Below are 57,671 nucleotides of genomic sequence, written 5' to 3' on the forward strand. Positions count from 1 at the left end.
AAGCTTGGCTATACAATTGGCTGTTGCAGGCGCTATAACCAGAATATCCGCTTTATCTGCAAGCGCTATATGCTCAACCTCATAGTAGTTTCCCCTGTCAAATGTATCCGTCACACATCTGGTATGAGTTATTGATTCAAAGGTGAGGGGAGTCACAAACTTAGTCGCATTCTCTGTCATTATGACATCTACATTTGCATGCTGTTTGATTAGCTTAGATGCAAGATCTGCTGCCTTATATGCGGCAATCCCACCTGTTACTCCAAGAAGTACATTTTTTCCTTGTAACATCAAAATCTCCTTTTAATTATCGCTTCCCGCTTTGTTTTTTTATAGATTTCTCCTGACATTTTACCACATCTATGATATATTTATTACGCACTGTATTCAAATAGATTTGAAACGGTAGCTTTTTTGTAAGGAGAACTAAATATGCAAAACACATCATCACTGAGCCGCGAGACTAAGACGTCAGAAGGACTCAGTACAAAAACACTCTATTTGGTGGAGACTGCCCTTATGATCGCAGTAACGCTCATCATGGGTAACACCTTCTTGGGAACCATCCCCACACCTTTTCTTAAAGTTTCAATCGTAACAGTACCCGTTGCACTCGCAGCAATGTTAATCGGCCCCACAGCCGGTGTTGTATGCGGACTTGTTTTTGGACTCAACAGCTTTTTTACTGCTCTCACCGGGGAAAGCGGACTTCTTTCAACACTTTTTAACGTAAATCCAGTCGGAGTATTTTTGACTGCTGTATTGGCAAGATTTCTTGACGCATTCATCGTGAGCAATCTTTTCCCTATTTTTAAAAAGCATCTGGGCAAGGTTTCTTATTTCATAACAGGACTACTTATGCCTCTTTTCAATACAGTTTTCTTCATGGGACTTCTTTGCATTTTCTTTTATCATTCAGACTTTATTCAGGAGCTTGCAGCAACAAAAAATGCAACCGGTCCTTTGTCATTTGTGATCGCACTTGTCGGCGTTCAGGCAACGGTTGAAGCAGCCATAGGTTGTCTTCTCGCAGGAACACTCGGACTTGTGCTTTCCAAAGTGCTCCACAGAGCATGATTTAATAATGATATGGAAAAGATACTGACTGTAGATATTGGTAATACGAATATTGCGATTTTTTTATGGGAAGGCGACAAAGCTACGCCTCTTGATAGCTTTGCGACAGACAAGAACTATAATCTTGAGGAGTTAAAAAAAGCTTTCTCTTCTGTTCTTGTGTCGTTTTCAGGTAATAATAAAACGGAGCTCATCACGGGCTCCGTTATTTCCTGTGTCGTTCCAAGTATCTCTTACGTGGCAAAAGAGGCTCTTAAAGCTGTGACGGGAACCACCCCCGTAATCGTAAGCTGTGAACTCGATATTGGAATTAACTTTGATCAATATGATAAAAAAAGTCTTGGTTCCGACAGGATTGCCGATATAGTCGGAGCAGTTAAGCTCTATGGCACTCCTGTGATAGTCTGCGACCTAGGAACCTGTACTACATTATCGGCAGTAGATTCCGAAAATAGATTTATTGGCGGAATGATCACTCCGGGCATTCAAACTTCTCTGGATGCACTACATGACAGAGTCCCTCATCTTCCAACTATAACCGCAAAAGAAACCGATAATCTGGTCGGTCTTGATACAGCATCATCTCTTCTTTCCGGTGCTATTGTCGGAACGGCAGCCATGATATCCGAAGTTGCCGATAAGATCAGAACAGCCCCGGATATGAATAATGCAACTCTTGTCCTTACAGGAGGAAACGCATCGTTTGTTCTTCCGTGGATCTCTGAAAAAGGAAAAACTGTTTATGAGCCGGAACTCATCATGAAGGGCTTGCGCGAAATATATACAAATTTCTGTTGAATCTTATAGCTCATAAAGAAAAGGCAAGTATCAACTACAATCTTAACAACAGTCTCGGGAACGACCACGAGCCATTTTACTCCCATCGTCACCAAAAATGCACTGAGCGCCATCTGTACAACAGCTAAGGTTACATACTTTATCGCAGCTTTTCCAACTTTTTCATTACTCTTAAATACCATCTTGTAGTTAAGCGCAAAATTATATGTAGCGGAAACTATCCTTGCTATCACAGTCGCTATCGCAATATATCCCGCGTACTTTCCTTTAAGAAGAAAACAAAGAAAAGAAAACAACGCTATATCCAAAACACAAGATGAAAGGGATGAAAAGATATATCTTATAAAGCTCTCACCAAGAACTCTGTAAATTCTTATAGAATCCGCAAACGGATTAAAATGTGTTGAATGATGATCCTTGGATTCATATATTGTGCTGATAGGCACTTCGATTATCTTATACTTTCCTTTTGCTTCGAGAAGCATCCTCATTTCAAATTCAAAACGATCCCCTTTGACCGAAAGAAGCTCCTCCATAAACTTAGCAGGTATTCCCCGAAGGCCCGTCTGCGTATCACTCACGTCCAGTCCTGATACATATCTCGTAACTTTCTTGGTGATAGCATTTCCCGCCTTTGATTTCCAAGGAATGTCATCTCCTTCAAGACTTCTGACACCAAGAATAAGAGAATCTTTGTTTTCCAAGAGGCTCTTTTTTACATCATTTATAGAAGCTACGCAGTGCTGCCCGTCAGAATCCGCAGTCACTGTTCCGACCGCCTCCGTCATGTTATCAAGCACATATTTGAACGCAGTCTTAAGCGCAGCGCCTTTTCCTTTGTTAACGTCATGCCTTAGAATAACACCGTTTTCTGCCAAAAGCTCTTTTGCCTTGTCAAAAAAGACTTTGAATTCCTCGCCACTTCCGTCATCAACTATAACAATATACTCCCCGCTTTCCGCCAGCTCTTTTACCAGCACGGTCATACGCTCGTCCGGTTCATATGAAGGAATGATCACCGGTATTAAGTTTTCTTTACTCGAAATATTCACATTCATCTATTACATTCTAGCTTAATTATTGACTTTGCGCTATATTGGAATGTAGAGGTTTATCATGACAAGAAAAAAAACGCTTATTCTAATATTCATATTATTATTCATAGTTCTTGGGCTGTCTTTTATCGGAAGAAGAGGAATCGCTCGCAGATTTCCGCTTACCATTACAGAAATCTGCGCTTGCAATAAAAATGCCGCCTACGATGACAACGGCGATTACGGTGCAGATTATATCGAGATCTACAACAGTTCCGATGGCCCCGTCAGTTTATTGGGCTGGGGACTTACCGATAGCAGAAAAGATCTGTTCAAATACACATTCGGTGATGTAACTGTAGAGCCGGGACAAGCTGTTATTGCTTGGAGCAGTCCATGCATAGACGATACTTCTTTATACAGGGATGACTATGTCCCCTCCGACATCCACGATATTCCTTTCAAGATTTCAAAAGGCGAAGTGTGCATTCTCACAAGCCCCGATGAAAAGTATGTTCAAAGGCTTCCCATCCCATACGATCTTCCCGACAACAAATGTTATGCTTCCTGCTTAGACGATCCGGGAAGATATAATATCACTTCGGCAACTCCATATTATGTAGAAGAGACTTTTATTCCCGAGAAAAAAGAAATATTGGAAGCTCCTTCTTTTTCAATAAAAGGTGGATGGTATGACGGCGACGTTGTAGTGACTTTGGATGCTCCAAAAGGAGATATTTATTATTCTCTAAACGGATCTGTCCCTGACTCCGAATCATACAAATATGAGGGTCCTATAACCATAAGTAACAGAACGCAGGAGCCCAACATTTGGTCGGCAATGGGCGATATAGCTACCGCCAATACATATATACCTGATTTTCCCGTCGATAAGGGAACAGTTCTTAAAGCTGTTGCCATAACCGACAACGGAACGAGTGAGATCGTATCACAGACATACTTTGTTGGTCTTGATAGTTACGGTTATGACGGAATTTCCATCATGTCTGTATCTATGGATCCCGACGATCTTTTCGGTTATGAAAAGGGCATCTACGTACAAGGCAAGGTAAAAGACATATATGGCGAAAAAATGGATCTTGATCCCTTTGAATATATCTATGATTACTGTAACTACGGAAAAGAAGGTCGCGGCTGGGAACGCCCGGTTAACATTGAATTTTTCTCAGAAGATCATCATAAGGTATTTGAACAAAAAGCCGGGATCAGGATTCACGGCGGATTTAGTATAGGGCAGAATCAAAAGAGTTTTAATCTGTATTCAAGAGCCGAATACGATGGAAATGAATACTTTAAATACGATTTCTTTAAAGGCAACGGAAACGGATACAGTAAGGTTGTTCTTAGAACCGGAGGCTCAAACGATCTGTTTGTGACTAAGCAAAGAGATGTTTTTTGCCAAAGCCTTGTAGCGGACAGAGATGTCGGGATTCAACGTGCCATACCATGCGCCTTGTTCCTAAACGGTGAATATTGGGGAATGTATTTTATTCAAGAGGGAATCGGTGAGTCATACATTCATGAACATTACGGAATTGATGAAGATAATGTTATCATCATCAAAAACAACGAAGTAAGTACTGACGATCCTGAGGATCTAAAACTATATACCGACTTGGTTGATTATATTTCGACCAACGATATGGCAGTCGATTCCAATTACAGATATGTGGAAGATAAGATAGATATTCAGAGTCTGATAGATTACTACATCACAGAAATATATGTTGCCAACGGAGATGCTTTCTCCAATAACCTTGCACTTTGGAGAGCCAAGAATCCTACCGGTGATAAATACGGCGACGGCAAATGGAGATGGCTTTTATATGACCTTGATGAATCATGTGCTATGATCACAGAGTTGACCAATGCTTCAATCGATTCATTTATCGAAGGCCATTGGGAAATAAGCCCGTTAAACGGAGATAAACTTTTCTCTTCAATAATAAAAAACGAGGAATTCAAAGAACGTTTCGTCAGCTCTTTTATTGAAATGACAGAAAAAAACTTTCAATACGAAAGCGTTCACGAGAAGCTTTCAATACTTTCGGCAAAATGTAAAGACGCCGATATAAAATCACAAGAAAGATTCCGCGGTGACTTTGTGGTCAGCAGTTATGAACCCGGCGAAGACTTCACTCCGCCCTATTCCGAAGATGACTACAATGCCGATATTGCGGTCATTGACGACTTTTTTAAGGAACGAGCTTCATACATTACAAACTATATGAAAAACGATCTGGGATTATCTGACTGAATTTTCTATATTATAAAAAGCAGCTTTTTTAGAAAAAGACAATAATTCATGGAGTCGCACATATTGAATCAATTTAAAATTTTATTTCATTAGATTCCATATCCATTCGAAATAATTGTTTTCTTTTTCACAAAGTTTTCACAAAGAAATTTTGTTTTTCCTTGTTTCGCTTTTTCGTATATGATAAATTCTTATTCGCGCGATTCAGAAATTATCTTTTTTTCCCTTCTCCTGCGCTCTGTACGTGAGTTCCGCTCAGTGCACGCAGCCGCGCTGATAAACCCAAAATAAAAACACCACTGCAAAGTCTTTGCAAGTGGTGTTTTTGTTTTTTATTTTGTTATCTGATCATATCTTTCCGATACCTTAGCCCAGTCAAGTACTTCAAAAAAGGCCTTGATATAATCGGGTCTCAAATTCTTATATTTAAGGTAGTATGCATGTTCCCATACATCCAATCCTATGATCGGTATTCTTCCGGTGCCCTCACTAATCGGATTGTCTTGATTGGGAGATGCCGATACAAACAATGCTCCCGCCTTATCTGTTGAAAGCCATGCCCATCCGGAGCCGAATTGTCCGGCTGCTGCCTTGGACAATTGATCCTTAAGCTCATCGAGACTTCCGAAAGTTTTATCTATTGCTTCTTTTAGCTTACCGTTAGGTTCTTTGGCCGGACTATCGGAAAACATCTCAAAATACAGGTTATGATTATAATATCCTCCGCCCTGATTTCGAAGTCCCTTCTTCAAAGTCTCATCGGAAACTTTATCAAGAGAAGCCAGAAGCTCTTCTGCCGAAAGGTTGCTAAGTCCTGCTTTCTCAGCCAATTCATTAAATGTCTTGGTGTAGGTGGCATGATGCTTGCCATGGTGAGTTTCAACTGTGAGCTGATCAATATACGGCTCCAGCGCATTTGTAGCATAAGGTAACTTGATCTGTTCGTACATAGCGATTCTCCCTTCATAATTCAAGATTTAATTGTTCATTATAACAGTGGTATTACTTTTTATACCAAGAAACAACCTTCTTTACCGCCTCAATAACGTCATCGACATCGCTGTCAGTCATAAGTGGATAAAGCGGTATGCTCATGATACCTTTGTAAACCTTTTCCGCAACAGGGCACAGTCCCCTTTGATATCCCATTCTTTCATAGAAAGGGAACCAATATACAGGTACATAGTGAACCTGCGGCTGCACATTTTCTGCGGAAAGTGCATCAAAAAACTCTCTTCTGGTGCATTTGACCACATCAAAATCAAGCTGTATCACGTAAAGATGCCTTGTAGTATCGGATTCCGGTATTTCTTCCTGAACTATTATTCCCGGAACATCTTTAAAGGCTTCATCATATTTCTTTACGATCTCTTTTCTTCTCTTCGAGAACTTATCCAGTTTATTAAGCTGACTGATCAAAAGAGCTGCCTGAAAATCCGTCATTCTGTAGTTAAATCCGAGTTCCTGCATCTCATAGTACCAAATACCTTCAGCTTCATGCTTGAACTCATCCGGATTTCTTACAATACCATGCTGTGAAGCAAGGTGAAGCTTTCTGTATAATTCAGGATCATTGGTTGTGATCGCACCGCCTTCTCCGGCTGTAACAGTCTTAACGGGGTGGAAGCTGAATGTTGTCATATCAGCGATCGAACCCTCTCCTTTGCCGTCATACTTGGTTCCGATTGCATGTGCTCCGTCAATGATAAGCGTAAGACCATGCTCATCACATATCTTCTGAATTCTCTTATGATCCACTGCCTGTCCTGTATAGTCAACCGCCACAATTGCTTTGGTCTTATCGGTTATATGCTTCTCAATACTGTCCGGATCGATATTATAGGTTCTTGGATCAATATCCGCAAAAACCGGCTTAGCGCCGACATACACAGCACAGTTTGCAGAAGCCGCAAATGTCAGAGGAGTTGTTATTACTTCATCTCCTTCTCCCACTCCTGCCGCTATCATTGCACAATGTAGAGCGGCTGTTCCGTTACTGACTGCTACTGCGTATTTTGCTCCGGTCACTTCACAGATTCTTTTCTCAAGTTCCGCTACGAACGGTCCACATGTTATAAGCTCTCCCTTAAGTGCCTTTGCAACTGCATTCACATCGTCATCATCAATCCACTGACGACCGTAATAAATCTTCTCGTCTCTTACCGGAGTTCCACCGAGAATTGCAAGTTTATCCATTGTTGTCCTTCTTTCCGTATCCTAAATATATCCATTCTAAAAAGATATTCCGATAGTAATTGTCTGTCATCAGATTATACCATATTCCATGGTCTCAGAGTACCCGACACGTGTACAAAATAGCCGAAGAGATATTTATCTCTTCGGCCACGCTTCATCACTGTTTATAATTAATCATAGAGGTCAAAGTCTCCGCTTTTTGAAGGATCTCCGTTAACAACGTAATATGCTTTTCCCTCTTCAGGCTTTACATAGATATTAAGCTCTTTAATATCTCTTTTGCCATATGCTTTTTTTGCCTTGGAGACAATCTTATCCTCTCCTATAGACAGGCTACTGTACTGTAGCTCAATCTTTGTTTTTGTTTCTGCCATCATTACCCTCCCCTCAGAAGATTAGTAGTCTTAATTACGTTCTATTTTACACCTTATTATGACAAAAGTGAATGTTTATTTAATTATCCGTGTTTTTTTAAGCTTCCTTTATTCTTATTTTATTTCTCTCGTTTATAATATACCTACCAAGAGACAAGGAGGTATCTGCCATGGCTAATAAGAAAACTATAGCTTCCAGAATAAGAACCACTCCAAAACCGCCTCTTCAGGTTATGCACGTTAGGACCTTTAAACCCGATCTCAATACTCTCAGCAGCGTTGACTGCGGAGTAGATTTATCGGGATATGCATTTGAAGGACTAAAAAAGTGGAAATAACATTTGACCAAATAAACTAAATATCCTTTTTTATTTAGGGCACGTAATGAGCGATCATGCGTGTCCTTTTTTTATTTCACAAAAATATGTTAAAATGTGTTATTACAAATTTGAATCGGAGCGAAAGAATGATTAAAAATAAGCAAGCCTTATTAAGACTTATAGAACTAATAGCATTTATTATTGCTTTCATTATCTTATCTACACAGCTGATGAACGCTCTTGTTATCAAGGGACATTCATCAGAAGCACGAATGTATGATGTATACGAAGGGTATGCGCAGAACAGCGATGTTCTTTTTATAGGAAGCAGTCATGCAGGACAGCTTGTAGGAAGGAATCTGTGGAGAGACTATGGAATCGCATCATATACAATTGCCGGCAATTCGCAGCCAATTGATGTCACCTATCATTCCATAGTTGAATTCCTCAAGCATTCAGATCCCAAGGTGATAATGGTAGAAACCGCCCTTATTCCCGATGATAACATGGAAACACCCGACACCGAATATGAAGGCAGAATACAAAGTGACGCCGCTTTCAGATATTCTGTTAATTATCTTAAATTGGCATCAGCACAAATAAAGAACTTTAATCTTCCCCTAAAAACCGAAGGTATCCAGCTTCTTTATAAGTGGCCCCTCATGCATGATCGCTATTCAAGTCTGACAAAAGACGATTTCGTAATAGATACACCTTATCTGGTCTCCGATACATTACCTCTTTATTCTGTTCCTGAGGAGGAGGCAGAGATAGTAACATCTGAGGAACGCGCTCCTATCAGTGATATTGGTCGTAACTACCTTGATAAAACAATAAAACTGTGCGAAGAAAAGAATATTCACCTTGTTCTTTTCCATACTCCATATCCTGCACCCGAGACAACTCTGGCACAGCAAAATACCATTTCGGATATAGCTGCGGCGAACAACGTCCCGTTTATTGATTTTAATTATCTTGTGGATGAAATTGGCTTTGATATACACACTGACCAGGCAAGAGATCTTAATCACGTAAATCTCAGCGGTGGTGAAAAGATAACTGATTATCTCGGAAAATATCTCATAGAAAACTATGGCATTAAAGATCACAGACAAGATCCGGGCTATGAAACCTGGAATAAAGACCTTAAGGCATGGCAAGTACTTCAATTAAAAGAAAGCTTTGAAAAAACAAATAATATAGCAGAATGGTCAGACCTCTTTGCCGGTCAATTAAGCAATTATATGGTAATACTGACTCTTTCCGGTGATTATACTTCCGAATCGGACGGATCTATTCAGAGCATCCTCGAAAAAGCTCCCGTTCCGGAAGATTTCTATGAAAAAGGCGGAACGGTAATACTCTATCGCGGTAACATCTTATATTACTCCGGCGGATGTGAAACTTATTCTTATTCACACAAATTTGAAAACGCCGTTGTGTCCATAGACAGAGTTACATCAGGTTCCGAAGATAGTCCTTTTGAAGACGGAATATATATTTGGAATGAAAACTACATCATAAACAGCGATGGACTTAACGTTACTATATATGACGACAGTCTGGATATTGTTGTTGATTCTATTGGTGTTGATGCATGCCCTGACGAAGGCAAACTAATTAGAAACGAAATTGATTAAACTGATATAAATGGAGATTACCAATGTTTATTACTTACCAGTTGCTCTTTCCTTTAGTATTTATAATACTTCTGCTGGAATTCATAGTTCCCAAAAAGATCCGTTCTTTTTTACTTCTTGCATTAAGCTTTTTCCTTTATTACATTTGCGGAACGGCATCTTTTTATATCCTGCCTGCAATGGGCGTTGTTTCATACGTTTCGACAATGGCAATAAAAAAGCTTGGTTCTCAGGCCGCCAAAAAAGTGATTCTTTTCTCAAGTATCATTGTAATAGTAGGACTTATGCTTGCATTTAGATACACGGGGATCAAAAATGCCTCTCCGCTTGGATTGTCATTCTTTGCCTTGGAAGCCATTTCCTACATTTCAGATTGTTATACAGGAAAAATAGAAACAGAGAATAATCCTCTTTATGTTCTCTTATATATCGCATTCTTTCCCACTGTTATTTCCGGTCCTATTGAGAGAGGCGGTAATCTGATTCCTCAATTCAAGAAGCTTGACTCTTGTTCTAGAAAAGATTTATTGGATATAAACAGACTGTGTGACAATGCAATAATCATCATATTCGGAATGTTCGTAAAGCTTGTGATAGCTGACAGACTTTCAATAGTTTCCAATACTATTTTCTCAACTTATTATCGCTACGGAACCACGGTTCTGATAATAGGTGCGATCAGCTTCGGAATGCAGCTTTACTGTGATTTTATGGCTTATTCACACATAGCTCTGGGAATTGCCGGAATGTTTAATATCGGCATAATGGATAACTTTAAGGCTCCTTACCTGTCTGTATCTGTCACAGACTTCTGGAGAAGATGGCATATATCGCTCAGCTCGTGGCTTAGAGATTATGTTTACATTCCACTTGGCGGAAACAGAAAAGGTAAGCTGAGAAAATATCTCAACACATTTATTACCTTTGTTATAAGTGGTATATGGCATGGTTCGGGCCTTAGCTTTTTGGTATGGGGTTGCCTTCATGGGCTCTATATCATGATAGAAAACCTTCTTACCGATATTGGACTCATGAAAAAAGATAAAAGCTCCATCCCCTTCGGCGGGCGCTTTTTAAGAGCTGTAGTTACGTTTGTACTGGTAGATTTTGCCTGGATCTTTTTTAAGGCAGATTCAACCAAGATTGCATGTGCATATATTAAACAAATGTTTACCGTCAAGGATTTCTGGATCCTATCAGATATGAACAAGCTTTTTTCGTTTGGACTTGGAATTCAGGAAGTACTTATTCTCATAACGGCACTGCTTATCCTGGCCGGTATGGACTTTGTCACTTATAAGAACAATTTAAGAGTCGACAGTTGGCTTAAGATTCAAGGTCCTGTATTCAGAGTAATATTCACTCTTGCAATTTTGCTGTTTACAATAGTATTCGGCATATACGGCGAAACTGTCGATCCTGCAACCTTTTACTATATGTCATTTTAAAAAACCGAGACAAAGAATTATGTTCTTTGTCTCGGTTCATTATTTTCTGCATTAAAAACTATTCTTAAAACCCTACGCTTTTTATTGCACATGCTGCCGCCATAACCACCAGAACAATGGCAAAAATGCGCATCCACCGATATGTCTCGGGCTCTTCTTCATTATTCTTGTTAAGTTCACCGATAGTGAACACTACCACCGCAATTATAAAAATAACTGCTGCCAAAACAGCCAAAATTTTTCCCATATCATCCTCCGCGCCGTATCAGCCCGCCAAATGCTCTTTTATCTTATCTTTGATCCTATTCTCAACCAATGCTGCTATATCCTTGGTCTTCATATTCTTATATTCATCATACATTATCGGCTCAAGATAGTATACATATGTCGTCACCGGTCCGTAATGATCACTGTTATAAACTTTATAAGAATCAACAAGCGCCACCGGCACTATCGGAACTTTGGACATCTGCGCAACCTTAAAGCTTCCGGCTTTAAACGGTTCAACAACATTGCCGTTATTTTCCTTATATCCGCCTTCCGGGAAAAGAATGTACTTCTTTCCTTGTTCCAGTTCTTTTGCCATCTCCTGAAAAACTGTTATTGTCTGTCTGGGATTATTAAGATAAATAGACTTTCCTCTAACCAGTAATAAAAACTCATAAACAAGCGGTATCTTCGACCTCTCTATATCCATAACAAAAGAAATCGGCTTTTCGTGTGTTGCAAAAATCCCGGGAACATCATATTTACCTTGATGATTGGGATATAGCATGTAACCACCTTCCTTGGGAAGATTCTCGGCTCCGTATGCTATGGTTTTATAGCCTGATGATCTGTTCATGACATCTACCATCTCTCTTGCCACAGCATAACAGTCCTCTTCCGAGTGCTTCTGAGGGTTTCTGACCCATATCCTGGCTTTGATGATGTAATAAATGATCTTATGTAGATTGATCAGTATCGTATGATAATAATTCCTCATTTAGAAAATTATACTCCAATCTTATCCAATAGTGATTTAAACCCGTATATCTCGAATTGCTCTTTTGCCTTGGTTTTATCAAAATTGAGCTTGAAATCATCAAGTGAAATATCAAAAGGATAATCTTTCCTGATCTCTGCGAGATCTTTAGACAATATTGCAAGATCACGATACTCGATAAGCGCCTTTAAAGGGCTTCTGGAGATGCCAAGCTCTTCTTTCCACTTCTTGGCCAGCTCTTTTTGCTCCTTATCATCTTTGCAATCATCAATTGCCTCATATATGCCCTCAACAGTGCCATACTCAGCCAAAAGAGGTAATGCAGCGCTGCTAACTCCCTTAACCCCCGGGATGTTATCGCTTGAATCACCTTGGATTCCCTTAAGATCGGGTATTTGGTCGGGACGAACACCATATTCCTTAAGACATAGATCCGGTGTAACTTCAAATGCCTTATCAGGTATGGCCGCAAGCTTACTGTCCCACCCATACTCTGCTCCATACTTGGTTTGAAGCTCATTGGCAGTCTCCTGCTTGGTCTGTATAAGCCAAACTCTTGTATGATCGGTCACAAGCTGTAAATAATCATGGTCTTTGGTGATTATATACATGGGAATGTCTTTCTCATAGCGTCCGGCCACGCTTCCCACGATGTCATCCGCCTCATAATTCTCGTCAAAAAGGACCTTAAAGCCCATTTCCTTCAACATATTCTCCATATTGACGAACTGCTCCTTCAAAGGTTCGGGCGTATCCCCTCGGTTTGCCTTATATTCGGCATATTTCTCTCTTCTGAAGGTATCTCTCGTCATATCGAAAGCGAACATGATATGCGTAGGCTTCTGCTCATCTATTATTTTAAGAATTGTTCTCATCATGCCAAACATCGCATTGGTATACTGTCCCTTGGCATTATGCATGATCTGAGAGTAAAGTTTTTCCTTTTTCTCAGGATCCTTTTCGAACATAATTGCCTTGGGAAGATTGCCATAGTAGTTTGTCACTAGCATAGAACTTCCGTCAATTAGTATGAATTTCTCGTTTGCCATTATATCTCCATGGATTTTTATGTTTTTTCGCAATTTTAATGATAAAAGAAAACAGGTGCATTGGCAAGATGCACCTGTTCAGGTAGGAGATTTCTTATGACTATTGTATGTCACGTGTAAATAACGCCTTGGCATTGACGCATTTACTTTGTTAGCATTTGCTAACAAAGACATATTAGCATATGCTAACAAGATATGCAAGTGCTTTTTTCTAAAAAACTTTCTCAAATATTAAGAGAGACAATCCCCAAATCTCACTCTCATATGCGCCTTGATGGCCTCTACGCAGCCCTCAAAGCCAAGCTTACTGCTGTCCAGACATAGGTCATAATTTCGCGCATCCGACCACTTACGTCCTGTGTGATGCTCATAGTATTCAGATCTGTACTTATCTTCCTTGCGGATAAACTTTTCAAGCTCATCTCCGCGAAGACTCTGAACTTTCGCAGCCTGCTCAAGCAGGTAGTTCATAGGCGCATGTACAAATACACTTAGAACGTTGTCGTAATCCTTGAGCACAAAGTTCGCAGCACGACCTATTATAACACAGCTCTCTTTATCTGCGAGATTCTTTATTGTTTTTGCCTGGAAATTAAAGAGATTGTCAGGCTCGGTAAATTCCTTACTGTCCGGACCGATTATCTCACCCGTATAAACATTTACAGGCGCCTTGAAGAAACCAACCGTTCTGCAACGCTCGTCTGCTTCTCTGAAGAGATCCTCATTTATACCACTCTCTTCCGATGCAAGCTTTATAAGATCCTTGTTGTAATAATTGATACCAAGATCCTTTGCAAGCATCTTGCCCACGGTTCTACCGCCGCTTCCATACTGCCTTGCGATTGTAATGACAATGTTTTTCTTCATGCTTTTATCCCCCTTGAAGTGCTCTACTCACCTAAATAAGCTTTTTTTATGGCCTCATCGTTGAGAAGGTCTTTGGCGTCGCCTTCTTTTACAATACTTCCCGTCTCAAGGACATAAGCTCTGTTTGCGATTGAAAGAGCCTTCTTCGCGTTCTGCTCAACCAAAAGAACGGTAACTCCGTCCTTATTAACATCCTCAATTATCTTAAATATCTCATTTACAAAGATCGGTGAAAGCCCCATTGAAGGTTCATCCATAAGAATGAGATCGGGATGAGACATAAGCGCACGTCCCATTGCAAGCATCTGCTGCTCACCGCCGGAAAGAGTTCCCGCAAGCTGATTTTTTCTCTCCTCAAGTCTTGGGAAACGCTTGTATATATCAGCGAGTGTCTCTTCCATTTCTGCCTTACTCGATCTTGTGAAAGCACCCATCTTAAGATTCTGAAGGACCGTCATCTCGGCAAAAACTCTTCTTCCCTCGGGAACCTGGGCCATACCCATTCCAACAATCTTATGATTGGGAGTCTTTCTTAAATTAATTCCATTATAGTCTATTTCACCGGCGTTTGCTTGAATAAGTCCCGAAAGAGTATGAAGAGTCGTGGTCTTGCCTGCTCCGTTCGCACCTATAAGAGCCACGATCTCACCCTTATTTACATGAAAAGAAATTCCTTTAAGGGCTTTGATAACGCCGTAGTATACACTTAAATTACTAACTTGTAGTATTTGATCCATATGATAACCTCTATTCTATTCTGGGATAGTCACTACGCTCGTAAATACCTCGCTTAGTGTCTCCCCATGGTTCGCACTAGGCTCGATAATACCTCGCCAAGTGCTCTACTCACCTAGATATGCCTTTATTACTTCCGGATCCGCAAGCACTTCTTTGGTCTCTCCCTGGCAGAGAACCCTACCAAAGTTAAGCACCGTAAGCTTCTCACAGATACCGGATACCAGCTTCATATCATGCTCGATAAGAAGGATCGTCATTCCAAACTCCTTACGCACCAAAGCTATTGTATCCATTAGCTCGCCTGTCTCGTTGGGATTCATTCCGGCAGCGGGCTCATCAAGAAGAAGGAGCTTGGGATTGGTTGCCATAGCTCTTGCGATCTCAAGCTTTCTCTGCTTACCGTAAGGAAGATTTGAAGCAAGCGTATCTCTCTCTTTATCAAGATCGAAGACCTTCAGAAGACGCATAGCCTCTTCATCCATCTCTTTTTCCACTTTCTTATACTTACCAAGGTGAAGAATTCCTTCAAGAGTGCTGTATTTATAGTGCTCGGCAAGTCCAACCTTAACATTGTCTATAACAGGCATCTGCTTAAAGAGTCTGATGTTCTGGAATGTTCTTGCTATTCCGCAGTGATTGATCTCAATCGTACTCTTTCTTGTGATATCCTCACCGTCAAGTCTTATGATTCCCTCATTCGGTTTATAAACACCTGTCAAAAGATTGAACACAGTTGTCTTTCCCGCACCGTTAGGTCCGATAAGACCGTAAAGCTCACCTTTTTCAATTGAAATATTAAAATCATCAACAGCTCTGAGTCCACCAAAGGAGATGCTGAGATTATTTACATCCAAAAGTGCCATTATGCGATCTCCTTTCCGCTGTTTTTCTTAAATCCAAATCTACCTAGCGTTCTCTTTCTCCATTCAATGATCTTCGGTGACCAGTTAACGATCATCATAACAATAAGAACGATTGAATAGATCAGCATACGATAGTTACTGAAACCTCTGAGGAGCTCGGGAAGCAAGTAAAGTATGCAAGCCGCAATAACGCTGCCTCTGATATTTCCGATTCCGCCGAGCACAACATATACCAGGATCATGATCGAAGCATTATAACCAAAATACTGTGATGTAGCCGTAAGCGTAGTAATATTGTGAGAGAAAAGAACTCCCGCAGCGCCTGCAATGGCTGCCGAAATGGTAAATGCCATCATCTTATATCCCGTGACATTGATACCCGTAGATTCCGCTGCGATATAATTATCACGGATTGCCATGATCGCACGTCCGTCTCTTGAATTTATCAGATTGAGCACTACAAAAAGAGAAATCAGAAGTACGATTATTCCTATTGTAAAAGTTGAATCATGCGGAGTTCCGGTTATACCCATTGCTCCGTTTACAATAACCTCTCCTCCTTCATCGAGTCCAAGTTCCATCGCATTCTTAAGTGAAAAATGGATACCGCTCTTATCAATTCCTATATAAAAAGCATTGATAATATTCTTGATGATCTCACCAAACGCAAGAGTTACGATCGCAAGATAGTCACCCTTAAGTCTGAGAACCGGGATACCGATAAGAAATCCGAAAAGTGCCGCAAACGCGATTCCTATAAGGAAAGCAAGGAAAAACCTGATTCCCGAAGGAAGGATCTCTGCTGTCGCCTTAGAGAAAAAAGCGCTTGTAAATGCACCGATGCACATAAATCCGCAGTGTCCTATACTAAGCTCTCCCAAAATACCTACGCAGAGATTAAGCGCAACCGCAATCACAGCATAATAAGTCATGGGAATAAGAAGCCCCTTCATATGACTCGAAAGATTTCCGGTAGATGCAAGCACCGTGAAAAGAACAAATGCTGCAACCACAATTCCGTATGTGATTAAATTATTTTTTGTTATCTTATTTATCTTCATATTTCACACCGCCTTTTTCAGACTTTCTCCTGAATAACCTTGCCCAGAATACCTGTAGGCTTAACAAGCAGCACTACTACAAGAATTCCGAATACAATGGCATCAGAAAGCTGTGATGAAATATATGTCTTACTTAAGATCTCAACAATTCCGAGTACAAGACCTCCGATCATAGCCCCGGGGATAGAACCGATTCCTCCGAGAACCGCTGCTACGAACGCCTTGATTCCGGGCATTGCTCCCGTGTACGGAGAAAGTGAAGGATAAGCTGAGCACAAAAGAGCTCCCGCAACAGCTGCAAGCGAAGAACCTATCGCAAAGGTAAGCATAATGGTCTTATTTACATTTATACCCATAAGTGTAGCTGCACCCTTATCCTCGGCTACCGCAAGCATAGCCTGTCCCTGTTTGGTCTTATTGATAAAAAGCTGCAGTGCTATAAGAATAACAACACTTACTGCAATGGTAACGACCGTTACACCCTGAATTCTAAGCTGGCCGCCGGCAAAAGATAAACCTTCCCATTTAATGACAGATGTGAAAGACTTAATATCCGCTCCGAAAATAAGAAGCGCCACATTCTCCAGAAAATAACTGACACCAATGGCCGTAATAAGAACCGCCAACGGAGACGCTGCTCCTCTAAGGGGTCTGTATGCAACAAACTCAGTTGTAATACCAAGAAGTGTACACAGTATGACCGCCAATATTATTCCCACGACAGAATTTCCGCCGAGCGCCGCACTGACAGAAAAGATAATGTAGCAGCCCACCATGATAAAATCTCCGTGTGCAAAATTAAGCATCTTGGCAATTCCGTATACCATTGTGTATCCCAACGCGATTATCGCATAGATACTTCCCAGACTAAGTCCGTTAATGAGATAGGTTAAAAAGCTCATCTCAAACCTCCAAAAAACAATAGATCTTTTAATTGATTGATTAATCTAGCATACCATAAAAATTAACTTTTTATTAGCTAAAAACGCGGAATATCTTATGCAGATATCCCGCGTTACACTTCATTGTGTCAGGAATAAATACGTCTATATTTACTCAGCGGATACGTAAGCTCCGTCCTTGATAACAACAGCCTTAGGCTCCTTGTTGGGCTCACCTGAAGCATCCCAAGTCATCTTAGAAGATGTAAGACCTGAAGCCTCGATCTCTGTCATTGCACCCTTAAGTGCATCGCCAAGATCTGAAATACTCATATCAGGTGTAGCGTTCTTAGCTTCAATTGCCTGCTTGATGATAAATACTGCATCATAAGCATCAGCTGCGAACTGGTTGGGAGTCTCACCATATTTCTCCTCATACTTCTTAACGAAGTTTACTGTAAGATCGTCTGTAGCATCAGCTGCGAAAGGTGTAAGAAGCATTACGCCCTCAGCGAGCTTTGTATCAAAGTTCTCTACAGTAAGGATACCGTCCATACCGTCAACACCGAAGAATGTGGGAGCATATCCCATTGTGTTGGCCTGTGTAAGGATAAGTGAAGCTGCCTGATAGTAGATAGGAAGGAATACAAGGTCTGCACCTGCATCCTTAGCCTTCTGAAGCTGAACTGAGAAATCCGTTGCATTGTCGGCTGTGAAAGCTTCCTGTGAAACGATCTCATAGTTCTTACCTGCAGACTCATCTACAAACTTCTGATAGATTCCTGTTGAATATACATCTGAGCTGTCATAGATGATACCAACTTTAGTTGCAAGATTGTGATCTGAAATGTACTGAGCTGAAGCAATACCCTGGTTAGGATCTGAGAAACATACACGGAATACGTTGTCATATTTAACGCAATCAACTGCAGATCCCGAAGGTGTAAGCTGGAACATATTGTCAGCCTTTGTGTACTCTGAAACTGCGATTGAGCAAGCACTTGTTGTTGAACCAACAAGAATCTGCATTCCCCAATCCTTAAGTGTATTGTAAGCATTTACTGACTTCTCTGCATTAAGCTCGTCGTCTTCTTTGCTGTACTCTACCTGATATCCGTTGATACCGCCTGCTGCGTTGATATCCTCAACTGCAAGCTCTGCTGCATTACAAACCGCATTACCGTAAGCAGCTGCGCCACCTGTAAGAGGTCCGATGGCACCGATCTTAAATGTAGCTCCGTTGTCAGATGAGCTCTCTGTCTCCTGTGCCGGCTGTGTCTGTGCCTGAGAATCGCTTGTCTCAGTGCTTGCTGCGTCAGTACATCCTACAAGTGCGGAAGCAACAAGTACAGAAGCCATAAGTGCACTAATAACTTTGCCTAACTTCTTCATAATATTTCCCTCCTGAAAAAAATGAAAAACCAAAATGTATATTTGTATACAATCTGATATTTACTTTTGAAGTTTAAAGTACCAAACTAAAAAAGTCAATAATAAAAAGTAAACTTAATCATTTTAAATATCATTTCTTTATCATCAAAATAAGCTTCCTTATAGATCTTGTATCTTCACCGGGTTCCTGTATCTCTTCTTCAAACTGATCGGGATTGTCCGCATAATCATCCCAAAACGATTTTCTGCTGCACAACCACGCCTGAATATCCTCCGCGATGCTAAAAAGATCATACTTTTGCGCGCCATGCATTTCATAATCATATCTGTCATAATAAACAGGTCCGTTCTCATAACGGATCATGTCCATATAATAGCTATCCTTTATACTTTCAATAACACTGATAAGTACATGGTACTCAATATATGAAACCATTTCGGAAAAATTATTCCTATAAAACATACGCGTCTTTTCCATAAAAGCTTCATCATCGCTAAGTTTCCGCAGCCATCCGCTCTCATCCACAAGACCCTTTATCCAAAGAGCATTCGCCTCATTGCCTCCATATGAAAACCATGGATGCCCCATAGAAAGATCAAAATCCCAGACAGGACCTGCTACAAGCTTATCTTTCATTCCATTCTTATAAACATACTGACTGGCTCTGTCTGCATCGCCGTTCTCAAAAAACTCCTGCAAAAGATAATACTTTATAAAACTCCGCTCATCCGCAAGATCAGAAAATTCTTCCTCACCTTCCTTAATGGAATCTTCCACCTTGCAAATATCTTCTTTTATCTGTGCAAGCCTTTCCTGATCGGGCTCCGACGGATATTGTATCTTGGCAAAAAGGCCTTCCGTCTCCGCGTAGACACTTCCCTCGGTCTTAACTCTCTCTTCATAATCAAACTTGGCAAGATAACCGTCTGAAGAAATTTTCAGAAATCCATTACCCTCTTTTATCTTCTGCGCCGCAAGGTAAAGTCCCCTGTATTCGCCATTAATATAAAGATTTACATACTCACAGTCGGGAACATTATCCACCCCGATTCTCCTGGCCATATCCAAAACCAGATAGTTCTTAAGCTCGCTTTCATCATAAAAATTGGACAAAAGCACATAATTTCCGGCACTCTTCATTCCGAGAATGGATTTCTTCTCGTTAAAAGAAATATTGTATGAGCGCTTAAATTCCTGCCCCGGAAACTCCTCCATGAGCTCTGTCCATGTAGAATTACCATGCCCCGAGATCTTTAGCTTTCCCGAAGTTTCCTTTGCACCCAAAGGATCATAGACAGAATAGTCGGCAGTTGCCGTGATATTATGTAGCGGATCACCGTCCACCTTCTCCATGGAATCTTTTCCCGAAACCAAATACATTGTGCTCACTTCACCGCCGGTCAGGAAAAAGACATTTCCAAGTACCTTTTCACCTTTTTTATCAAGAAGCTCATAATCAAATTCCAATTCTCCGAGGCCGGTATTTTTTTTACCGTAATAGTTTAAAAAGCTGTCATCCAATATATCTCCCGGCGAAAAAGAAACATCCCCTATCTTTAACTCTTTTGCATTTCCGAAAAACATTTTGTACTCATAGCTCTCCGAATTTCCCGGCAAAAAGAAATACGTTTTTTCTCCTTCGCTATCATAATACGGATATATCTTAAGTTCGTCTGAAGGCTGTCCTTTGCTTTCGGCAACCACGTAAAAGCTTACATCATTGTCATTTAACTTTTCCTGATAGAACGGGATAAAAGCAAATAACGCAAGCGCAACGACACATAGAGACAAAAGCACAAAAACAGATTTTTTTGATTTCTTCAAATTTCTTTTCCTTTCATAAAAGGCATTTTTTCAGTTCTTATATAGATGATAACACGGGTTTGCATTATTTATTTATGGTTGTTACAATTATTTAGAGGGGGAATTGAATATGTTGCAATTATCTTATGTGGGGATTGCTTTCGCAGCGGTCTTCTATGTAGCATTTGGCATTGCAGTCAGGTTGATGGAACTTAGTGATACAGACCGCAACAAAGCACGTTTGTGGATCGTAGTTATATCTCTTAGTTCGTTTATCATTTCCAATTACGGTGCCGGAATTTTGAATCTTATGATGGGCAGAGTTTCATGGGGCATAGTGTTCCTGATACTCGGTACTTCTTTTGGTGTAATTCTGGGATCAATCTTTTTAAAACTCCACAATATCAAAGTACGTATAAAGATGCGCAGGTTTATGCTTCTGTTTGACACTGTGGAAAAATATATGAATGAAGGAAAGACCAAGGAAGAGATTCTTGATTATCTTACAAAGAGTCAGAAGCTCGCTCGCAAAGATGCGGTCAACTTCCTTAATTTCATCTCTGATCCGACCAATTACAAATTCCTTTCGGACGTTAATAACAAGATACGTGAAGCACGTATGCTTACAAGACTTAAATAAAAAAGCCGGACCAACCGGAGCATAATAATAAAAACAGGCTGTGAACTTTGGATCATCCCAAGATTCACAGCCTTTTCTTTTTGATCATTTTCGATCTGCATGCACAACTCTGAATTCATCAAATTGCGGATCTTCTATAAAATCCATGATAAGGTTGAGCGGTGTAAGCCCAATCGCTTCATGATGAATCTGCTCTCTTATAACCATCTTTTCATAAGTTGAAAGATTCTCAAATTCAGGATGGCTCCTTTCATACTTCTCACTAAGTTGATCAAACAAGTTGTACTCCGGATCTCCCCAGGCAAATACTTCGGCTGTCTTCAAATTTGGTTTGAACGGAGAATATTGCAGCTGGCTACTACTCATAGGAAGTGCTCCTTTCTCTTTATGCAAACTATTGAATTGAATGTCCGAAGGTGTGTAACCCCTCTGTTATAAATAATAGCACATTTTTGTACTAATTTTCATAAATTTTTCAAAGAATTGTGACTATTTACAGGTACTTTATAAGCCCTTCCAAGCCTTCACGCTCATATATTTCCTTATATATAGCTACTTCCGCCTTGATTATAGAGTCGATCTGACGCATTCCAAGGAGCTCAACAGGCGCCTTATCATCCGTCATTATGTTCTTTCCGGCCTCATAATCATTGAGCGCAGTCTTAACCCTTAACATCATTTCTTTAAGCTCATTCTCATCTTCAAGCGCAAGATTGTCATCAAATGTGCTCATAAAATCAGCCGAATCCGTTGCAAAAAGCTCTCTGTTGGTAGAATTGGCCACAGATGCGATCTTTACATTATCAAATACCGACGATATCGTGTCCGCAAGATATCTGTTGATGGTTGATTCGTTGTCATCGCTGAACATGTTCATATTTACGACCAAGACTCCGCCCGGATTAAGATGATTCTTTACCATTGTAAAAAACTCTGTCGAAGACATCTGAAAAGGAATAGTTATATCCTGATACGCGTCTACCATTATCACATCATATTTCTTTGAAGTTGCCGCAAGGTAAGCCCTTCCATCATAGGTCGTAACCTTGGTATCTTCGGGCAGTTCAAAATACTCATGAGCAAGATCCGTTATCTTCTGATCTATCTCAACACCCTCGATATCAATATTGTCAAAATGCCTTGAAAGCTGTGTCGCATAAGTTCCGGAGCCCATTCCGAGTATCAGGATATCGGTATTCTCACCGTTTTTTTCTTTCTCTTTTATCCCACTCATATACGGTGCAGCCATCGCATAATCGTAGTACATCCCGGTAAGTGCTCCGTCCTTTATAAGAATAGACTGAACTCCGAACAGAACGTTTGTCGAAAGAATAACGCTGTTGGCATCCTCTTTTACCTGAAGATAGTTATAGATCGACTCACCCTCAAAAGTAAGGTTATTCTCCCAAAAAGAAAAGCTCGTGTTGTGCCCGAGAATGCAACACAGTATAAAAGAGATCCCGCCAACTATAAGTTTCTTGCGGTTACCCGGGCCGTTTAAGAAAAAACATGCACAAAGAATTATCAAAATCCCCGCAAAAATAAGGAATGTAACAGATGTTCCGACAGCAGGGATGGTGACAAATGTAGGCACAAAAGTTCCTATGATGCTACCCACGGTGTTAAACGCACCGAGTGTTCCGATGATCTTACCGTTGTCATCAAGTGAATCCGTTGTGTACTTGGCAAGGCTCGGTGTCACGGTTCCGAGTAAAAAGAGCGGGAACACAAACACCACCATACATGTCACAAAAGCCGCGATAACAAGAAAATTATTGTTTACGGTAAATATCAAAAGGGCCGAGATACCGATAATGATATACTTACCGACCACAGGAATCGCCGCAATCCAGATAGCAGCGATCAATATCCTTCCGTAAAGTTTCTGCGGATCGGGGTTTTTATCCGCCGCCCGTCCACCATATATATTTCCAAGCGCCATCGCTATCATGATTGTTCCGATTATGATCGTCCACACGATCTGTGATGAACTAAAGTACGGTGCAAGGAGTCTGCTCGCTCCAAGCTCAACCGCCATGACGGACATTCCGGCAAAGAACTCCGTCAGATATAGAAAAAGCTTGTTGTTTAAGATACTGTATTGTTTCAAAACATATCTCTCCGTTCTCAAAAAATAATGAAAAATGTCGATGATCAAACCCGACATTTTTCATTATACCTTTAAATAAAAAAAATGGCTGCAAATATAAGACAATAAATTATTAAAAATAAGAAAACTGTGGAATACATCAAAAAGCAGCTTCGTCTTATGTCCTTATATTCAATCTCTCTTTTGGAATCTCCGATATACGGCTTATCATGAAGCTTTCCAAAATACGATGTCGGTCCGGCAAGGCGAAGCCCCAGAGCTCCCGCGCATACGCTTTCGCAATGCGCAGAATTGGGACTTGCATGCTTATATCTGTCCCTTAAATATATCTTGACCGCCCCTCCTACGTCGTAATACTTGCTGTAATCGCCCATAAGCGCCGTACATATTATCATAAACAGTGCACTGAGCCTGGCCGGAACAAACGCAAAGACATCGTCGGCCTTTGCGGCGAACCTTCCAAAGAACAAATACTTGTCATTCTTATATCCGATCATGGAATCCATGGTACTGACTGCCTTGTAAATAAATGCAAGAATCGGTCCTCCGAGCATAAGATAAAAAAGCGGGCAGATGACACCGTCGTTGGTGTTCTCCGCAACAGTTTCGACTGCTGCCCTTGCGATTCCCTTATCATCCAAACTTCCCGTATCTCTTCCGACTATCATCGAGACTTCTTTTCTTGCAAGCTCTATATCATTATTTTTAAGAGCCCTATATACCTTCATAGCCGCCTTGGAAAGACTCTTTGCAGCGATACTCTGCCAGCTCATAACAGACATAATTCCAAGCATAAGATATCCGTTTATTTTATGGGATATAAAGATGATCAAAAAAGCTGCCGCACCGGTGGCTATTATAACTATAAGCCATAGAAGAACACCTCTACGGAATTTTGATGCATCACTTATGGCGTTTTTTTCATTGCCATCCGTCTCGCCCACATGCTCAGCTTTACTTCTTGCTCCTGTCTCTCCAAGCAACCGCTTTTCCAGTGCACTTATGAGCTTTCCTATGATCTGCACAGGATGAATAAGATGCTCCGGATCTCCGAGGATCATATCTATGATGACACCCGTGATTATTGCTGCGGGGACATATTTGTAGTAAGCATGTAAAAAAGCAAACATAATAGCTTATCTTTGTCCTTTCGATGAGATAGGTCCTGCGCTATCGCATAATCTTCACCATCATAGCGAAATCATCGCGCAGATACACACCGCTACTGCGATCATCGTCTCGCACAGACACACGAACCATCCGGCCGTATCGCCTGTGATTCCGCCAAGTTCTTTTTTAGCCTTAAAATTGTAATATACAAAAGAGATAAGAGCAGCAATTATGGCTACAATCCCGCCTATCCTTCCGTATGCCGCCATGATAAGCGCCGCTATAGCGGCCTCTTTTACCAGGATAGAAAGACATCTCTTTTTATCTGAACCTTCGGCAAAAGTATAAAGACTCCCTTCACTCTTGGCGCATGGAAAGCTCACAACAGCTATACCGCTGAGTGCCCTTGAAAGAACAAATCCAAAGCATAATACCGCATAATATCTTTCATCAAATCCATTCCCCATAGCAATTATCACTGAAAGAGCCGAGATATATACCGCGCACAAAACCACAAGCTTTATCACGGCAAAAGCTCCTATATGAGGGTCTTTAAGTATTTCCAGCTTTTTCTCTTTTTCCCTGTATGAAGAAAAAACATCGCTGCAATCCATGAAACCGTCAACATGTATTCCGCCCGTGACCGCTATCGGGATCACAAAAAACAAAAGCGTCGAAGCCAAAAGACTGATATCAAAAGCGCGCACCAAAAGGCACCATCCATAACATATCGCCCCTATCACAATTCCTATAAGCGGAAAGAAGCAGATACTGTATTTCATATCCTCTTTTTCCCACTTAAATTGCGGCATGGGAATGCTTGAATACATGGAAAACGCTATGCAAAATGCTCTCAAAAGGTTTTTCATCTTTATTCCGATCCTCGTCCTATTCTTATCCTATTTGGGTTCCCTTTCCGCAAAAAACGCGGTAAACATCTCTGCTATCAGAAAGCGCCTGCATAAACCTTCCCGCATCATCGCGCCATCTTCTGTCTTCCTTGCTTAACGGAACTATTCCGCAGGTTATATCCTCACATATAAGAACCGCGTCTTTTGGAAAATCATCCGCCAGCTCGTGCACATCCATTCCCATCGAAAGAGCAAGTCTCTCGACATGTTCATATGCTTTAAAGCCTCTCGGAATGCCTATTTCTCCATGCAGGATCTCATCGGTTTCAAAAGTATATATATCCTCATCCTTGAGCCCAAACTTATTTTTTACGAAAGCTCTTTTCCCTTGAGCCGCGCCCCCGATAATCAAAGCGCCTTGCTTTTTTCCATCTCTTTTTAATAAATCCATAAGCTCTTTATCCTCTGCGACTGCAACACTCTTCTTGTGAATCATCGGAACGCCCGCACACATCTCGATCACCAGATCGGCGCAGTCCGTCACAACTCTCTCAAGCTTTCCCAGTCCTTCGCGATACAAAAAAGTATCTCCGTCATAAATCGCGGAATCGCTGTATATTCCATCGCTTACAAAAATAAGATCGGTGCGTTTTTCCGCTGTCGTTTTCATAAGCTCTTCCAATTCGGTTCCGACTCTTGCAGCAGCATCACGATCAGTAAAAAAACTGCCGTTTTTTTCAGTAAACATCTCGTTTGCAAGTAGCGCCGTAAGACTGTCTGTTAGATAAGTAGCAGCATCTTCTTGCATAATTTTATTTATGTCTGTCTGAATCTCTATTGTCTCAAAACCAAGCCCCGCTCTGTCCTCAACGTGGCGCCTTATCCTCTCGTCGTCCTCTTCTCCCGTCGACTTCATTGTCGCAACGTAAAACAGCCTGCCATGCTTTCTCTTCGATAAAAGCACCGCAAGTTTCTGAGCCAATCCGGATTTTCCGTTCTTACATCCTCCGGTCAAAAGAATTATCATCTGATCCCCTCTAAGTACGAATCGTCAATCTTACCCTCTTCAAACGTCGCCATATTGTTCATCATGGCGCACGCAGCCTTTATCACAGAAAAAGCAATGACGCATCCCGATCCCTCACCGAGCCCCATGTTAAGGTCAAGATAAGGATCAAGTCCAAGTTCTTTTATCGCTAGCTTATATCCAGGTTCCTTAGAAATATGAGAAGGAAAAAGATATCCCGAAACCGCGGGGCAAAGCTTAACCGCGCAAAGCGCCGAAACTGCGGAAATATATCCGTCTATCACAGCAGCTTTTCCTGATGCCGCGGCCCCTATAAAAGCTCCGCACATGGCCGCTATATCAAGACCTCCGACCTTGTAAATGATATCGATCACTTCTGAAATCACGCCTTCTCTATCCTCAATGCTCTTAATAGAAGCACCGTTCTCAAATCCATGCAAGCTTAACGCTCTTTTGATCACATCTTTCTTTTTTGAAAAAGAATCATCGTTAATGCCGGCGCCGCGTCCGGTAATGCCCTCGGGTTCTGCGCCCGTAAGCGCACATAAAACCGCTGTCGAAGTAGTGGTATTTCCTATCCCCATCTCTCCGATTCCGACAAGATCTATCATTCCGGTAGAACACACTTCTTCGCCCTCTTCTGTTCTATCGCACGTTTCCGGCTTTCCTTCGATATTCATCGCGCACCCGGCTCCTACAAGCATCGCTTTTACGCATTCTTCCGCTGTCATAGCAGGCTCTTTTGCTATATTTCCCGTACCTTTTCTTATATTCTCATAAACTATGCCTTCATCCGCATGAGCAAGGTCACACTTCTTTACAAGTCCCTCGTAATCAGTCTTAATACCGACATCAACTACGGTCACATCCGCGCCAAATTGCCTCGCAAGAGCTGCCATACCGGTTACGCCCCTTGTCATGTTGACTGCCTGCATCATAGTCACGGATACGGGCGCCGACGCAACACCTTCATCAGTAACCCCGTTATCTGCACAAAAAACAAGGATCCTTTTTGAAGTCACAAGGTTCTTAACACATCCCGTGATCCCTGCAAGCTTCCCTGCCATATCTTCAAGCTTTCCCATGCTCCTAGGAGGCTTAACAAGGCTACTTACATACTCTTTTGCCTTTGATATTGCCTCTTCGTCCGCGAAAGAAACAGCTTTGATCATATCTGTTAACTTTTCGTATTCTTTACTGTTCATACGTTTATTTTATATAATTATTAGCATAATGAAAACCATGGAAAAACATGATAAATATCCCGCTCACGGCGGTGACTGCAAACAAAATAACATAAGGCTTGATTTTAGCGTAAACATAAATCCTCTCGGGCCTCCGAAGAGCGTTCTTAACGCGCTCAAAAATCCCGCTTCTTTACTCGGAAAATACCCAACCCCCGATCAGTACGCATTAAGAAAGCTGCTTGAAGCCAAAAGAAATATCCCGATGGACAGGATTCTTATCGGAAACGGAGCTTCCGAGATAATAAGCATACTCGCCGGAGCGATCGCAACAAGAAAGCTGAAAAACTCAAGTACAGAAAATAGCGGAAATATCCTTCCCGTCGCTTCTGTTATTGCGCCCACATTTTCCGGATACGAAAGAGCTCTTTTAGCTTACGGCTTTGACATAAAATACTTTGAGCTTACTGAATGCTACGACTTTAGATTTAATGAGAGCTTCATTGATCGCGGAATCAAAGATATCGATAACCTTGACCTGGTCATATTATGCAATCCCAACAATCCTACCGGTGAGGCCATTCCAAAAACATTAATAAAAAAGATCGCAGATGAGTGCCAAAAGCGCGATATCATCCTCGCCATAGACGAAACCTTTATGGGTCTTGTAAACAACAAGAGCAAATACAGCTGTGAAAGCATCCTTGGAAAGAACAAAAATCTGATTCTCATAGATGCGTTCACCAAGCTCTACGCCATCCCGGGAGTTCGCCTAGGTTACTGCGCGACCTATAACGAAGAACTCCTTAAAGCCATATCGTTTATAAAACCCGAATGGAGCGTTTCAACCTTTGCCGAAGCTGCGGGTATCGCCGCTCTTTCGGAAAATTCCTATATTGATGAAGCAATAACTCTTATAGAAAAAGAAAAGAAATATCTGTTAAAAGAGCTTTCTTCACTGGGGTTCTGTCCGCAAGAAGGCGATGCTCCTTTTATACTCTTTTCCATTCCTCAAAAATACAATGCAAAAACTTTTTATGACAAAATGATAAAAGACCATGGAATACTGCTTAGAAACTGCAGTAATTTCCACGGTCTTGACGATCACTATTTTCGTATCGGAATAAAAAAGCACGAAGAAAACGTCGAACTTATGAAAGCTCTAAAGAACGTTTCTTCTTATTGTAGCCAAGGTACCAGACTACAGCAATAGCAATGAGCTCTACAATAATGCAAAATCCCGTTGCCTCCACGCCGAAATCAACGCTGTAAACAAAGCTGTCTCTGGCACTTGCGGCATCGAGTTTAAAGATTGAAAAATCAAACACAAGTCCGCTGTTTGGAAGTCCCAAAAGCACGTTCTGAGTATAGTTCCATGCAGCATGGAACATCATTACGCACCACAGGCTGTTATAGTAATAGACAATAAGAGAACAGAATATTCCGACAAGAATAATGCTGATAATCGCAAGCATCGTTACTCCGGGATTGAAAATATGGATAAGACCAAATAACACCGAATTTCCTATGATCGCAACTGCCGGATGTCTGTATCCTCTTCTGAGCCTATTGTAAAGGAAGCCTCTGCAAACCAGCTCTTCAGCTGATGACTGAACAAAAACAGCAATAAACAAAACAATATCTTTTATCGGATAGATTGCATTAAAATATATCGCAATATCTTTATTTATCATCGCTGCTACGGCGCAGGACATGTTCATAACAAATCCGATCACAAGGCCCACAAGCAACATTTTAATGTTATTCGAAGGCTCTTTTGTTCCTATCTTATCAAAAATAGGTCTGTCAGGCTTAAAGATTCCCATAAATACAAGTGTAAGAATCCACACACCGGTCGGAGCAAGATAAATAATAAGCATATAGACAAACGGATCTTGTAAGCTGATAGTCGGCACCAGCTGTTCTGCAGCACCTTCTATGAGAATCATAAGTATCCCACCGAATATATTACCGATTTCCAGGAAAAAATATGCAAGAACCAGCGATATCAGCGAAAAATCATACCACCTGAAATTATCGGTATGAATCCTCTTAAAAAACTCTTTCATTTTAACACTCCTTTTATAAATGTTATTTTATATTGATCACGGAAACCTCAAGCCCGCTGTATTCAGCGGAAAGCGAGAACTTCGCAGCAATATCTTCCGTGATATATACTTTTTTGTCTTCCGTTACAAGAATCGCGCCAAATCCGGCTTTTTCCCTAGAGCCTAAGGCGTGTTTTTTTATGAAATCAACAGCGTCTTCCGTCCCCATTACAAAAAGAGCTGTCGAAAGACCGTCATCCATCAGTCCATTATCTCCGATAACAGTCACCGAAGCAAGCCCGTTCCTTGAAGGCTTCCCGGTCTCTGGATCAAGAATATGCCAGTAAACTTCTCCGTCTTTTTCAAAAAATCTCTCGTATCCGCCTGAAGTTATCACAGACGTATCAGTTGCTTCAAATACACCGAGCATTCCGCTCTTACTGTCGGAAAAAGGACTCTTTATCGCTACTTTCCAAGGAGTTCCGTCCGGCTTATTACCTATACACTCTACGTTTCCTCCAAGATTGATAAGGCCCGAAGTCACTCCGTTTTCTTTGAAAAAATTCGCAAGATAAGAACCTGTATATCCCTTAACCACACTGCCCAAATCAATCTGCATATCATCGGGAATTGTAACTTCGAAGCTTCCGTCATTAAGCTTCTTCAAATCTATCTTACCGTAATCTACTTTATCTACGAGCACGGCAAGCTCTTCATCATCCGGGACCCTGTACTCTCCCGTTGTAAATCCCCATTCTTTTAAAACCGGATATATCGATATATCCAGCTTTCCGCCGGTCTCCTTGCAGACATCAAGCGCACCTTCAAGAATCTTACCGCTTTCAGCCGAGAATTTCGCCTTCTTATTATCATTAAGAGTGCCTATCTCGCTGTTCTTCTTGGTGACGGAGAGCGTATTTTCAATCTCTCTTATCTTTTGCTCAGCCTGCGAAAGAAGCTGCTCATCGCCTTGAACTTCAAGTTCCATTATCGTGTCCATCGCAAAGATAGTGGAGATGTTTATCACCTGCGTAGAGCTGCAAGCGGGTAGCAAAGATATAACCAAAGCAAGCGCAGATGCAAGTAATGCGGCACCTATGCAATTGTTTTTCTTCTTTATATTTATATTCATCGTCATCATTATAAATGATAATCACACCTTTTCACTACTGATAATTTTTAATTATTTCCCATATGTTTTTTCATCTTGTATAATTCAGTTATACCAATCGAGGAGGAAATACAGATTATGAAAAAGAGAATAATTACAAGTTTAATCTTAACCGCAGCTCTTTCATTCGGAGCACTTACAGGATGCGGTGCAAAAGCAGAAGAAACACAGGCGCCTGCAGCTGAGGCTACTCAGGCTGAGGCAGAGACAGAGCCTGCAGCAGAAGCAGCTGATACAACAGCTGACACCGATAAGAAGATCACTGTAGGAGCAACACCCGTTCCTCACGCAGAGATTCTTGACAACATAGTAAAAGAAGTACTTGCAAAAGACGGATGGACACTTGAGACAGTTGTTTTCCAGGATTACGTTCTTCCCAACACTTCACTTGAATCAGGCGAGATCGATGCAAACTATTTCCAGACACTCGGATATCTCGATCAGCAGAACAAAGACGCAGGTCTTCACCTTGCAGCTGTAGCAGGAATCCACATCGAGCCCATGGGTATCTACTCACAGAAGTACACTAAACTCGACGAGATTCCCGACGGCGCTGAGATCGGTATCCCCAACGACCCCGACAACGGTGCAAGAGCACTTGATCTTTTAGTTCAGAAGGGACTTCTTACATCAAAGGGTTCTTTTGGCGAGGATGCAAGCTACACAGAGGATGCTCTTTCAAAAGACAAGGATGCTAACCCTCACGGTTACAAGATCACACCTCTTGAGGCAGCAAGCCTTCCTCTTTCACTTCCCGATCTTGATGCGGCAGCCATCAACGGAAACTACGCACTTGAAGCAGAGCTTCCCGCTAAGTATCCCGCACTTGATATCGAGGAATTCGACGACGAGACAACAGTTAAGAGAACCAACTTCCTTGTAGTTAAGGACGGTGAGCAGGATTCTGAGAAGATCAAGGCTCTTGTAGCAGCTCTTAAGTCAGACGAAGTTAAAAAATACATTGAGGATACATACAAGGGTGCAGTTATCCCTTCATTCATCGATCCTCAGTAATACACTAAAAATCTTCCTTTCATAGATATGACACGTCTCATTTGCCGGTGACGTGTCATATTTGATGTTTGAATAAAATAATGCAATAATGTTGACGGAGCAATTCATGTCATCATATTTACAGTAGACAGGTGGTTTAACTATCCATGATACAGATAAAAAACGTCAAAAAAACTTTTAACAAAACCGAAGTATTGAAGGGAATAAATATCGACATTGAAAAGGGCGAGATTTTCGGCATCATCGGACAAAGCGGTGCCGGTAAATCCACTCTCCTTAGATGCATCAACGGCCTTGAATCCTACGATGAAGGTTCGATCATTGTTGACGATACACTCGTTGATATCAGGAACAAAAAAGTCCTTCGAAATCTTCAAAAAAGAATGGGCATGATCTTCCAGGGCTTTAACCTTCTTGAGAGACTGGATGTTTATCACAATATCGCCCTTCCCATGAAATTCTGGGGAATCCCTACCAATACTCCCGAGGCAAAAGAAAAGATTTTAAACCTCATCAAACTCGTAGGACTCGAAGAAAAAGTTCATTCAAAACCAAGAGAACTCTCAGGCGGTCAGAAGCAGCGTGTCGCTATTGCAAGAGCGCTTGCACTCGATCCTGATTTTCTTTTGTGCGATGAGGCAACAAGTGCGCTCGATCCTGAGATCACAAAGGGCATCCTTGCTCTTTTACAAAAGATAAATAAAGAGATGGGCATTACGATCATCATCGTAACTCACCAGATGGAAGTGGTTAAGCAGGTCTGCCAGAAGGTTGCTTTCCTTAGTAACGGCAAGGTTCTTGCCGTCGGAAAACCCGAGCAGCTCTTTGTATGGCCAAAAGAACGCGAGATCAGGGAATTCCTTCGAGAAGAAAGCGACAAGCTCCCTTCGACAGGAGTCAATCTCAAACTCTTTTTCTACGGAGAAGGCAATCAGCGTCCTATCGTTACCGAAATGTCCAGAGAGCTACAGACCAACTTCAACATCTGTTGGGCCAAGCTTGAAGACTTCAGAGAAGATGTCTACGGAAGTCTTGTACTCAACATGGACGAAAAAGACCTTGAGAAAGCGTGCGCTTTCTTAGACAGTAAAGATGTAACATGGGAGGTGATCAGATAATGTCAGGAATCTTATCGACAACAGGCATGAGCACAGTTATAATGACTGCCTTTAAGCAAACTTTATACATGGTATTTTGGTCAACTCTCTTTTCAGTGATACTCGGATTTATTCCGGCCATAATACTTACGCTTACGGCTCCCGACGGACTTAAGCCCAACAAGATCGTATATGAGATCTTAAGCTTTTTGGTTAACGTATTCAGAAGCTTTCCTTTTATCATCCTTCTTGTAATACTTATTCCTTTTACAAGAATGGTTGTAGGAAAATCAATCGGAACAACAGCTTCTATCGTGCCTCTTACCGTATCTGCGATTCCATATATTGCAAGAGTGTTTGAGACGAGCCTTCGCGAGACCAATCCCGGAGTCATAGAAGCCGCAAGATCGTTCGGAGCATCAAATTTACAGATTCTTATAAGAGTTTATGTAAAAGAATCCATTCCGAGAATGCTTAACGGAATCATCCTTCTTGTTATCTCGCTTATCGGATATTCCGCTATGGCAGGAACTGTCGGAGGCGGCGGAATCGGTGATATCGCCATCCGTTACGGATATCAGCAGTACAAGACCGAATATCTTATTGTATGCTCGGTTATCCTGATCGCATTCGTACAGGCTATTCAGATGCTCGGAAACTATATGTATAAAAAAATGAGCTGATTAAATTTAACAATAAATAAAGCCGGAGACGTCTGGTTTGACGCCGCCGGCTTTTAAAATACAATTCTTTATCTTTATTTATACTGCTGAAGCTTCTCGATAAAAGTCTGCGCCATATCGCTAAGCTCACTCCCTTTTCGGATGATATATCCGAGTGTGAGTGTCTCCTCTTCCTTGAGCTTAACGTGATGAATCTCTGAAGTGTTAAGACTATCACCTAGCATCGCCGCGCCAACCGCATATCCGTTAAGTCCAAGCATAAGCTCTACAGATGTGGCTCTTTCATTGGTGCTTATGACCTTCTTGTAATCGTAAGTTGCAAGCGCCTCTTCCCTGTAATAGAAAGAAGTATTGTCTCCCTGGTCGAATACCATGCAAGGATAATCCTGAAGCTCTTCAAGAGATATCTCATCCCTGTCCGCAAGCGGATGGTCTTTTCTTAAATATACATAAGTATCTCTTGTAAACAGCTCATGGAATTCAAGAGAAGCATCCGCAAAGATCTTCTTGAACATATTTCTGTTGAACTCGCTGAGCGCGATAACTCCGACCTCACTCCTAAGGCTCTTGAGGTCGTCTATAACTTCACTTGTCTGAGTCTCTCTGATAGAAAACTGATACTCTTCAAGATCGTATTCCTTAACGGTATCTATAAATGCATTTACAGCTACGGTGTAATGCTGCATGGAAACTGAGAATGTAGGCTTATCAACCTTGGAATTGATATACTTGTCCTCAATCTTTTCAAACTGCTCAACCGCACTTCTTGCATAAGCAATAAACGCTCCGCCTGCAACCGTAGTCACAACGCCGTTATGGACTCTCTGGAATATCTGAATTCCAAGCTCGTTTTCAAGATCTCTTACCGCACTTGAAAGACCGGGCTGCGACACATAAAGTCTGTCGGCCGCCTTTCTCATCGAGCATTCTTCATCAATCGCTATTACGTATTTAAGCTGTAAAATGGTCATATGTATAATCTCCGAACAGATTTTTATACATAATACCACACTTAAATAACATATGCATCCTGAGGAATAATTCTTGATAAGAATTGCCTGGTTCGCTCCTCCTTAGGCTTATAGAATATTTCGCTCGGTTTCCCTTCTTCAACGACCACTCCGCTGGCCATAAAGATCACCCTGTCAGCAACATCCTCGGCAAAAGACATCTCGTGAGTCACCACGATCATCGTTATTCCGGTCTTTGCCACCTTCTTGATCACTTCAAGAGTTTCTCCCACAAGCTCTGGGTCGAGTGCCGATGTTGGTTCGTCAAATAATATCAGATCCGGCTTAAGCGCCACGGCTCTCGCAATTCCCACTCTTTGCTGCTGTCCGCCCGAAAGCTGAGAGGGATAGGAATCTTTCTTTTCCAGCATTCCTACATTATCAAGAACCTCTTCCGCAATCCTTTGTGCCTCGGACTTACTCTTTTTCTGAACCTGAACAAGTCCCTCCATCACGTTCTGAAGCACCGTTTTATGCGCAAACAGTCCGTAGTTCTGAAACACAAAGCCCGTGTGCCTTCTCATATAAAGCACATCTTTTTTCCTGGCGGTCTTAAAATTTATTTCCTTTTCGCCAAACTTCATTATTCCGCTGTCGGCTCTCTCAAGGAAATTTATACTCCTAAGAAGCGTCGTCTTTCCCGAACCGCTCGGTCCAAGGATTACAACAACTTCGCCGTCATTAACTTTTATCGAAACATCCCTTAGAACTTCCTGTTTACCAAAGGACTTTTTTACTCCCGTAAGCTCTATCACAGCTTTATTCCTTCCTGTTTCCGATTAATTCTCAAAATCTTTTTTTTGTCCACTCGCCTTAGTCCTACGCAGTTCTTTTTAAATATTTCCCACTGTTTTTCTCAGCAAAATGCGCAAGTATCTCTATCGCGGCTCCGATCATCCAGTACACCAGCGCCGCCGCCACATATCCTTCAAGATAACTGTAGTACATAAGACTTGGCAAAAGAGCTCCCGTCATGATCTCAACTACCGAAATGGCGCTCACTAAGTTGGACGCCTTCAAAAGACCTATGAGCGAATTCTGCATTCCGGGAAGAAGTATCGGAACCATCTGGGGAAAGATAATTCTCGTAAGCGTCTTAAACTTGCCCATTCCTATGCTGTATCCCGCTTCATACTGCACCTTCTCGATCCCTCGAAATGCTCCTCGTATGCTCTCGCTGACAGAACACGTCGTTCCGATTATAAGAGTGATATAACCGATAAATATCGGATTCACGTCACTTATCGGGACAGAAATATGAAGTGCTGCCGCCACATCCGAATAAAAAGTCATAAACAAAAGATTGTATAAAAGCAGCGCAACCATCGTTGGAAGCCCAAGGTATATTGTCACAAATGCCGCAAAGAACTGCGAAAGCACCGGCACCCTATAATTTCTTACGGTCGCTATCACCGCTCCCAGCAGCAAACTCACTATAAATGTTATCGCAGTAAGCTTTATCGTAACCGGAGCATAGAGAAGAGCCGATTTAAACGAATCAAAAAAACTTGTTATGCTAAAACTCATCTGTCCTTCTCCTTACACTGCTTTTGCCGTTCCGTTATTTAGCCTGTTCTCGATCAAAAGAAATACTCCCTTTAGGAACAAGCTGAACGAAATATATATGATCGCCGCCGAAAGATATCCTTCCAAAGAATGTCCCGTCGCAGCTCCAAGTGTCTTGGCTTTTCCCAAAAGATCAACCACTCCCAAGATAAAAACCAAAGATGTGTTTTGGAATACTCCGATAAAATCAACACCGTAATGCGGAAGTGCAACTTTAAAAGCCTGAGGGAGCACAATCCTGTAAAAGGTTTGTGCCCCCGTCATCCCAATCGAGTATCCTGCTTCCGCCTGAACAGACGGTACAGATGTTATTGCGCCTCTGAATATCTCGCCTAAAAACGCCCCCTCATTCAGAATGATCGCAATTTCTACAAATATCACAGGTTCGAGTCTGTTTAGATTTATTCCGAACAGATTCATAAAAAGATTGCCGAGTACTATTGGTATTCCGTAAAACGCTATCATCATCTGTACCAAAAGCGGCGTGCCCCTCATAAAAGAAATGTATATTCCAAGTAAGCCGCTTATCACGGGCACTCTGCGTATCCTAAGCACCGCCACGAATATCGCGAGTATGGTGCCAAGAAGCATTGACCAAAAAACTATATGAAGATTAACCGATAAGTTTGAAATCACTTTAGGAAAGACATTTATAAATCTTTCTGCACTAAAATAATTTCCCATTGCTTTATTCCTCTTCCGTTACGTCGTAGCCAACCCACTTGATCGCAAGCTCGGAAAGCTTTCCGTTTTCTTTAAGTGTTTTAAGAGCTCCGTCAATTGCATCTCTAAGCTCTGTCTCATCCTTGCGATACAGATAATATGTCTTTGAGTCGTTGATCGGCTCTCCAACCGATTTAAGCCAGTCTTTTCCGTCATCGCTGAAGTTCTTGTTCATCTTGGTAACATCACTCTTTTTAAGAACCGAAGCTCTTGCTGCGCCTGACTTAAGTGCTGCGGCGCCTTCTTCATCGGAACTGCTCTCGGAGTTCACAAGAACAACCTCCTGTCCAGGATGCTCCTCATTCCACTTTGTAAGAATCTGAGTTGTTGCGCTGGTCGCACCGCCGGTTCTTATCTTTTCTCCCGCAAGATCCTCAAGTGAGGTTGCGTCATCATCTATAAGAACCGCAAGGTATGTAATGTAAGATGTATATGATTCACCCGAGAAAAGATATTTCTCCTCTCTTTCAGGTGTGTACTCATACTGATGCGCCGCAAAATCTATCTTTCCTGCGTCGAGTGAAAGTACAAGCTGATCAAATGCCATTGACTGATATTCGAATTCGTATTGAGGAAGAAGCTCATCAATTTCTTTCAATACGTCATATTCATATCCGACCGCATCTCCGTTTTCATCCACATAGCAGTAAGGATTGTAGTTGATTCCCGAACCGACGATAACCTTCGTAACTTCACCCGAAGCCTCTTTTCCGCATCCGACTACAGATGCCATCATTGCTGCTGTCACGGCTCCCGCTACCATAATATTTTTAACTGTTCTCTTTTTCATAATAGTCTCCTCGCTTTATCCTAAAATCAAAAGCTTTTGCAAGAAAACCGGAGATTACTGATCCGCCTAATGGTGACGAACCACTAACCTCCGGTTGTCCGGTTAGTAAACATATGAGTTTGCTCCTTGTTTGCTTTTGTTGAGTTTAATATACAATAGCCTCCCCGTTAGCACAATTACGCTAATCTTTAGGGAGGCTATAACTAAAAGTTATAATTCAATATAATTTACTTATCCCAGCCAAGAGTTTTTCTCTTGTCCTTCATATCCTGTACTATCTGCTTGGCAAGTGCTACGGGATCTGTATTTACGTTCATTGTTGAGCCAAGTAACTCTTTCGTACCATGCTTCAAGAACTCAATAACATTCTTTGATCCAAAAATCGGAGCCTCGACGCAGTGATAAGAACTGATTCCGTTAAGTCTGAATCCAAGAGCCGCGTCAATTCCTTTTTCATTGCCCCACTCGGGAGATGAAAATGCAAAAGGAAGCTCATAGAGATTCTTTCCAAGCACACCTGCAATTCCCGCAAATATACCTGTAGAACGTGTATTATCAATACATTCTCCGACATGCCATACGGGCGGAAGATCGGGTTCAAGGAATTTCCTCAATGACTCACCCGCTTTTTCTTTTCCTGAGATTGCACAATATCCAAGCTTCATAAGCGGGAAGGATGCGCATCCGTTGGTGATAATAAGAACGTTGTTCTTAAGAAGCTCATCGGCAACATCAATAATACACTTCTCATAAAGTACTTTTGGATTGTTGCATCCGACCATATTTACAACGCCAAGAATCTGTCCTGATCTTATAGCTTCTGCGAGCGGCTTCATACTTCCGAATCTCTTGTGAACATACTCTACAGAGAATCCGACCTCTGCCTCAACCTCATACGGAGGAATATAAACAGGAATTCCTTTTCTGTTCTCAAAGCTTTCTATTGCTCGTCTTACTATCTTCTCGGCAAGCTCTTTAGTCTGTCCGATATTACTGTGATGATGGTCATACTCATATCTCTCGGCGCCCGGAAGACGTGCGGAATCACTTGTAGTTATAACTGTAGTCTTAAAGCACTTTGCGACATCCATGATCGAAGGGAATACATCCTGAACATCCGCAACCCACAGATCAAGCGCTCCGGTTCCAAGTACAAGCTCAGCCGATACAGCGTTGGAAAGCGGAATAACTCCACTGTCTCTGTACATCGCTGAAAGTCCCGAACAACAGATACCGTAGAATCTGATACCCTTAGCTCCTTTGGACTTGGCAAGTTCGATCAGATCTTCTCTCTTGCCCGCAGCAACAATCTGGCTTACAAGTGTAGGAAGATGTCCGTGTACGGCAATATTCACATAGCCCTTTTTGAGCGCTCCGATATTGACTTTGGATGTAACTCTGTCACCTACTCCAAATAAAGCATCAGTTGCTATACCTGCACCGACAACCCCGGAAAAAGTAAATGCAAGACCGCAGCGAAGGAACTGCTGCATTATGCTCTTCCAATCGCCATCCGTAGCACAGCCTGATTTATGATAAGCTTCAAAAACTTCATGGTAAGCACTGATAGGAAGAATATCAAGTTCCTCCCATACCTTCTGTCTCTCGGGAAGCGCGCAGGCTTTGATCGTCTTATAATCATCGGGAACCGATCTTGACATATCCTCAAGCAAAACATCAGCAAGGTCTCTTGCTACGTTTTTAAGCTGTCTGTTCTTTTGTTTTATTCCGAAAGCCTCTGCAGTGCTTCTTATTTTCTGCTCTCCGAGAATAGGAATATCAAGCTCTCCCTCGGCAACTTTCTTAAGTGTAAGCATTACTTCACGGGCATGCATACCGTGCTGCGCTGCTCCTGAAGCAGCTGATCTTAAAAGATTTCTTGACACAATAAGATCCGCATCGGCACCGCAGACTCCTCTCTGTGCCTTTGCGGTAATATGACAAGGTCCCATATTGCATATCTTACAACAGGTTCCGCTAAGTCCGAATGCACACTGAGGCTTCTGCGCATCGAATCTGTCAAAGGTTGTATCTATTCCGATCTGCTCCATTCTAAGTATCATCTCGCGAACGGCGGGATCGGGTGTATTGTCAATCACATCCTGCTTCGACGGAAACGTCTTTCTGTATTCCGCCACGGCGTTCATGTAATCCTTGGTAAAATTCTCAGGACTGCTCTCTCCGCCATGGTCACTTGCCTTAAGCGTCACTGTCGGAATTCCATGCTCATCGAAACCTATAAGGTTTCTGTGAGAGTGAATATGTGACAGTCCGTTTTTGCCGTGATGATGGTGATATTCGTGTTCATGCGAATGTGTATGACTCATTTTTTCCTACCTTAACCTTAACTTAAATTGTATATTCAATATCTTCTTCTACCTTCATCTGAAGCAGATCGAAGATCTTGTCTCTTATCAGCAAAAAGTCTCCGCTTGTTCTGTCTCTGAAATGATGAATCGGAACCGTGATCACACCTCTTACTTTGCCGGGATTAGGTGTCATCACAACTATCCTGTCCGCAAGATAAACCGCTTCTTCAATATCATGCGTCACAAAGATGATAGTCTTCTTTTCGTTTTTGCAGATATCCAGAATATCATCCTGAAGCTTCATTCTTGTAATTGCATCCAACGCTCCGAAAGGCTCATCCATGAAGATGATATCAGGTTCCACAGCCAGAGCTCTGGCTATAGCGACTCTCTGTTTCATACCTCCCGAAAGCTGTCTTGGAAAACTGTTTGCAAAATTTTCAAGCTTCACAAGTTTAAGATACTCTTTAGCAATCTCTTTTCTGCGCTTTTTATCTATTCCTTTTGATTCGAGACCAAGCTCGACATTTTTGATAACAGTGCGCCACGGAAGTAATCCGTAGTTCTGAAATATGGTAACATTCTTTGTACTTGGCGCGATTACTTCGTTTCCATCTATCTTAACGCTTCCGTGATTAACGGGATCAAAACCTGCGATAGCATTTAAAAGCGTACTTTTTCCGCAGCCCGAAGGGCCCAAAAGGCAGATAAACTCGCCTTTTTCAATATCAAGATTTACATCCGACAAAGCCGTGAATTCCGCGCCGTTTTGTATGAAGGTTTTTCCTGCGTTTTCTATATGAATATATGACATTACTGCTCACCTCCCCAGGCTTTAAGAATTCTTTTTTCCAAGAGACCGATAAGGAAATCCAGTAGCAGTCCTATAAGCCCTATTACAAGTATTGTTGCCAAAAGAATGTCAGCTCTGATATTGTTTCTCGCATCAATGATCTGGAAACCAAGTCCTGACTGCGCGCCTACCATCTCGCCGGCAACAAGGAATATCCATGCACTTCCAAGCGCAAGGTGAACTGCATTTGCAATCTGAGGGAATGCCGCCGGAAGGATCACCTTCCACATAAGCTGAGGCTGCCTGATTCCGAAATTATCCGCAACTCTGAAGTACATATCGTCGATCTTACTTACAGCTGATACCGTAGAAAGAAGTACCGGGAAAAACGCTGCTATAAAAATGATAACTATGGCAGGAAGATCTCCTATTCCAAAAAGGAGCACCACAAAAGGCATCCACGCTGTCGGAGATATCGGTCTGAGTAGCTGAAGCGAAGGATTAACATAATTAAAAACCTTCGGAAGGCTTCCAAGGATAAGTCCAAGAAAGACTGCTATTAAAACCGATAATCCATAACCTATCACAAATCTGTACATACTTGCGGCTATAGAAGCTATGAGCGTTCCGTCAGCGATCATTTCGCCCAAAGCCTGAATTGCCATCAAAGGTGACGGAAACAGAGCCGAACTGTAATCGCTTACAGTAAATGCAAGCTGCCAAATTCCCAATAATATAAGTATCGATACAACAACATATTTAATAGAGAGTAATTTTTTCATCAGGTCCCCTTACTTATTACCCGGTAACTAAACAATCACAAGTAATATAATCAAAAATCTGTCTTTACAAAATCAGAGTATGCGGGCGGATTATCAGAAAGTCCATATTTTTTAACCTTATCAACGAGCTTGTTATACTGTTCCTCTGTGATATCAAGGTCGTCATAAGAAATCCACTTCAAAGAAGTTTCAAGTACATCGTCTTTCTGCTTAAGATATTTTCCCGCAATCTTCTTAGCTGCTTCGGCATCAAGATTATTTCCGGCTGTCTTGTAGCCTTCGACAAATGCCTTGGCTGTATCCGCATGCTTATCTATAAAATCATCCGTTAAAACAAGTGCGCAGCATACCGAATCCTCCCAAAGCTCCTCAGAGGTATACAGTACTTTTGCTTTTCCTGTCGAAACGCCTACGGCACCGAAAGGTTCCGCAACGCAGTAACCGTCTATTGTTCCCGTAACGAGCGCAGACGGCATTTCTGTCGGAGCAAGTTCAACGACGTTAATATCATCGATAGTAAGGCCGTTCTTTGCAAGTGCATCATTTACCAAAATATTATGTGAAGACTGGCGATGAGGAATTGCAATTGTTCTTCCCTTTAAGTCCGCTCCGTCCTTAACTTCATTAGAAACAATGAGAACATTTCCGTCTTTATGTCCGAGAGCAACAGCTTTGATACCTACACCCTCAGCCTTTGATTTCATTGCAAGCTCTATAAGAACCGACGCTCCGTCAACCTTACCCGAATTAAGTGCATCCAAAAGTTCGGGCCAGGATCCGTATTTAACAAGTTCAACATTAACCTTGTCATTATTTGCAAGTTCATCTGCTTCTTCCAACACGGCAAGTGAATGTGTTATGGGAAGATAAGCTATCTTTACTGTCTCTTCTGCCTTAGCACTGCCTCCTGCTTGGGCACTTGCATTTCCGTCTTTATTGTTTCCGCATCCGGCCAGCGCAAGCGCTGCGGTGACTAGTATTGTTAATAATAGGTGTTTTTTCATAATAACTATCCTCCACTATAATTCCTTTTACCTACTAGGTCAATAGGGTAATTTGTATTGATTGAATAATAACACACGAAAACGGAAGCGAAAATTAAAGATTGCTTATAGCGAATGATAATTTGAGCTTATTAAAAAAGAGCAAAGCAGGTTTTTACACCGACTTTGCTCTTCCTATATTTTTCTTACCCTCTTCTTAGACTTATATGATTGTCTATCTTGTTGAAATACGTTGCTATCTTGACGATTGCTTCATCAACGCTGCACTCTACATCGAATCCCGCAATGGCTTTTTTCTCAAGCTGCTTCTGCGCTTGAAATCCGATCTTCTTGCAGACAAGGCTTCGGCAGTCGGAAATAAGTTCAACTTTCTTATGTGCTCCGTCGCCGCCTCCGCAGCCGCCGTGGCCACCGTTTCCGCCGCAACCTCCTTGGGAACCGTCGCCGCAACCGTTCTGCGCTCCTGCGCATCCGCTTATCTGAGTCCCGGAAGCATCACTTTTATTTTCATTCTGTACTCCTGCGTTGGTGTTTTCGTCTTCAACAAACTCTCTGTATTCTTTTTCTTTATAATCGGTTCCGTCTACTTCGTAGATATGGAACCCCCTAGCAGCACCAAAGCCAAGGTCTACGTCCTTGGCATTTGATGTTGCGACGGCAATCAAATATGACATCGCTTTACCTCTATCAATTTAGAAACAACAGTTTATGGCAGAACTGTGTCGTCGCCTTAGTTAAATCTCTGTGATGCTACGGTGTAGATATCTTCGATAAGTCTGATACCGCCTTCGTAACCCACAATTGCATCATTAAGAACTATCTTGTCCTTAACGGGCCATGAGATGTTGAGGAAGTTACCTTTAAGATCCTCAGTTACTTCTTTATCATAGTAGCCGCCAAGAACAAGCGGATATCCATGATAGTCATGGTTCTTTATCTCTTCATGGATCTTGTATCCGTCAGTCTCAAATACAACCTCTGCTTCAAGTCCGTAGTTGAGCTTTTTAAACTCTTCCGTGATTGCTTCTCTGTATTCCTTTGGCGTATCATCGGTAACGAACTGCTTGGCGGGAACAAGTCCGAGATCGTTTGTAAGGAACTTGGTAATTCCGAGAGCATACTGAGCATCAGCAACAACTGAGAACTGCTTGTTGATTACTCGGTTCTCAAGGAACAGATCCGCAAATCTCTCGATGAGATAGTAGTAATAATTCTCATGCTCTGTTATAACATCCTCTACAAGCTTCTCATCTACTCCTGCAAACTTTCCTACTTCTCTAAGGAACTTACTTGTCTCGAAAGCTCCGATAGGAAGTGTATTGTAGTGAAGATAAGGTGTTCCGAGTTTTTTCTCAAGCTTCTTTACATTCTTGAGTGAAACCCAAGGAGAAACAAGAAGGTTGAACTCAGCAGAGGCAATCTTATCTACGTTCTTTATTCCTCTCTGATATCCAAATATAGTATTGGGTGTAAGACCTATCTCTTTTAACAGTTTCTCAAGTGCTCTTAAGTTTCCAAGCCAGTAAAGATCCTGATAAGGAACGTCAGCCCAGATATTTACAAGACCCTTTTCCTTCTTATCAGTCTTCTTTATGTACTGGTCAATGATCGCATCAATAATCTGCTCATGTCCCTTGTAGTTGTTTCCTTTAAATCCTGCTGTAGGAGCGTAGATTACAGGCTTATCCGCATCTGCAAACTCAGATACAACTTCTCCTGAATCATCACCTACAATCTCTGGAATACATCCTGTAAGTACAACGTACATGTCCGCATCGATGACCTTAAGCGCATTATCGATGGTTGAATGAAGCTTTTTTACACCGCCGAATACAACGTCTTTTTCATTGATACTTGTACATGGAAAAATATTTGGTGAAAAGTATCCGCTGCTTCCGTTTCCGTCAGAGAGCTTCTGAGCACATCCGGGGCCGGAGTGAAGAATAGGGATAGCTCTTTCAATTGCCTGCACTGTCTGCATTGCACCCAGCGCACATTTATATCTTTGTTTATCAAGTAACTTTGCCATTTAAATCAGCCTCCGTGAATCATGCTTTGTCCTGAACGAGGAACTCTCCTACATTCTGTTTGTACCACCAATCTGTATAAGGAAGCTTTGTTCTCTTTGCGAGATTCTGCTCAAAGCTTCTGTTTCTGATACTGTCAAGGATTGAATATGCAAACTCCAAAGTGTGTTTGTAACCAAAGATCATATACTCATCCGCAACATATACAGAAGGTGTTCCGTTCTTGATTGCCCAAACAGTTGAACCGGGATGTCTTGATAGATACAGATCCGGCTGATACTTGTTCAGAATGTTCATAACCTCAAAGTTCTGCTGATCCGCAACACTGGCCTCGAAATCAATATTGTTATCAAGAAGATATTTCATTGAAGGAGGTACATCTCCGTTCTCATACTTCTTGTCATAGTGCCATGCAAGAGCCCATACAACCTCAATGCCAAGTTCGTTAAGAACACGGGATACCTCGAATGTATATCCGGGTCCCATACCGAGTACTGCTCTAAGTCCCTTAAGCTCTTTCTTAACTTCCTCAATCTTGGGAAGATAGATTGCTCTCTGCTCCTGAATGTACTTTTCTATCTTTTCACTTCTGCCTGTAACCTTACCTATCTCGCGAAGCCAAGCCTCAAAACCTACGATACCGCACTGGTTGATGCTTCTTACATAAGGAACGCCGTACTTTTCTTCAAGTACGTTTCCAAGATAGTTACCAAGTGTTCCGCAGATACATGTGGTAGCTACTGCTTCAGATATGTGAGAAAGCTCCTCAATAGTAGAGTTACAGTAAAGGAATGTCGGCTCAAGATCAAATTCCTTGAACATCTCTATGATCTCGGGTCTTGCACTCTCATAGAAATTCTTAAAGTTAATCTTATTGCTCTTTACTCCCTCTCTTGGCGGTTTAACAATAGACTGTAGAACCGCATGGTCTGCAATATCAAATCCTGTTGCCCAGATTCTTGACTTGAATCCCTCACAGTGAACCGCAACTATAGGAACCTGAATCTCATCTTTGAGCTCATCCACAATACTGTCGATATCCTCTCCAATGATTCCCGTTGCACAGGAGCTTGATACGAAAATAGCCTTGGGACTGTATCTTTTGTTTACTTCCAGAATGATATTTCTAAGAGTATTGGTTGAACCAAAGATAGTGTCATTCTCATTCATATCTGTTCCAACATAGACAGTATCATTGGTAACACCACGCTTTTTGGCCATAACCTTATCAAGGTAATATGTACCTGCTGCCGCAACCGAACAGCCTGCAGGTCCGTGATGAATGATGGCGATGTCTCTTATCGCAGAAAGCTGACCAAGGGCACAGCTTGAAAGACAAGAGCTTGACTGTGAAAAACATCTTGAACATCCTTTAAGTGTTCCGCATTCGCTCTGACTTGCAAGATCCTTGAGCGATCCGATGTAGCCTGTGATCGAACCTATTCTGTTTTCTCTGGTAGCCACATTGGAGTTATTTAAATTCGTTGCCATTATTTCTTTTCTCCTATATAAACTATGTCAAAATCCTATTTAATCCTGAGCCTTAGCAAAAAGATTGGTTGAAAGATATCTAAGTCCTGTGTCAGGGAATACAGCAACAATCTTCTTGCCTTTATTCTCTTCTCTTTCTGCCAATACTCTTGCTGCATGGAGAGCCGCACCTGATGATGTACCGATAAGAACACCGTCGTTTGCAGCAAGCTCTCTTGCTGCATTGTATGCATCAAGTGCCTCTACTTCGAGATATTCATCATAGATATTTCTGTCCATTGTTGCAGGAACAAGATTGTCGGGAACTCCTTCAAAAGGATGTACTCCTGTTATCTCTTCCTCCGGAGGATTCTTATCTGCATCCGGAAGTGAGTTGGGTCCGGGCTGAACAGCAACTATCTTTATGTTAGGATTCTTTTCCTTGAGATAAGCACCTGTTCCTGAAACAGTTCCGCCTGTACCTACACAGGCTACAAGAATATCAACCTGTCCGTCTGTATCTTCCCATATCTCGGGACCTGTTGTTCTCTTATGAACCGCAGGGTTTGCAGGATTGGAACACTGATCGAGAAACACTACATGATCTTCCTTATCAAGAACGTCTTCCTTAAGTGCCTTGATGGCAGCAACGAAATCGCCGCCTGTTTCCTCAAGAACCTTAGCAATAACAGGCTCTTCACCAAGCTTGATTGTCTTTCCGCCAAATGCCTGAATTACCTGGAATCTTTCTTTACTAACCTGATCCTGAATATAAACTCTGAAAGGATATCCTTTTGCTGCGGCGATAGCTGCAAGTCCGATACCTGTATTTCCGCTTGTTGTCTCAACAACAGTGTCTCCGGGCTTAAGCTTTCCACTCTTCTCCGCATCCTCTATCATGGCAAGTGCAATTCTGTCCTTTACGCTCTGATTTGGATTGAAATACTCAAGCTTACCGATAATATTTGCCTTAAGATTATGTTTTTTTTCATATCCTGAAAGCTCTAAAAGCGGTGTTCTGCCCACAAGTTCCGTAATAGATTTGTATACGCGTGACATACCTTTTCCTCCTTAAGTCTGAATCCTTCTGTATATATCAGATCTTGTAATCGTCTGAGAGTTCCATCATTCCATACTCCATAAGGATCTCTTCAAGTCTCTCCTGTGTCATTGGTGTGGGAATTACGAAATCTGTGTTCTCGATAACTGCCTGTGCAAGGTTTCTGTATTCCTGTGCCTGATTTGAATCGGGCTTGTATTCGATAACCGTTTTCTTGTTGATCTCAGCGTGCTGAACAACGTTGTCCCTGGGTACAAAGTAAAGAAGCTTTGTTCCGAGTTCTTTTGAAAATGCTCTTAAAAGATCAAGCTCTCTGTCTACGTTTCTTGAGTTGCAGATGATACCACCAAGTCTTACGCCACCTGTTCTTGCGTATCTCTGAATACCCTTTGAGATGTTATTTGCCGCATAAAGAGCCATCATCTCGCCACTTGCTACTATATAGATCTCTTTTGCCTTACCTTCACGGATGGGCATTGCGAAACCACCGCACACAACGTCTCCAAGTACATCATAGAATACATAATCAAGATCGTCTGTATATGCGCCGAGGTTCTCAAGCATGTTGATTGAAGTGATGATACCTCTACCTGCACATCCTACACCGGGTTCGGGTCCGCCTGACTCTACGCACTTGGTTCCTCCGAATCCTTCCTTCATGATCCTGTCGAGTGAAATGTCTTCACCCTCTTCTCTGATAGTGTCAAGAACCGTCTTCTGAGCAAGTCCTCCAAGAAGAAGTCTTGTTGAATCCGCCTTGGGATCACAACCAACTACCATTACCTTCTTACCGTGCTCAACGAGTCCGGCTGTAAGATTCTGTGTTGTTGTTGACTTTCCGATTCCTCCTTTTCCGTAAATTGCTATCTGCCTTAGTTCTGCCATTTTTTCTTTTCTCCTCTTTCTTATTTTTTATGTATAAAAAAAGGCATTGCAAAAGTAAGCTATTTTCTTACATTCACAAAACCTCCGGTTGACCGGTCAGCTTTTTTACTGTCCGCTTATGCTGTTCATTTCCTTAAGTAATCTGAGGTACCCGTCCAGCTTTTTTATCGCCGCATCTACGGGTCCCGGCATTTCAAATGCTGCGATTCCTCGCTCTTCGAGTTCGCCCATCGCTCCGCCTCCGATCTTGGCTACCAGAACGAAATTGCAATCCGCAACGCCGTCTACTCCTCTTTTTAATTTCTCAGCGTTGTGATGCCCGCCTTCACATACCGGAATCACAAAACGCTGTTCAATTTCCTCATAGTCGCCGTTCTCATCAACATCAACTATCAAAAAGCTTTCGGCTCTTCCGAAATGCTGATCTACATATCGGTTGTCTGTAGATGCAAGCGCGACTCTGTAAACTGCTTTATCCATGTGAAAATGTATTCCTTACGTTAACTCTGCTCTGGTATACGAGCTTGCTGTACTCGCTCATTCCCGGAACTCCGACCGCATCTGCACGGCAGTGTGCGCAGTGTCTGAACACTTTGATGTACTGCTCCGCATCCTCTCTGGCTTTTTCTATCTGCTCACATGTCGGCTTTGGTATATCTTTAAGCTGATGCTGCGGTATCAGCGGAATAATGTTATACATCAGCGCTCCGGCTTCTTTGACCGTCTTTGCGATGGTAGCTATGTGCTCATCATTTATTCCCGGTACGAGAACGGTGTTGATCTTGAGCGTCACTCCCGCATCTGCGACCTTCTTGATTCCTTTGAGCTGATTCTCGATAAGAATCTTTGCGCCTTCCTCTCCGTATATCTTCTCGCCGTGCCAAATGATATATCCATTGAGCTTGGCTTCAATCTTGGGATCGACTGCGTTAACGGTAACCGTCAGAGTATCGATTCCGACCTCAATCAGTTCGTCCGCTTTTTCATACAGAAGAAGTCCGTTTGTGCTCATGCACTTTAGAAGTTCGGGATGGCTTTTTCCTATCTTTTTAAAAGTCTCAAAAGCGTAATCCGTCGCCAATGTATCGCCGGGGCCTGCAATTCCTGCCACCTTGATGTTCGGCACAAATCCAAGTGCTCTGTCTATAAATGTATTTGCTTCGTCAGGGGATATCACTTTAGAAGTTACGCCTGGTCTTTGCTCGACATCATTTATTGTCCTGTCGCAAAATCTGCAAGCTATGTTACATCCGGGACTTACAGGAAGATGAATTCTTCCCGCATTGAACTTACATCCGCCAAAGCAAGGATGGTTTTTCTCAAGCTCTTCATATGTTCTTGCCATAATCAAATCTCCTCTCAGAATCTCTGTTTACGGCTTGTCTCGAGCTGAGTTACTTTGCCATCGTGTACTGTTATTGTTATCGTGCCATACTGTATACTTTTGATGCTCTCAACTATGCTTTCCAAAAGAGCCTCATCGACTTCTGTAGTCTTTGGTATTTCTGCCTTTGCCATAAACTTTATCTCCTCGCCTGTTTTATAACCCATCTCCCTACTCGGTAAGTAGGTTTTAATAATGACGTTATATGCATTATGCTTTAGTTCGCTGCCATTGTAAAACACTTATAATTTATAGCAGGGTATAAATAAAACTTATCCCTCTGCTTTTTTAAACACTCTTTCGAACTCGTTTATCAGATCTTCTATTCCCTCGATTCCCACAGAAAGCCTGAGAATACGGTCGTTTATGCCATTCTTTTCAAGAACGTCCGCAGGGACATCCGCATGCGTCTGAGTTATGGGATAGGTGATAAGTGTCTCAGTTCCTCCAAGGCTCTCTGCAAAATAAATGAGTTCAACATTTGCCAAAATCTCTTTTGCAAACTCAGCGGAATCAACCTCAAAGGTGAGCATCGCGCCAAAGCCTCTTGCCTGCTTTTTCATGATCTCATAGCCGGGATGCTCTATTAATCCGGGGTAGATTACCTTGGTGACATGCTTATTTTTCTTAAGGTACTCCGCGATCGCAAATGCATTTTCCTGTGCCTTGTTAAGTCTTACGGAAAGCGTCCGTATACCTCTTAAAATAAGCCAGCTGTCAAAAGGACTTAGTCCTGCACCCGTTGTTTTATAGATAAAGCGAAGTCTCTCATTGAGATCTTCATCATTAACGATCACAAAACCTCCTATCGTATCATGATGACCTCCAAGGAACTTTGTTCCCGAATGAATAACTATATCAGCTCCAAGATCGAGCGGATTCTGATAATAGGGTGATAAGAAAGTATTATCAACTATCAGAATCAATCCTTTTTCATGAACTTTTTTGGCAAGCTCTTCAATGTCCGTAACGTTCATCATAGGATTGGTCGGAGTTTCTATATAAACTGCCTTGGTATTTTCTTTAATAAGAGGAAAAACATCCTCAATGCTCAGATTCGCAGCGGTATATGACAGGCCGTTCTTTCTACTTATCTCATTAAAGAGTCTAACGCTTCCGCCATAGAGATCCGAATCGATAATAAAATGATCTCCCGGTGAAAAGAGCTCCATCACAGCCGCAACTGCAGCCATTCCGCTTGAAAATGCGATCGCATCTTTTCCGTTTTCCAAAAGAGCCACAACAGACTCAAGCTGCTGCCTCGTGGGATTCTGCTGCCTTGTATAATCAAATCCCGTACTCTCTCCAAGGCCCTTGTGCGCGAATGTCGCCGTCTGATAAATAGGGTAACTTACCGCTCCCCAAATATCTTTTAACTTCTCATCATTAAGCTGACACTTGGTGTCAGCGCTATATTTTTCCTGTAGTCTACAGCCGTTTTCCGTACTCACTTTTACTCCTCCCGATATCTTTCCTGTAACCTGTTATGCCATTTTGTCAGGTTTTACCATATCTCTTTTCATATGCTTCATACAGCTGTTCCATTGCTTTTTCTATAATGCTTCTTGGACTTGCTATATTTATTCTTTCAAAAAGAGCCGTCTTTCTGCCAAAGATTATTCCTCCGTCGAGCCAGAGCTTTGCCTCATTTTCAATAAGATTCCTTAAATCTCTGTAGTCGGTAGTAACCTCTGAAAAATCGAGCCATATAAGATATGTTCCTTCAGGTTCTATAAGCTTAACCTTAGGCAGTTTTTCTTTTATGAAATTTCTGATGTAATCAAGATTTCCTTCAAGATATTCAAGGAGTTCGTCTACCCACTGCTCTCCTTTTTCATAGCAGGCTTTGGTTGCTACAAGTCCAAGCACATTGCACTGACTGTAGCCTCCCGCTCCGTTTTCACGATCAAATTTATTTCTCAACGAAGTGTTTGGAATAATTATGTTTGCAATCTGAAGCCCCGCTATATTGAAAGTCTTACTCGGGGATGTTCCGAGGATCAGATTGTCCTTGTACTTCTCTCCCAGAGTAATAAACGATGTATGCTTATATCCTTTAAATACAAAATCAAAATGAATCTCATCCGCAAAAATAAGAACGTTGTGCTTTAAGCAGATATCCCCGAGTCTTAAAAGCTCCTCTTTTGTCCACACTCTTCCTGCCGGATTGTGAGGGCTGCATAATAAAAAGAGCTTTACGTTTTCTTCAACTATCTTTTTTTCAAAATCTTCGAAGTCGATCTCGTAATGTCCGTTCTTATATACAAGCTGATTGTTTACGACTTTTCTTTTGTTAAGTTCTATTGTCTCTCTGAACGGATAGTAGACAGGCTCCTGGATAATAACGCTTTCGCCGGGCTCCGTAAAAGCTCTTACAGCAACGGCTATTGCATATACAACTCCCGGTACGACAATGTTCCAATCATAATCAATATCAAATCCGTGTCTTTTCTTAAACCAATTTGCGACAGCTTGCGTATAATCATCCTTGGGATCTGTGTAGCCAAAGATTCCGTGATCTACTCTTATCTTAATGTCATCAAGAATCTCATCGGGAAGTTTAAAATCCATATCCGCAACCCACAAAGGAAGCAGATCGTCACGCCTTCTTCTCTCTATTCCAAAGTCATATTTAAGGCTGCTCGTTCCGCGCCTGTCGATATCTTTACCAAAATCGTATTTACCCACGTAGAATGCTCCTTTTAATAATTGAGATCGCTCATCATATATGATGATAAGCGATCTCATTATTTTTCATGTATATGAGAATGATATGCGAATTGCTTTACGGAAATGACCGTTTTTGCAATTCTTCAAGCGTTTAGTTCGCAAATAAAGGTGTTGAAAGATATCTGTCACCTGAATCGGGAAGAAGTACAACGATATTCTTTCCTGCATTCTCGGGTCTTGCTGCAACGATTGTAGCTGCCTTAAGAGCCGCACCTGATGAGATACCTACGAGGATACCTTCTGATACTGCGAAGTTCTTACCCTCTTTGAATGCATCGTCGTTTTCTATAGCAATTACTTCATCGTAAATCTTTGTATTAAGTGTATCGGGGACGAATCCTGCACCGATACCCTGGATCTTGTGAGGTCCTGCTTCACCCTTTGAAAGAACAGGGCTTGTTGCGGGCTCAACTGCGACAACCTTAACGTTAGGATTCTGCTCCTTGAGGTATTCACCTACACCTGTGATTGTTCCGCCGGTACCGATACCTGCGATAAAGATATCAACCTGTCCGCCTGCCTGCTCCCAGATCTCGGGGCCTGTTGTTGCTTTGTGGATTGCAGGGTTTGCAGGGTTAACAAACTGTCCGAGGATCAATGATCCTTCAATTTCTTTCTCAAGCTCTTCTGCCTTAGCGATTGCTCCCTTCATTCCTTTAGCGCCTTCTGTAAGAACTATCTCTGCGCCGTATGCCTTAAGAAGATTTCTTCTCTCAACACTCATCGTATCGGGAAGTGTAAGGATTGCTTTGTATCCCTTTGCTGCTGCAACTGCTGCAAGTCCGATTCCTGTGTTTCCGCTTGTGGGCTCGATGATTGTTGCTCCGGGTTTAAGCTTTCCGCTCTTTTCAGCATCCTCTATCATGCTGAGTGCTACTCTGTCCTTAACCGATCCTGCGGGGTTTAAATACTCAAGCTTTGCAAGGATTGTTGCATTTGTATTTCCAACCTTCTTGCTGTATCCGTTGAGTTTAAGAAGAGGTGTTCCTCCGATAAGATCCAATGCGCTTTCTTTGATGTCTGCCATAATTCGTTTCTCCTTTATCATCATTTTTGTTCGTGTTTTTTATTTGATGATTGAATCATAGCATAAGGGTCCACTCGTGAAAATTAAGGAATACTTATAGCGGAGTATAAACTTTGGTTATTACAGTTTTATCATCAGATGATTCTTCTCAAGATCGTAGTAGAGAGTACAATCCAGATCCTTCATATCATATACGCTTACAATGCCGCGTTCTGATTCACTTTCAGTAAACTCCGATGTGATATCTTTGCCCTTCTTAAAGCTCTCAGGTGCAAATACTTTTGTCTTCTCTCCTGAGAAAACCGCAGTATAGAGAATGTCCGCTTCCACAAGATCCTGGAAGATATGGCTTCCGTATGACAGCTCGGGATTGTATCCTGCTTCCTTTTCCTCAACCTCGCATACGGCTTCAAACTCACTAATATCCGCAAAGGTAGTGGGAACGCCAAGCTCCGGTGAAGATGTGCCGATACGTCCGGGAACTATGAGCATCATGTGTCTTCCTTTATCTCTGTAGGTCCAATTGACCTTTCCGATAATACTAGCGATACCGGGCTTATCCGCATATGGCATGTTGTAATAAGCCTTGGGATCAACGTATACGATAAGATCTACAGGAACACTTCTTGAAAGGCCCATCGAAGAATCCAATGTTTCCATCAAAATATTCTCGGCAGGTACATTCTCAGGAATCGTTACGCTGCCTGTATCCTTGGACACCTGTAGCGGTCTGCACTGCAAAAGATTTATCGAATACTCTCCGGTTTCCGACAAATTGATCGTAAATTCTATATCAACGGGATGCTCATACTCCTCATGAATGCAATGCATCATCCGCTGCATTCTTTTCATTATCTCTTCTTTTTTGACTAGTCCCTTACAGGAAATAAATCTTACATCACGGATTATTCCGCGCTCTTTTAATGAATCCTCAACCTCGTAGTCGTGCTCAAGAAGTGTATTTACAAGATACATCGGAAGCTTCTTCTCAAGGTCTCTAAGTTCAAGGCGCTTTAGCTCATGCTCTGTTACATCCATTACTTCCACAGCTCTTTGTGAGAACTGATGCTTTTCCGCGATTGTAACGCACGAAGTTGCCTCAGGCATATCAAGACTTACAAGACGTGGATATGAGCCCATCGTCCTGTCTACAGCCGATGTTCCAAGTCCCATGACAAGTCTGAGCATTCCCGCCTTAGGATCTATTCCGGACAGAAATTTGTACGGGCTGTATGAATAGCCAACACCTGCCGCGCAGGGCATATAGTACTGTCCGTAGTATGAGCCCGAAACCCTTTGAACAAGTAGCGCCATCTGCTCATCTCTTTTATCCAGACCTCTTCTCTTACGATAATCAAGTGCGGAAAGACTCATAGTACTTGCATAGACCGTTCTTATGGCGTTCTCAAACTCTTCAAGTCTCTCTTCAAGCGTTCCTCTGTTGGCGCAAAATACCGACTCATACTTTCCCGCAAAGGCATTGCCAAAGCCGTCTTCCAGGATACTGCTCGAGCGGACAATAAAAGGATCTTGTCCGTAGTATTCAAGGATGTGCTTTAGCTGCGTTTTGAAATCCTCCGCAAATACGCCGGATCTTAATTTATCCGCAAACTCTTCCGCAAGGGAAAAATACTCCTCTTCCGTTCTCTGGCGAACTCTGATATCCCAGAAATCGTTGTCCACTATGTACGTGTAATAGATATCGGATCCAAGGAAAAAGGAATCATGTGGCTCCAATATCTCGTTTATCTCAGGCTCGGTATTTCTGATGATAGCTCTGGCAAGAAGCATACCGCAGGCTTTTCCGCCGATAAGACCTGTGCCTATCATATGGCTCCTGACATTGAAATAGTCCTCGGGTCTAAAGTGCTTTTTTACCATGGTTCTCATCTTGTCATCTCTGGTCATCATGACCTTGCACATGATGTCACAGGGTTCTTCCATATCCATGTGGCTGTCATATTGGAACTTCGCCGTATTAAAAAACTTATCCCAGAAATCAACATATTGATCTTCACCGGGGCGCTGGAAATTGTCCAGTAGCTGGTAAAAGCGGCTACTTTGAACTCCGTCTAAGATCGGTCTGAAATAGCCGTCCTCCTTCCTGTAAATATGCGGAAGGAACATGGTCTCCGAATCACGGTTCCAGACTTTTTCGGGACGGACATATACATTTTTTGAATCGGAATACACATCAAGAAACAGCTGTGTTGTGTTAAGGATCTTATTTATTGAATGGAAAGAATGCTTTCCTCTGATTATAGGGAAAAAAGCGACTGTATCAAGAATAAAAAGAAACGGACAGGTAACTCTGAAAAAATTGCCCATCATAAGGTCTGTTGCCCACGCGATCTGAAGCTCCGACAGGCAATCGAAAACATAGAAGGCATCCTTACCCTCTTTTTCTATAACATTATGGATCTCAACGGTGAAGGTCTCAAATCGGTGAGACAGCGGAACCTGCACAGTCTTAACTTCAGGGCAGTCCTCCACAAGAGGCTCGTGGGTTGCAAAACGAAAATAGATAATGTTCCTCTTATCTTTTTTGGCCTGCTCAATATACGGGTCAACGAATAGCTTGAACTCGGACAGTTCCGAAACTCTGAAAACAACGTTATCTCCAAGCCTGATATTATCAAGCGCTTCATCCATCTCGGGTATGCCGGACATTACTCTGTCAAATGCTGCCATAGATAGTACCTCCGCTCATATAACCTAAGCTCCCGTGAATTTATACCAAGGATGCGGTATAAACTCAGTTAATCAACTCCCGCAAAGTCTTGTATTTACAGGCTTTGCGCCCACAATATATTGTATCAAAATAGCTCATTTTGCTTGCGTTTCTAACAATTCCTTGGTATAATTATACCAAGGAGGGATTGATATGGAACTGAAGATTAACGAACCCTGGATCACAAGCAAAGTAAGGTGTCAGAACGGTTACGCCTATATCGACAAGCCTTTTTGGAACGCTGAAAAACAGTGTGCTGATCATAAACGTGAGTACATAGGCAAGTATGATGGAAAAACATTTACTCCTAACAAAACATTCCATAGGCTTAAGGCTGAGTATGAACAGAGCCTCACATCACCTAAGACCGGTCCGGTTCCTACTGACATCTGTCTACGTCAGTTCTATGGATCCACATATCTTCTGAATGAGATATGTAGTAAGACTGGCATTGCAGCTGACCTTGGTAAATGCTTTGGTGACCTCGCTCCGCAGATCCTGTCTCTGGCCTATTATCTTGTTCTTGAGGAAGGTCAGCCTATGTACAGGTTCCATAAATGGGGCATAACTCACAGGCATCCATATGGCAAGGACATCCCTTCACAGAGAAGCAGCGAACTTTTCGGTCTCATAACTGAAGAGACCAAGATGGATTATTTCAAGTACCAGGCCAAACGCCACGGCATGAACGAATACCTTGCTTTTGATACAACATCTATCTCTTCATACTCAACCCTGATAAAGCAGGCCAAGTATGGAAAGAACAAAGAAGGCGACTCACTTCCGCAGATAAATCTTGCGCTCCTTTATGGAGAGGAATCAATGCTTCCTGTATACTACAGAAAGCTTGCAGGCAACATCACGGATGTTAAGACTATAGAGAATCTCATTAAGGATGTTGATTTCCTCAAACTTGACAAGCTCAAGCTTGTCATGGACAGAGGTTTCTACAGCGAGAAGAATATCAACGACCTCATGAAGCACCACCACAAGTTCCTTATCGGAGCAAAGCTGTCACTGAGCAAAGTAAGCGACAGGCTTGATAAGATCCGTGCGGATTTTGTTACCCGCTATAACTATAATTCTGAGTTAAAACTATATGTCATGTCATTTACAGAAGAGTGGACCTATACAGAAGAAAAGGTCCGCAGCGGAGAGATAATCACTGATAAAAAGCGTATATATCTCCACTTCTACTATAATGACCAGAAAGCTACTGATGACAAGACGAGGTTCAATGCTATGCTTGACCGTCTTGAAAACAACCTGGTAAACGGAACTCCTGATCCTGCTGATGAAAAGCTCTATCAGAAGTACTTTACAATACATGAGACACCTGTAAGGGGCAAAGTCTACAGTTTCAAGGAAGATGCAATCCGCAAGGCTGAGAAGAACTACGGATACTTTGCTCTTATGACCAACGGAATCAAGGACCCGGTGGAAGCTCTGCGCATATACCGCCTCAAGGATCTCATTGAAAAGTCCTTCGGAAACCTTAAGGAACGTCTTTCTATGAGACGCATGTCTGTTGCATCTGAAGAGAACTTTGAAGGCAAGCTGTTTATACAGTTTGTAGCGCTTCAAATGGTGTCTTATATCAAAAAGCAGATGGATGATAACGGCCTGTTCAGTAACTATAC

At 42.0% G+C, this 57,671-nt stretch carries 56 protein-coding genes (2 of these 56 running past the window's edge); 12 read left to right on the forward strand and 44 right to left on the reverse strand.

The window, feature by feature from the left end:
* Window positions 1-291, reverse strand: partial view of a bifunctional phosphopantothenoylcysteine decarboxylase/phosphopantothenate--cysteine ligase CoaBC gene (gene coaBC, locus BM377_RS04155; protein WP_092244158.1) — the beginning only. Its footprint begins 921 nt before the window's first position; only the first 291 of its 1,212 coding nucleotides appear in the window; the start codon lies at window positions 289-291; the stop codon falls past the left edge of the window.
* A gap of 141 nt (window positions 292-432) precedes the next feature.
* On the opposite strand from coaBC, the gene BM377_RS04160 reads away from it, so the two are divergent.
* On the forward strand, window positions 433-1,077 hold the full coding sequence (locus tag BM377_RS04160; RefSeq protein WP_092244161.1) for an ECF transporter S component: 645 nt from the start codon (window positions 433-435) through the stop codon (window positions 1,075-1,077).
* A gap of 12 nt (window positions 1,078-1,089) precedes the next feature.
* On the forward strand, window positions 1,090-1,875 hold the full coding sequence (locus tag BM377_RS04165) for a type III pantothenate kinase (RefSeq protein WP_092244165.1): 786 nt from the start codon (window positions 1,090-1,092) through the stop codon (window positions 1,873-1,875).
* Here BM377_RS04165 and BM377_RS04170 read toward each other — a convergent pair.
* Window positions 1,818-2,933 (reverse strand): bifunctional glycosyltransferase family 2/GtrA family protein, encoded by a 1,116-nt coding sequence (locus BM377_RS04170; RefSeq protein ID WP_092244168.1) that lies wholly within the window; start codon window positions 2,931-2,933, stop codon window positions 1,818-1,820. The two genes, BM377_RS04165 and BM377_RS04170, sit on opposite strands and share 58 nt — an antisense overlap.
* Window positions 2,934-2,991: 58 nt before the next feature.
* On the opposite strand from BM377_RS04170, the gene BM377_RS04175 reads away from it, so the two are divergent.
* Window positions 2,992-5,187 carry a CotH kinase family protein gene (locus BM377_RS04175; RefSeq protein WP_092244171.1) on the forward strand — a complete coding sequence of 732 codons (2,196 nt, stop codon included), beginning with the start codon at window positions 2,992-2,994 and terminating at the stop codon, window positions 5,185-5,187.
* A 332-nt stretch (window positions 5,188-5,519) separates the two neighbouring features.
* Here the strand turns inward: BM377_RS04175 and BM377_RS04180 are convergent, their stop codons facing one another.
* The 3 genes from BM377_RS04180 to BM377_RS04190 form a co-directional block, all read right to left on the reverse strand.
* A complete protein-coding gene (locus BM377_RS04180) occupies window positions 5,520-6,137 on the reverse strand; it encodes a superoxide dismutase (RefSeq protein ID WP_092244174.1) in 618 nt (205 codons plus the stop codon).
* Between the two features lie 52 nt (window positions 6,138-6,189).
* Complete coding sequence (gene pseC / locus BM377_RS04185; protein ID WP_092244177.1) at window positions 6,190-7,383, reverse strand: UDP-4-amino-4,6-dideoxy-N-acetyl-beta-L-altrosamine transaminase; 1,194 nt, start codon at window positions 7,381-7,383, stop codon at window positions 6,190-6,192.
* A 170-nt stretch (window positions 7,384-7,553) separates the two neighbouring features.
* Entirely contained in the window at window positions 7,554-7,757 is a 204-nt protein-coding gene (locus BM377_RS04190; protein ID WP_092244180.1) for a DUF6465 family protein, read from the reverse strand.
* Between the two features lie 170 nt (window positions 7,758-7,927).
* On the opposite strand from BM377_RS04190, the gene BM377_RS16280 reads away from it, so the two are divergent.
* The 3 genes from BM377_RS16280 to BM377_RS04200 all read left to right on the forward strand — a co-directional run bounded on the left by BM377_RS16280 (window position 7,928) and on the right by BM377_RS04200 (window position 11,165).
* Window positions 7,928-8,095 (forward strand): hypothetical protein, encoded by a 168-nt coding sequence (locus tag BM377_RS16280; protein WP_158588639.1) that lies wholly within the window; start codon window positions 7,928-7,930, stop codon window positions 8,093-8,095.
* Between the two features lie 128 nt (window positions 8,096-8,223).
* Window positions 8,224-9,717, forward strand: a complete 1,494-nt coding sequence (locus BM377_RS04195; RefSeq protein ID WP_092244182.1) for a hypothetical protein — start codon at window positions 8,224-8,226, stop codon at window positions 9,715-9,717.
* Between the two features lie 23 nt (window positions 9,718-9,740).
* Window positions 9,741-11,165: an MBOAT family O-acyltransferase gene (locus tag BM377_RS04200; protein ID WP_092244185.1), complete on the forward strand. Its 1,425-nt coding sequence runs from the start codon at window positions 9,741-9,743 to the stop codon at window positions 11,163-11,165.
* Window positions 11,166-11,229: 64 nt separating this feature from the next.
* Here the strand turns inward: BM377_RS04200 and BM377_RS04205 are convergent, their stop codons facing one another.
* The 10 genes from BM377_RS04205 to BM377_RS04250 form a co-directional block, all read right to left on the reverse strand.
* Complete coding sequence (locus tag BM377_RS04205) at window positions 11,230-11,412, reverse strand: hypothetical protein (RefSeq protein ID WP_092244188.1); 183 nt, start codon at window positions 11,410-11,412, stop codon at window positions 11,230-11,232.
* Between the two features lie 18 nt (window positions 11,413-11,430).
* The gene (locus tag BM377_RS04210) at window positions 11,431-12,150 is read right to left on the reverse strand and encodes a lysophospholipid acyltransferase family protein (protein WP_092244192.1); all 720 of its coding nucleotides are present in this window, start codon (window positions 12,148-12,150) and stop codon (window positions 11,431-11,433) included.
* 8 nt (window positions 12,151-12,158) lie between these two features.
* The gene (locus BM377_RS04215) at window positions 12,159-13,199 is read right to left on the reverse strand and encodes a 5'-3' exonuclease (protein WP_092244195.1); all 1,041 of its coding nucleotides are present in this window, start codon (window positions 13,197-13,199) and stop codon (window positions 12,159-12,161) included.
* 231 nt (window positions 13,200-13,430) lie between these two features.
* The gene (locus BM377_RS04220; protein ID WP_092244198.1) at window positions 13,431-14,066 is read right to left on the reverse strand and encodes a cytidylate kinase-like family protein; all 636 of its coding nucleotides are present in this window, start codon (window positions 14,064-14,066) and stop codon (window positions 13,431-13,433) included.
* Between the two features lie 23 nt (window positions 14,067-14,089).
* On the reverse strand, window positions 14,090-14,803 hold the full coding sequence (locus BM377_RS04225; RefSeq protein WP_092244201.1) for an ABC transporter ATP-binding protein: 714 nt from the start codon (window positions 14,801-14,803) through the stop codon (window positions 14,090-14,092).
* Window positions 14,804-14,908: 105 nt separating this feature from the next.
* A complete protein-coding gene (locus BM377_RS04230; RefSeq protein ID WP_092244204.1) occupies window positions 14,909-15,667 on the reverse strand; it encodes an ABC transporter ATP-binding protein in 759 nt (252 codons plus the stop codon).
* The gene (locus BM377_RS04235; RefSeq protein ID WP_092244207.1) at window positions 15,667-16,728 is read right to left on the reverse strand and encodes a branched-chain amino acid ABC transporter permease; all 1,062 of its coding nucleotides are present in this window, start codon (window positions 16,726-16,728) and stop codon (window positions 15,667-15,669) included. Before BM377_RS04235 ends, BM377_RS04230 begins: the two co-directional genes overlap by 1 nt.
* A 17-nt stretch (window positions 16,729-16,745) precedes the next feature.
* Window positions 16,746-17,630 carry a branched-chain amino acid ABC transporter permease gene (locus tag BM377_RS04240; protein ID WP_092244210.1) on the reverse strand — a complete coding sequence of 295 codons (885 nt, stop codon included), beginning with the start codon at window positions 17,628-17,630 and terminating at the stop codon, window positions 16,746-16,748.
* 150 nt (window positions 17,631-17,780) lie between these two features.
* Window positions 17,781-19,001: an ABC transporter substrate-binding protein gene (locus BM377_RS04245; RefSeq protein WP_092244213.1), complete on the reverse strand. Its 1,221-nt coding sequence runs from the start codon at window positions 18,999-19,001 to the stop codon at window positions 17,781-17,783.
* A gap of 130 nt (window positions 19,002-19,131) precedes the next feature.
* Complete coding sequence (locus BM377_RS04250) at window positions 19,132-20,826, reverse strand: CotH kinase family protein (RefSeq protein ID WP_092244216.1); 1,695 nt, start codon at window positions 20,824-20,826, stop codon at window positions 19,132-19,134.
* Window positions 20,827-20,935: 109 nt separating this feature from the next.
* On the opposite strand from BM377_RS04250, the gene BM377_RS04255 reads away from it, so the two are divergent.
* Complete coding sequence (locus BM377_RS04255; RefSeq protein ID WP_092244219.1) at window positions 20,936-21,445, forward strand: hypothetical protein; 510 nt, start codon at window positions 20,936-20,938, stop codon at window positions 21,443-21,445.
* Window positions 21,446-21,529: 84 nt separating this feature from the next.
* Here BM377_RS04255 and BM377_RS04260 read toward each other — a convergent pair whose 3' ends face one another.
* The 6 genes from BM377_RS04260 to cobT all read right to left on the reverse strand — a co-directional run bounded on the left by BM377_RS04260 (window position 21,530) and on the right by cobT (window position 27,748).
* Entirely contained in the window at window positions 21,530-21,811 is a 282-nt protein-coding gene (locus tag BM377_RS04260) for a hypothetical protein (protein ID WP_092244222.1), read from the reverse strand.
* A gap of 127 nt (window positions 21,812-21,938) precedes the next feature.
* Window positions 21,939-23,492, reverse strand: coding sequence for a spermidine synthase (locus BM377_RS04265; protein WP_442857311.1), 1,554 nt, complete (start codon window positions 23,490-23,492; stop codon window positions 21,939-21,941).
* A 134-nt stretch (window positions 23,493-23,626) separates the two neighbouring features.
* Complete coding sequence (gene cbiB / locus BM377_RS04270) at window positions 23,627-24,685, reverse strand: adenosylcobinamide-phosphate synthase CbiB (RefSeq protein WP_092244225.1); 1,059 nt, start codon at window positions 24,683-24,685, stop codon at window positions 23,627-23,629.
* Between the two features lie 60 nt (window positions 24,686-24,745).
* Complete coding sequence (locus BM377_RS04275) at window positions 24,746-25,534, reverse strand: adenosylcobinamide-GDP ribazoletransferase (RefSeq protein ID WP_092244228.1); 789 nt, start codon at window positions 25,532-25,534, stop codon at window positions 24,746-24,748.
* Window positions 25,535-25,559: 25 nt separating this feature from the next.
* On the reverse strand, window positions 25,560-26,543 hold the full coding sequence (locus tag BM377_RS04280) for a bifunctional adenosylcobinamide kinase/adenosylcobinamide-phosphate guanylyltransferase (RefSeq protein WP_092244231.1): 984 nt from the start codon (window positions 26,541-26,543) through the stop codon (window positions 25,560-25,562).
* Window positions 26,540-27,748 (reverse strand): nicotinate-nucleotide--dimethylbenzimidazole phosphoribosyltransferase, encoded by a 1,209-nt coding sequence (gene cobT / locus BM377_RS04285; RefSeq protein ID WP_092244234.1) that lies wholly within the window; start codon window positions 27,746-27,748, stop codon window positions 26,540-26,542. Before cobT ends, BM377_RS04280 begins: the two co-directional genes overlap by 4 nt.
* Before the next feature lie 37 nt (window positions 27,749-27,785).
* Between cobT and BM377_RS04290 the strand changes: the two genes are divergently transcribed.
* Window positions 27,786-28,940, forward strand: coding sequence for a pyridoxal phosphate-dependent aminotransferase (locus BM377_RS04290; RefSeq protein ID WP_177223790.1), 1,155 nt, complete (start codon window positions 27,786-27,788; stop codon window positions 28,938-28,940).
* On the opposite strand, the gene BM377_RS04295 is transcribed toward BM377_RS04290, so the two are convergent.
* Together BM377_RS04295 and BM377_RS04300 are read right to left on the reverse strand one after the other, a co-directional pair.
* Window positions 28,879-29,796, reverse strand: coding sequence for a CPBP family intramembrane glutamic endopeptidase (locus BM377_RS04295; RefSeq protein WP_092244240.1), 918 nt, complete (start codon window positions 29,794-29,796; stop codon window positions 28,879-28,881). The two genes, BM377_RS04290 and BM377_RS04295, sit on opposite strands and share 62 nt — an antisense overlap.
* A gap of 22 nt (window positions 29,797-29,818) precedes the next feature.
* The gene (locus BM377_RS04300; protein ID WP_177223791.1) at window positions 29,819-30,907 is read right to left on the reverse strand and encodes an FAD:protein FMN transferase; all 1,089 of its coding nucleotides are present in this window, start codon (window positions 30,905-30,907) and stop codon (window positions 29,819-29,821) included.
* A 117-nt stretch (window positions 30,908-31,024) separates the two neighbouring features.
* Between BM377_RS04300 and BM377_RS04305 the strand changes: the two genes are divergently transcribed.
* From BM377_RS04305 to BM377_RS04315, 3 genes are all read left to right on the forward strand, one after another.
* Entirely contained in the window at window positions 31,025-31,960 is a 936-nt protein-coding gene (locus tag BM377_RS04305; RefSeq protein WP_092244246.1) for a MetQ/NlpA family ABC transporter substrate-binding protein, read from the forward strand.
* Between the two features lie 146 nt (window positions 31,961-32,106).
* Window positions 32,107-33,078, forward strand: coding sequence for a methionine ABC transporter ATP-binding protein (locus BM377_RS04310; RefSeq protein WP_092244249.1), 972 nt, complete (start codon window positions 32,107-32,109; stop codon window positions 33,076-33,078).
* A complete protein-coding gene (locus BM377_RS04315) occupies window positions 33,078-33,740 on the forward strand; it encodes a methionine ABC transporter permease (protein WP_330392941.1) in 663 nt (220 codons plus the stop codon). Before BM377_RS04310 ends, BM377_RS04315 begins: the two co-directional genes overlap by 1 nt.
* 74 nt (window positions 33,741-33,814) lie before the next feature.
* Here the strand turns inward: BM377_RS04315 and BM377_RS04320 are convergent, their stop codons facing one another.
* The 21 genes from BM377_RS04320 to BM377_RS04420 all read right to left on the reverse strand — a co-directional run bounded on the left by BM377_RS04320 (window position 33,815) and on the right by BM377_RS04420 (window position 55,991).
* Window positions 33,815-34,711, reverse strand: a complete 897-nt coding sequence (locus BM377_RS04320) for a LysR family transcriptional regulator (RefSeq protein WP_092244252.1) — start codon at window positions 34,709-34,711, stop codon at window positions 33,815-33,817.
* 41 nt (window positions 34,712-34,752) lie between these two features.
* Window positions 34,753-35,505, reverse strand: coding sequence for an amino acid ABC transporter ATP-binding protein (locus BM377_RS04325; protein ID WP_092244255.1), 753 nt, complete (start codon window positions 35,503-35,505; stop codon window positions 34,753-34,755).
* 64 nt (window positions 35,506-35,569) lie between these two features.
* Window positions 35,570-36,277, reverse strand: coding sequence for an ABC transporter permease subunit (locus BM377_RS04330; protein WP_092244258.1), 708 nt, complete (start codon window positions 36,275-36,277; stop codon window positions 35,570-35,572).
* Between the two features lie 12 nt (window positions 36,278-36,289).
* Window positions 36,290-37,000, reverse strand: a complete 711-nt coding sequence (locus BM377_RS04335; protein ID WP_092244261.1) for an amino acid ABC transporter permease — start codon at window positions 36,998-37,000, stop codon at window positions 36,290-36,292.
* A gap of 4 nt (window positions 37,001-37,004) precedes the next feature.
* Window positions 37,005-37,829: a transporter substrate-binding domain-containing protein gene (locus BM377_RS04340; protein ID WP_092244264.1), complete on the reverse strand. Its 825-nt coding sequence runs from the start codon at window positions 37,827-37,829 to the stop codon at window positions 37,005-37,007.
* A 227-nt stretch (window positions 37,830-38,056) separates the two neighbouring features.
* Window positions 38,057-40,156 (reverse strand): anaerobic carbon-monoxide dehydrogenase catalytic subunit, encoded by a 2,100-nt coding sequence (cooS, locus tag BM377_RS04345; RefSeq protein WP_092244267.1) that lies wholly within the window; start codon window positions 40,154-40,156, stop codon window positions 38,057-38,059.
* Window positions 40,157-40,178: 22 nt separating this feature from the next.
* Window positions 40,179-40,952, reverse strand: coding sequence for an ABC transporter ATP-binding protein (locus BM377_RS04350; protein ID WP_092244270.1), 774 nt, complete (start codon window positions 40,950-40,952; stop codon window positions 40,179-40,181).
* Window positions 40,952-41,713 carry an ABC transporter permease gene (locus tag BM377_RS04355; protein WP_092244273.1) on the reverse strand — a complete coding sequence of 254 codons (762 nt, stop codon included), beginning with the start codon at window positions 41,711-41,713 and terminating at the stop codon, window positions 40,952-40,954. Before BM377_RS04355 ends, BM377_RS04350 begins: the two co-directional genes overlap by 1 nt.
* A gap of 50 nt (window positions 41,714-41,763) precedes the next feature.
* Window positions 41,764-42,717 (reverse strand): ABC transporter substrate-binding protein, encoded by a 954-nt coding sequence (locus tag BM377_RS04360; protein WP_092244276.1) that lies wholly within the window; start codon window positions 42,715-42,717, stop codon window positions 41,764-41,766.
* A 185-nt stretch (window positions 42,718-42,902) separates the two neighbouring features.
* Complete coding sequence (locus BM377_RS04365) at window positions 42,903-43,391, reverse strand: NifB/NifX family molybdenum-iron cluster-binding protein (protein ID WP_092244279.1); 489 nt, start codon at window positions 43,389-43,391, stop codon at window positions 42,903-42,905.
* A gap of 56 nt (window positions 43,392-43,447) precedes the next feature.
* On the reverse strand, window positions 43,448-44,746 hold the full coding sequence (locus tag BM377_RS04370; protein ID WP_092244282.1) for a nitrogenase component 1: 1,299 nt from the start codon (window positions 44,744-44,746) through the stop codon (window positions 43,448-43,450).
* 19 nt (window positions 44,747-44,765) lie between these two features.
* The gene (locus BM377_RS04375) at window positions 44,766-46,235 is read right to left on the reverse strand and encodes a nitrogenase component 1 (RefSeq protein WP_092244285.1); all 1,470 of its coding nucleotides are present in this window, start codon (window positions 46,233-46,235) and stop codon (window positions 44,766-44,768) included.
* Between the two features lie 39 nt (window positions 46,236-46,274).
* Window positions 46,275-47,273 carry a PLP-dependent cysteine synthase family protein gene (locus tag BM377_RS04380; RefSeq protein ID WP_092244289.1) on the reverse strand — a complete coding sequence of 333 codons (999 nt, stop codon included), beginning with the start codon at window positions 47,271-47,273 and terminating at the stop codon, window positions 46,275-46,277.
* 37 nt (window positions 47,274-47,310) lie between these two features.
* Window positions 47,311-48,159 (reverse strand): nitrogenase iron protein, encoded by an 849-nt coding sequence (nifH, locus tag BM377_RS04385; protein WP_022779587.1) that lies wholly within the window; start codon window positions 48,157-48,159, stop codon window positions 47,311-47,313.
* 105 nt (window positions 48,160-48,264) lie between these two features.
* On the reverse strand, window positions 48,265-48,639 hold the full coding sequence (locus BM377_RS04390; RefSeq protein ID WP_092244293.1) for a NifB/NifX family molybdenum-iron cluster-binding protein: 375 nt from the start codon (window positions 48,637-48,639) through the stop codon (window positions 48,265-48,267).
* Window positions 48,632-49,504, reverse strand: a complete 873-nt coding sequence (locus BM377_RS04395) for a radical SAM protein (protein ID WP_092244295.1) — start codon at window positions 49,502-49,504, stop codon at window positions 48,632-48,634. Before BM377_RS04395 ends, BM377_RS04390 begins: the two co-directional genes overlap by 8 nt.
* Window positions 49,505-49,518: 14 nt before the next feature.
* Window positions 49,519-49,677: a YezD family protein gene (locus tag BM377_RS04400; RefSeq protein WP_120656153.1), complete on the reverse strand. Its 159-nt coding sequence runs from the start codon at window positions 49,675-49,677 to the stop codon at window positions 49,519-49,521.
* Between the two features lie 138 nt (window positions 49,678-49,815).
* Entirely contained in the window at window positions 49,816-50,994 is a 1,179-nt protein-coding gene (locus tag BM377_RS04405) for a trans-sulfuration enzyme family protein (protein WP_092244301.1), read from the reverse strand.
* A 46-nt stretch (window positions 50,995-51,040) separates the two neighbouring features.
* Window positions 51,041-52,231: a MalY/PatB family protein gene (locus tag BM377_RS04410; RefSeq protein ID WP_242948087.1), complete on the reverse strand. Its 1,191-nt coding sequence runs from the start codon at window positions 52,229-52,231 to the stop codon at window positions 51,041-51,043.
* 133 nt (window positions 52,232-52,364) lie between these two features.
* Window positions 52,365-53,300 (reverse strand): cysteine synthase A, encoded by a 936-nt coding sequence (gene cysK, locus BM377_RS04415; RefSeq protein WP_092244307.1) that lies wholly within the window; start codon window positions 53,298-53,300, stop codon window positions 52,365-52,367.
* 120 nt (window positions 53,301-53,420) lie between these two features.
* The gene (locus tag BM377_RS04420) at window positions 53,421-55,991 is read right to left on the reverse strand and encodes a PEP/pyruvate-binding domain-containing protein (RefSeq protein WP_092244310.1); all 2,571 of its coding nucleotides are present in this window, start codon (window positions 55,989-55,991) and stop codon (window positions 53,421-53,423) included.
* 193 nt (window positions 55,992-56,184) lie between these two features.
* Between BM377_RS04420 and BM377_RS04425 the strand changes: the two genes are divergently transcribed.
* Window positions 56,185-57,671 carry the 5' portion of an IS1634 family transposase gene (locus tag BM377_RS04425; protein ID WP_092244312.1) on the forward strand. 133 nt of this gene lie beyond the right edge of the window, so the window shows 1,487 of its 1,620 coding nt (coding positions 1-1,487); its start codon is at window positions 56,185-56,187; its stop codon lies off the right edge, out of view.

The sequence above is a fragment of the Butyrivibrio sp. INlla21 genome (assembly GCF_900116875.1).
In the GTDB taxonomy this organism is placed as follows: Bacteria; Bacillota; Clostridia; order Lachnospirales; family Lachnospiraceae; genus Butyrivibrio.

Excerpts from the sequence above, each read along its gene's own strand:
- BM377_RS04280 (WP_092244231.1), bottom strand. The coding sequence starts at position 26,543 with ATGATAATTCTTTTGACCGGAGGATGTAAGAACGGAAAATCCGGATTG.
- BM377_RS04295 (WP_092244240.1), bottom strand. The coding sequence starts at position 29,796 with ATGAAAGAGTTTTTTAAGAGGATTCATACCGATAATTTCAGGTGGTAT.
- BM377_RS04400 (WP_120656153.1), bottom strand. The coding sequence starts at position 49,677 with ATGGCAAAGGCAGAAATACCAAAGACTACAGAAGTCGATGAGGCTCTT.
- BM377_RS04375 (WP_092244285.1), bottom strand. The coding sequence starts at position 46,235 with ATGGCAACGAATTTAAATAACTCCAATGTGGCTACCAGAGAAAACAGA.
- BM377_RS04350 (WP_092244270.1), bottom strand. The coding sequence starts at position 40,952 with ATGTCATATATTCATATAGAAAACGCAGGAAAAACCTTCATACAAAAC.
- BM377_RS04195 (WP_092244182.1), top strand. The coding sequence starts at position 8,224 with ATGATTAAAAATAAGCAAGCCTTATTAAGACTTATAGAACTAATAGCA.
- BM377_RS04235 (WP_092244207.1), bottom strand. The coding sequence starts at position 16,728 with ATGAAGATAAATAAGATAACAAAAAATAATTTAATCACATACGGAATT.
- BM377_RS04300 (WP_177223791.1), bottom strand. The coding sequence starts at position 30,907 with ATGAATATAAATATAAAGAAGAAAAACAATTGCATAGGTGCCGCATTA.
- BM377_RS16280 (WP_158588639.1), top strand. The coding sequence starts at position 7,928 with ATGGCTAATAAGAAAACTATAGCTTCCAGAATAAGAACCACTCCAAAA.
- BM377_RS04340 (WP_092244264.1), bottom strand. The coding sequence starts at position 37,829 with ATGAAAAAGAGAACAGTTAAAAATATTATGGTAGCGGGAGCCGTGACA.
- BM377_RS04180 (WP_092244174.1), bottom strand. The coding sequence starts at position 6,137 with ATGTACGAACAGATCAAGTTACCTTATGCTACAAATGCGCTGGAGCCG.
- BM377_RS04175 (WP_092244171.1), top strand. The coding sequence starts at position 2,992 with ATGACAAGAAAAAAAACGCTTATTCTAATATTCATATTATTATTCATA.
- BM377_RS04240 (WP_092244210.1), bottom strand. The coding sequence starts at position 17,630 with ATGAGCTTTTTAACCTATCTCATTAACGGACTTAGTCTGGGAAGTATC.
- BM377_RS04320 (WP_092244252.1), bottom strand. The coding sequence starts at position 34,711 with ATGACCATTTTACAGCTTAAATACGTAATAGCGATTGATGAAGAATGC.
- BM377_RS04260 (WP_092244222.1), bottom strand. The coding sequence starts at position 21,811 with ATGAGTAGTAGCCAGCTGCAATATTCTCCGTTCAAACCAAATTTGAAG.
- cbiB (WP_092244225.1), bottom strand. The coding sequence starts at position 24,685 with ATGTTTGCTTTTTTACATGCTTACTACAAATATGTCCCCGCAGCAATA.
- BM377_RS04210 (WP_092244192.1), bottom strand. The coding sequence starts at position 12,150 with ATGAGGAATTATTATCATACGATACTGATCAATCTACATAAGATCATT.
- BM377_RS04370 (WP_092244282.1), bottom strand. The coding sequence starts at position 44,746 with ATGGCAAAGTTACTTGATAAACAAAGATATAAATGTGCGCTGGGTGCA.
- BM377_RS04205 (WP_092244188.1), bottom strand. The coding sequence starts at position 11,412 with ATGGGAAAAATTTTGGCTGTTTTGGCAGCAGTTATTTTTATAATTGCG.
- BM377_RS04395 (WP_092244295.1), bottom strand. The coding sequence starts at position 49,504 with ATGGCAAGAACATATGAAGAGCTTGAGAAAAACCATCCTTGCTTTGGC.
- BM377_RS04380 (WP_092244289.1), bottom strand. The coding sequence starts at position 47,273 with ATGTCACGCGTATACAAATCTATTACGGAACTTGTGGGCAGAACACCG.
- BM377_RS04290 (WP_177223790.1), top strand. The coding sequence starts at position 27,786 with ATGGAAAAACATGATAAATATCCCGCTCACGGCGGTGACTGCAAACAA.
- BM377_RS04390 (WP_092244293.1), bottom strand. The coding sequence starts at position 48,639 with ATGGATAAAGCAGTTTACAGAGTCGCGCTTGCATCTACAGACAACCGA.
- BM377_RS04355 (WP_092244273.1), bottom strand. The coding sequence starts at position 41,713 with ATGAAAAAATTACTCTCTATTAAATATGTTGTTGTATCGATACTTATA.
- BM377_RS04190 (WP_092244180.1), bottom strand. The coding sequence starts at position 7,757 with ATGGCAGAAACAAAAACAAAGATTGAGCTACAGTACAGTAGCCTGTCT.
- BM377_RS04265 (WP_442857311.1), bottom strand. The coding sequence starts at position 23,492 with ATGTCCGTCATGGCGGTTGAGCTTGGAGCGAGCAGACTCCTTGCACCG.
- BM377_RS04215 (WP_092244195.1), bottom strand. The coding sequence starts at position 13,199 with ATGGCAAACGAGAAATTCATACTAATTGACGGAAGTTCTATGCTAGTG.
- BM377_RS04220 (WP_092244198.1), bottom strand. The coding sequence starts at position 14,066 with ATGAAGAAAAACATTGTCATTACAATCGCAAGGCAGTATGGAAGCGGC.
- cooS (WP_092244267.1), bottom strand. The coding sequence starts at position 40,156 with ATGAGTCATACACATTCGCATGAACACGAATATCACCATCATCACGGC.
- BM377_RS04170 (WP_092244168.1), bottom strand. The coding sequence starts at position 2,933 with ATGAATGTGAATATTTCGAGTAAAGAAAACTTAATACCGGTGATCATT.
- BM377_RS04275 (WP_092244228.1), bottom strand. The coding sequence starts at position 25,534 with ATGAAAAACCTTTTGAGAGCATTTTGCATAGCGTTTTCCATGTATTCA.
- BM377_RS04230 (WP_092244204.1), bottom strand. The coding sequence starts at position 15,667 with ATGGCACTTTTGGATGTAAATAATCTCAGCATCTCCTTTGGTGGACTC.
- BM377_RS04165 (WP_092244165.1), top strand. The coding sequence starts at position 1,090 with ATGGAAAAGATACTGACTGTAGATATTGGTAATACGAATATTGCGATT.
- nifH (WP_022779587.1), bottom strand. The coding sequence starts at position 48,159 with ATGGCAGAACTAAGGCAGATAGCAATTTACGGAAAAGGAGGAATCGGA.
- BM377_RS04255 (WP_092244219.1), top strand. The coding sequence starts at position 20,936 with ATGTTGCAATTATCTTATGTGGGGATTGCTTTCGCAGCGGTCTTCTAT.
- BM377_RS04335 (WP_092244261.1), bottom strand. The coding sequence starts at position 37,000 with ATGGGAAATTATTTTAGTGCAGAAAGATTTATAAATGTCTTTCCTAAA.
- BM377_RS04245 (WP_092244213.1), bottom strand. The coding sequence starts at position 19,001 with ATGAAGAAGTTAGGCAAAGTTATTAGTGCACTTATGGCTTCTGTACTT.
- BM377_RS04365 (WP_092244279.1), bottom strand. The coding sequence starts at position 43,391 with ATGTCATATTTGATTGCCGTCGCAACATCAAATGCCAAGGACGTAGAC.
- BM377_RS04330 (WP_092244258.1), bottom strand. The coding sequence starts at position 36,277 with ATGAGTTTTAGCATAACAAGTTTTTTTGATTCGTTTAAATCGGCTCTT.
- BM377_RS04225 (WP_092244201.1), bottom strand. The coding sequence starts at position 14,803 with ATGGATCAAATACTACAAGTTAGTAATTTAAGTGTATACTACGGCGTT.
- BM377_RS04200 (WP_092244185.1), top strand. The coding sequence starts at position 9,741 with ATGTTTATTACTTACCAGTTGCTCTTTCCTTTAGTATTTATAATACTT.
- BM377_RS04310 (WP_092244249.1), top strand. The coding sequence starts at position 32,107 with ATGATACAGATAAAAAACGTCAAAAAAACTTTTAACAAAACCGAAGTA.
- BM377_RS04360 (WP_092244276.1), bottom strand. The coding sequence starts at position 42,717 with ATGAAAAAACACCTATTATTAACAATACTAGTCACCGCAGCGCTTGCG.
- cysK (WP_092244307.1), bottom strand. The coding sequence starts at position 53,300 with ATGGCAGACATCAAAGAAAGCGCATTGGATCTTATCGGAGGAACACCT.
- BM377_RS04315 (WP_330392941.1), top strand. The coding sequence starts at position 33,078 with ATGTCAGGAATCTTATCGACAACAGGCATGAGCACAGTTATAATGACT.
- BM377_RS04420 (WP_092244310.1), bottom strand. The coding sequence starts at position 55,991 with ATGGCAGCATTTGACAGAGTAATGTCCGGCATACCCGAGATGGATGAA.
- cobT (WP_092244234.1), bottom strand. The coding sequence starts at position 27,748 with ATGAACAGTAAAGAATACGAAAAGTTAACAGATATGATCAAAGCTGTT.
- BM377_RS04160 (WP_092244161.1), top strand. The coding sequence starts at position 433 with ATGCAAAACACATCATCACTGAGCCGCGAGACTAAGACGTCAGAAGGA.
- BM377_RS04305 (WP_092244246.1), top strand. The coding sequence starts at position 31,025 with ATGAAAAAGAGAATAATTACAAGTTTAATCTTAACCGCAGCTCTTTCA.
- pseC (WP_092244177.1), bottom strand. The coding sequence starts at position 7,383 with ATGGATAAACTTGCAATTCTCGGTGGAACTCCGGTAAGAGACGAGAAG.